The organism is Eisenbergiella porci (assembly GCF_009696275.1).
Classification (GTDB): Bacteria; Bacillota; Clostridia; order Lachnospirales; family Lachnospiraceae; genus Eisenbergiella; species Eisenbergiella porci.
This window is the reverse complement of record NZ_VUMI01000005.1, coordinates 115,344-173,014: the sequence shown is the minus strand read 5'-3', so window position 1 is coordinate 173,014 and position 57,671 is coordinate 115,344. Positions and strand designations below refer to the sequence as shown.

The window sequence follows — 57,671 nt, the reverse complement described above, 5'->3', positions numbered from 1 at the left end:
CAGGCCGCGCTCACAGCGGTTGCCGGATATGTACTGACGTCCGCCGGAAAAACGGTTGATGGTAAGGCGACAGTGGTTGGTACAGCCCTTACATTTTGCCATGCTGGTTTCAAATTCCAGGGAATTAATCTGATCGATTGTCAGCATGGTGGTCTGGTAGCCCGCGCTGTAATTGTCCCTGGCGATGAGAGCAGCGCCGAACGCGCCCATAATTCCTGCAATATCGGGGCGGATGGCCTCGCAGCCCGCAATTTTTTCAAAACTGCGAAGAACGGCGTCATTATAAAAGGTTCCGCCCTGGACCACGATCTGTTTCCCAAGCTCAGAGGCGTCGGATACCTTGATTACCTTAAACAGGGCGTTTTTGATAACGGAATAGGCAAGGCCTGCGGAAATATCGGAAACCTCGGCTCCCTCCTTCTGCGCCTGCTTTACCTTGGAATTCATGAAAACGGTGCAGCGTGTGCCAAGGTCGATGGGATGTTTGGCGAACAGGGCGGCTTTTGCGAAATCCTGCACGCTGTAGTTCAGGGATTTTGCAAAGGTTTCGATGAAGGAGCCGCAGCCAGAGGAGCAGGCCTCGTTCAGCTGCACGCTGTCAACCGTGCCGTTTTTGATTTTAATACATTTCATATCCTGGCCGCCGATGTCGAGAATACAGTCCACCTGCGGGTCAAAAAAGGCGGCGGCGTGATAATGGGACACCGTTTCCACCTCCCCGTCATCCAGCAGGAAAGCGGCCTTCATCAGGGCTTCCCCGTATCCGGTGGAGCAGGAACGGACAATCTTCGCCCCTTTGGGAAGCTGCGCATAAATGTCCTGTATGGCGCCTATGGCGGTTTTCAGCGGACTGCCGTTATTATTGCTGTAGAAGGAATAAAGAAGGGCGCCGTCCTCGCCTACAAGCGCCACCTTGGTGGTGGTGCTGCCCGCATCAATCCCCAGATAGCAGTTGCCTGCATAATCCTCCAGCGAAGCCGTCGTTACGCAATGGCTGTCATGGCGGGTACGGAAGGCTTCGTATTCCTCATCGGAAGAGAAAAGAGGCTCCATACGGGCTACCTCGAATTCCATTTTAATGCCGCCGGACAGCTTCCGGACCATCTCCTCCAGCGTAAAATATACTTCTTCCTTGGCGTTCAGCGCTGATCCAATTGCAGCGAACAGATGGGAATTATCCGTTTTAATGGTATGCTCCTCATCCAGCTTCAGTGTTCGGACAAAGGCGATCTGCAGTTCGGAAAGAAAATGAAGGGGGCCTCCCAGGAAAGCAACATGCCCCCTGATAGGCTTTCCGCAGGCCAGTCCGCTGATGGTCTGATTCACCACCGCCTGGAAAATCGATGCAGAGAGGTCTTCCTTGGTAGCCCCTTCGTTAATAAGAGGCTGGATATCGGACTTGGCAAACACACCGCATCTGGCGGCTATGGTATATAAGGATTTATAGTTTTTGGCGTATTCATTCAGGCCTGCCGCATCCGTCTGAAGCAGGGAAGCCATCTGGTCGATAAAAGAACCGGTGCCGCCGGCGCAGATACCGTTCATACGCTGTTCCACATTCCCGTTTTCAAAATAGATGATCTTGGCATCCTCACCGCCCAGCTCAATCGCCACATCGGTCTGCGGCGCAAGCTCCTGAAGCGCTGTGGAAACGGAAATAACCTCCTGAACGAACGGTACTCCGAGATGATTTGCCAGAGTCAGCCCGCCGGAGCCGGTAATCATAGGATGAAGCGTTATATTTCCCAATCTGGACAGACTGTCTTTCAGTAAGTCCGACAGTGTCTCCTGAATATTGGCAAAATGCCTTTTATAATCGGAAAAAAGTATATGATGGGCTTCATCCAGGATAGCAATTTTGACAGTTGTGGAACCGATATCGATTCCCAAAGTGTAATGAATAGAATTGCTCATATGTTAAAAATGCCCTTTCTTCGTAACTGTCCAGTTACTTCACAGTTACTGCCAAAATCTGCCATAAACCGCCTGCAGCGATGGATTTTGACACTCATGAATTATTTTCTTACAGTCAGAGCAGTAAATGCACTGACCTGCTGAACAGTTGTCTCTCTACTTATTAAAATGTATTTTAAAACAACATTCTACATTATACGACAGCAAAGACGTAAAAGCAACTGCGGAAGTTGTTAAAAAAATTTTGGCGGTTTCGTAAACCGGGCATTTGCCCCTGCCGCAGCCTTTGGCGTCTGCTTTTGCGTGGCCCCGCGGCAGGAGCAGATGCAGGCTTGTGAAATTCTAAAGTTTTTATAACATTTATGAAATTGGAGCTGCATTCGTTTACTTTTTCGGGGTGAGATGATAGAATATATTCGCTTGCAGTACGGTTGGTTTTTGTGGGACAGTTGGTTTTTGGATAAAACCGCACTGTTTAACGGTTTGCCGGAATACTGCGCGGACGCTTGAAAGCAGCTTAAAAAGAATCGCGTAAATCGCAGATAGGAGTTTGATTATGGGAAGCAATTTTTCCAGCAAATTTGAAAGAAAATTCGGGAAGTATGCCATTCCGAACATCTCTTTGTATTTAATTATATGTTATGCGGTAGGTTATCTGATTGCAAGGATAAATCCTCTTTTTTTAAATTATCTGACACTTGATCCTTTTGAAATTTTTTTCCATGGACAAGTGTGGCGGCTCATAACCTGGATTCTTATTCCACCCAGCTTATCTAATTTCTTTTTTACGGCAATAATGCTGGTATTCTATTATTCTATCGGGACGCAGCTTGAGCGGACCTGGGGAACGTACCGTTATAATTTATATTTGTTTTTAGGTATGTTTTTTACAATTATCGGTAGTTTTCTGCTTTTTATATTTTGCCTTATTGCCGGTATAAGAATTAATTTCGGCGCCTTCAGCACCTATTACATCAATATGTCCATTTTCCTTGCATATGCGGCTACTTTTCCCGATATGCAGGTCCTGCTCATGTTCATTATCCCTATCAAGGTAAAATGGCTGGGCATTGTTTACGGAGCCATGCTTGTATTTGAGTGCCTGACAGGCGGCCTGGTGACCTGGGTGGTAATCGGTTCCTCACTGCTTAACTTTGTGGTATTTTTCCTGACAAGCAGGAACCATATCCATATGTCCCCAAAACAGATGAAACGGAGACATGAATTTAAAAAACAAACCCAGTCGGCGGCAGGAATTACCAAGCATAAATGCGCCATCTGCGGCCGGACGGAAAAGGATGATCCCACGCTGGAATTCCGTTTCTGCTCCAAATGCTTCGGTAATTATGAATATTGCCAGTACCATCTGTATACCCACGAACACGTAAGACCTCCCCATGAGGCCGGAAGATAGGACAGGGGAACTGCCTGCAGCTGCATTGCCCGGTGGGGCCGGGTGCTTGCCGCACAGGGTAAGGGCAGCAGTGCAGGCCTGTCCGAAACAAAAAAACAAAGCAGGAGAGACTATTATGAATCAGGAACAGCAGTTTGCAAAAACGCTGGAAGAAATAAAACAGCTCGCAAGACAGCAGGGAAACTGCATCAGTGAAGAACAGGTAAAGGAAGCCTTTGCCCCTTTGGGTTTTGATGACAAGCAGCTGGAGATGGTATACGATTATCTGAAAAACCAGAAAATAGGCATCGGAGAGCCCCTTCCTCTTGAGGATTACCTGTCGGAAGAGGAAATCAATTATCTGGACTCCTACCTGGAAAGCCTCGCGCTCCTGGAGGAGCTTACAGAAGGCGAAAGGGAAGCGGTTACCCTTTCCGCCATGGCAGGAGATATGGATGCCAAGCAGAAACTGATTGAAATCTATCTGCCCCAGGTGGTAGATCTTTCCAAGCTTTATGCCGGACAGGGCGCATTGCTTGAGGATCTCATCGGAGAAGGCAATGTGGCGCTTACCATGGCGGTGGAAATGCTGGAGACCGCATCCAATGCCGCGGAAGCCCAGGGAATGCTGGGAAGCATGATTATGGAAACCATGGAAAACTATATCACCGTAAACGTCCAGGAAAAAGAAACCGGCAATAAAATGGCGGAAAAGGTGAACCAGGTGGCAGACCAGGCCAAAGAGCTTGCGGAAAGCCTGGGGCGCAAGGTTACCATACAGGAGCTGGCCGACGAAACGGGCATGACCCTGTATGAAATCAAAGAAGCCGTCCAGTTTTCCGGAGACAGCATAGAAGACATTGATACCTCTGGAACCCAGCTGTAACATACACTGTACAATACTGAAATGTCCCGCCGGACAGAAGGATACCCTATGGCAGACCAGGATTTTAAATACGTAATACAGGATTTAACCAACGTTTATATCGGAGCCAGATATACCTACGAGGAAATGCTTGAGGATGACAACGTCCCTCACAAGCTGAAGGAGGTCATTGTCCGCATTCTCCTCACCGAGGTAGCCCCCGATACCACCCCGGAAAACCACATTTTCTACATGACTCCCGACAGCGCCTCCTTTAAGGCCTGCAAGAAAATGAAGGCCCGCTTTAAAATGAGCGTATGGCAGCCCGCAGACGGCCGCAAACACAAAAAAGCCGGCTATGTCAACCGGGAATACTCCATCGAAGAAATCGTAGCCAGCAAAGAACTTCACGACAAAAAAGACACCACCATTGTGGAAGAAATGCACATCAGCAAGCTTGGCCTTGGCGCCATCGTCGTATAAGCGTGCATTAACTGAATCAAATACCCCGCTGCAAGCAACGGGGTATTTGACCCTCGCGGCAGTCGCCAAATATCCATGCAAGCATGGCTACTTGGCTCGTTGCTCGCGGGAATAAAAACAATTGTCAACCATATAAAATATCTGGTTGACAATCACAAAAAATAATGATAGACTTTCACCATAACCGGAAGAAAGTCTATTTCTGCTTTCCCGGAAAACAAGGGAGAAATTCCCAGACAGGGAGAACAAAAAAATGGAAAGAAAATTAACAACAAAAACCATAGTCATCACAGGCATGTTTGCCGCCGTCATAGCGGTGCTTGCCCAGATAGCCATTCCCATGCCCTCAGGCGTCCCCATCACACTCCAGACCTTTGCCATAGCGTTAACAGGCGCGGTCCTTGGAGCCAGACTCGGAACAGCCGCAACCGGCATATATATACTTCTGGGAGCAGTAGGAGTCCCCGTATTCTCAAATTTCACCGGAGGCCTCGCCATCATTGCCGGAAAAACAGGCGGCTTCATCTGGGGCTTTCTCTTCCTCGCCCTCCTCTGCGGAGCCGGAGCCACACTGAAAAATAAACCCCTCGGAGTAGCAGCCGGCCTTATCGGCCTCATCGCCTGCCACCTCCTGGGCACCCTCCAGTTCAGCCTCCTCACAGGAATGAACTTCCCCGAGTCAGCCCTCCTGGTATCCGTCCCCTACCTGCCCAAAGACATCCTGTCCCTTATCCTCGCCTACGCCCTCGGACTCCAGATAAGGAAACAACTCCTCCGAGCCGCCATCCTCCCTCCCCAGGCCCCCAAAAAAGCCCCTCTGTAATCTTTTGCACCAATCCCCAAAAAAAACTCATCCCAATTCTTGCCGGAAGCCCACACTTCCGGCTTTTCCTTCCCCATTTTTCCCTCAGCGGACATTTCTACAGCTCCAAAGCCCCCTTCCATCCCTTCCTCACTACACAACCTGCCTGCCGCCGATAATGAGAGAGTTCTGTGGGGCGCGGGGCGCAATGGAAAAGGGCGGGGCCGGGGAGAGAGGGTTTTCAGGTTCCAGTCAGCCCAGGCATTGCGATGAGCCTTGAGCGAAAAATTATGTCAGGTGTGCCTTCCATAATTTTTAAGTCTCATCTTCATGGGCTGAAAAGGAACCTGAAAACCCTCTCTCCCCGGCCCCGCCCTTTTCCATTGCGCCCCGCGCCCCACAGAACTCTCTCATTATCGGCGGCCCACCCCGGCTCACCCCCAGGAAATTACCTTTATAAAACTTGCGAAAAGTGATATACTGAAGAATATTACCGGATTCTGCCAACCGCCGCATCCGGAATGGGTAAAAGAGTAGGAGACATAATTGCATGAAAATTGAAGAACTGACAAGCTACAGACTCGTAGAAAAGAAAAAAATCGAAGACCTGAACTCCATGAGCTACCTGCTGGAGCACAAAAAAAGCGGAGCCCGTCTTGCACTGCTTTCCAATGATGATGAAAATAAAGTATTTTATATCGGCTTCCGTACCCCGCCCGAGGACAGTACCGGCGTTGCCCACATCCTGGAGCATTCCGTACTGGAAGGAAGCAGGGATTTCCCGGTAAAAGACCCCTTTATCGAGCTGGCTAAGGGAAGCCTGAATACCTTCCTGAACGCCATGACCTATCCCGATAAAACCGTGTATCCCATCGCCAGCTGCAATGACAAGGATTTCCAGAACCTGATGCACGTATACCTGGACGCGGTTTTCTATCCCAATATCTATACGGAACGCAAAATCTTCGAACAGGAAGGCTGGCACTATGAAATGGAAAGTCCTGAAGATGAGCTGACCATAAACGGTGTTGTATATAATGAAATGAAGGGGGCATTTTCTTCCCCCGACGACGTGCTGGAACGTGAAATCACCAACACACTTTTCCCGGACACCACCTATTCCAACGAATCCGGCGGTGATCCGGAAGCGATCCCCGACCTGACCTATGAGCAGTTCCTGGATTTCCACAGAAGGTATTACCATCCGGCCAACAGCTATATTTACCTTTATGGAAATATGGACATGGTCGAGAAGCTGGAGTATTTGGATCAGGCCTATCTGTCTCATTTTGACCGTTTTTCCGTAGATTCCGAGGTGGCCTTCCAGAAGCCCTTTGACAAATGCGTGGAGGCCGGAAAGTTTTATCCCATTACGGAAAATGAACCCGAGGAGGACAACACCTACCTGACCTATAACATGGTAGTGGGAGACAGCCTGGACAGAGAACAGTATATCGCCTTCCAGATTCTTGACTATGCCCTCTGCAGCGCTCCCGGCGCGCCCCTGAAGCAGGCGCTTCTGGATAAAGGGATCGGCAAGGATATTTACAGCTACTACGAAAGCGGCATCCGCCAGTCGTATTTTACCATCGTGGCAAAAAATGCCAACCTGGACCGCAGGGAGGAATTTGTGGAATGCATCGAAAAAGAGCTTTCCCGCCTTGCAAAAGAAGGAATTGATAAAAAAGCGCTGCGCGCCGGCCTGAATTATTACGAATTCCGTTACAGGGAGGCGGACTTCGGTTCGTATCCTGCGGGACTGATGTATGGGCTTCAGGTGCTTGACAGCTGGCTTTACGATGATGCCTTGCCCTTCATCCATATCGAAGCGGGTGAAACCTACAAAGCGCTGCGTGAAAAGGCCGAAACCGATTATTTTGAAGAATTGATTGATAAATGCATGATCCACAATACACACAAGAGCATTCTCACCCTGTCCCCCAAAAAAGGGCTGGCAGAAGAGAGGGAGAAGCTTTTGAAGGAAAAGCTGGCTGCCTTAAAGGAAAGCATGGATCCGGCGCAGATCGGGGAAATCGTAGAAGAAACCCACGCGCTGCTGGAATACCAGGAAACGCCGGATTCCAAAGAAGCGCTGGAAACGATTCCTCTTTTGAAGCGTGAGGATATCCGCAAAGAAGCGGAGCCGCTTATTAATGATATCCGCAGCATGGGTGATACCACAGTGATGTATCATGATATTTTCACCAACCATATCAGCTACCTGCGTTTCCTGTTTGACGTGGGGCAGGTGCCGGAGGATCTGTTCCCCTATATCGGCATTCTGAAATCCGTGCTCGGCTATGTGGATACCGAAAACTTCACTTACGGGGAGCTGTTCCATGAAATCAACATGGAGACCGGCGGTATCGTTCCGGTCACCAATTTCTTCACCAATGCGAAGAAACTTTCCGAATGCAGAGTCACCTTTGAAATAAAGGCCAAGACACTGGAGGACAATCTTCCCAAAACAATGGAGCTGGTTCAGGAAATCATGCTGAAATCCCGTTTCGACGATGGAAAACGGCTGTATGAAATCCTGGCGGAATTAAAATCAAGACTGCAGTCCAACCTGATCTCCGCAGGACATTCCGTTGCCGCAAGCAGAGCCATGTCTTATTTTTCCAGGCCTGCGGCCATTCAGGAGCAGATCAACGGCATGCCTTTTTACCGCCTGGTGGATCATCTGGAGAAGAATTTTGACAGCTGCAGAGAGGATCTGCAGAACAAGCTGGAAGCCCTGATGAAGTATATTTTCCGTCCGGAGAACCTGCTGCTTGACTATGTGGGCACACAGGATCACTACGAAGAATTCATCAGCCTGGCCGGACAGGTGAAAAAGTCGCTTCACACAGAGCCTGTGGAGCACAGACCTTTTCTCATTGAGCCTGTCAGGAAAAATGAAGGCTTTATGTCCGCATCCCAGGTACAGTATGTATGCCGCGCCGGTAATTTCATCAGCAAAGGCCTTTCCTATACAGGTGCGCTGCGCGTGCTGAAGGTGATGATGAGCTACGAATATCTGTGGCAGGAGGTCCGCGTCAAGGGCGGCGCCTATGGCTGTATGTGTGCTTTTGGCAAGAGCGGGGACAGCTATTTCGTATCCTACCGTGATCCGAACCTGAAGAGTACGGTACAGGTGTATGAGCGTGCCGCTGCATTCGTGGAAGGCTTTGACGGAGACGAGAGGACCATGACCCAGTATATCATCGGAGCCATCAGCGAAATGGATACCCCCATGAATCCTGCGGCAAAGGGGCTGCGCGCCATGAGCGCTTACCTGACCAATCAGACCTTCGAAGACTATCAGCGGGAACGGGATGAGCTGCTTGGCGCCAACGCCGCCGCTATCCGTTCCCTGGCCGCGCATATCAGGGCTTTTATGGAAGCCGACTGTATCTGCGTTGTGGGAAATGATGCTAAAATCAAAGAAGAACAGGAGATGTTTGAAACACTGGAAAATCTGTATTAAAGACCGATACGGGAGGGACTCTTATGAAAAAACGGATGAAACGAATTACCGCAGCGGCGGCAGCCTGCCTGCTTTCCCTTATTTTTGCCGCCTGCGGAAGCAGCAGCAAATCAAACACAACGGAAGACATTTCCACCGGCCAGGCAGCTGCTTATGATGCCGGCGGCGTATATTCCAATTATTCCGCGGAAATGGAACCCGAAGAGGCGGCGCCGGAGGAATCCGGCGCACAGCTTGATGAAAAAGCGGCTTCCGGCAGAAAACTCATTAAAAACGTAAATATGTCCGTGGAAACAGAAGACTACACACAGCTGGTAACCGACATCCAGGAACAGGTGGCCGCGCTGGGCGGATATATTGAACAGTTTGAGTCCTATAACGAAAACAGCATCGGCGGCCGCAGCGCAAACCTGACGCTTCGCATTCCCGCCGAACAGCTGGATTCCTTTGTTACCCGTGTGGACGAGGTATCCAATGTGATTTCCCGTCAGGAATCGGTGGAAGACGTCACGCTCCAGTATGTGGATCTGGAAAGCCACAGGAAAATGCTCAGGCAGGAGCAGGAACGGCTGCTTTCGCTGATGGAGCAAGCGGAAACCATTGAAGACATAATTACCCTGGAAAGCCGTCTTACCGAAGTCCGTTATCAGCTGGAAAGCATGGAGGCGCAGCTTCGTTCCATGGATAATCAGGTGAACTACAGCACCGTGTATCTGTACATAAACGAAGTGACGCGCCTGACTCCCCAGGAAGAAAAAGGAACCTGGGAACGGATCCGCACCGGATTTTCGGAAAATATGTACCGTGTCGGACATGGATTAAAAGAATTTGGAATCGGCTTCATAATTTCCTTGCCCGTTCTCTTCGTATTTGTTATTATCATTCTGATTATTATAATTATTTTAAGAATCATAATCCGCATTACCAGAAAGCGGGAAGAAGAGAACCGGAAAAAATACGGAACGCCGTACCGTCCCGGTCCCATGCAGCAAAACGATCCCCGTTTTGCCGTTCCCGGAAGCAGGCAGGAGCCTTTCGCACCTCCCACAGGAGGTCCGGACAACAGGAATCCGGCCCGGGAAGCCGCTCCGGCTCCCACGGCCCCGGATAAGGAAGGTAAAACGGACGTACCGGAAATCAAAAAGAATGAGGAGAAACACTAAATGGACTTAGAGGAACTGCTTTCAGCCGGCAAGCCGGTAAATGAAAAATACAAATCCGGATTTGCCACGCTGATAGGGCGCCCCAATGTGGGAAAATCCACCCTGATGAACCGTCTGGTGGGCCAGAAAATATCCATCACCTCCAACAAGCCCCAGACGACCAGGAACCGCATCCAGGCCGTATATACTTCTGACGAAGGCCAGATCGTATTTCTGGATACCCCCGGAATCAACCGCGCCAAGAACAAGCTGGGCGACTATATGCTCAAGGCCGCCGAAGGCACGCTGGGCGATGTGGACGTCATTCTCTGGCTGGTGGAGCCCACCACCTACATCGGGGCAGGGGAGCGCCACATCATAGAGCAGCTGAAGAAAACAAAGACACCCATCATCCTTGTCATCAACAAAACGGATACCGTAAAAAAAGAGGATGTGCTCCCTGCCATTGACACCTACCGCAAAGAACTGGATTTTGCGGAGGTTGTGCCTGTATCCGCCCGTTGCGGCACCAATACGGACACGCTGATTTCCTGTATTTTCAAATATCTGCCCTACGGCCAGCCCTTTTATGACGAGGATACGGTCACGGATCAGCCGGAACGCCAGATTGTGGCCGAGCTGATAAGGGAAAAGGCCCTCCGGTGCCTGAGCGAAGAAATTCCCCATGGCATTGCAGTGGCCATTGAGAGCATGAAATACCGGAAAAACATTGTGGATATCGACGCTACCATCATCTGCGAAAAGGATTCCCATAAGGGAATCATCATCGGTAAGGGCGGCCAGATGCTTAAGACAATCGGTTCCAAGGCCCGTCCGGAAATAGAGGATATGCTCCAGTGCAAGGTGAATCTCCAGCTCTGGGTCAAGGTGAAAAAGGACTGGCGCGACAGTGATTTCCTTTTGAAAAATTTTGGCTACAATCCGAAAGACGCCGAATAGAAAATCCAAAAAAGCGAACCCTAATAGAGTACTTATTGTAGTGCCTTTAGGGAGCCTGGTGCTCTCGCAAAAAACAGAAGAGGACTGGGTGAAGGATGAGCGATTTAGACAACTGGAAAAATTTTTGCGCAACAGGAAAAGTAGAGGATTATCTCAGGTACGCCGCGTCTACTGCGGAAAAAGACGAAAGGGAAGGGCGGGAAGCAGACAAGAATGCAGGAGTTGCTCACAGTGACAGGACTCATACTGAAAGCGGAACCTATCGGGGAATATGACAGAAGGGTAGTGATCCTGACGAAGGAGCGGGGCAAGATAGCCGCCTTTGCCAGAGGGGCCAGGAAACAGAACAACCGTTTTATGGCCTCCACCAATCCCTTCTCCTTCGGCGAATTCCGGCTGTATGCCGGCCGTTCCTCCTATACACTGGCGGAGACCTTCATCTCCAATTATTTTGAAGGCCTCCGCTCAGATTATGAAGGGGCCTATTACGGAATGTATTTTCTGGAAGTATGTGATTACTGCACCAGGGAAAACAACGACGAAAGGGAACTGCTGAAGCTGCTGTACCAGTCTCTGCGCGCCCTGTGTGCAAAGAACCTGGCCCACGAGCTGGTCCGCTACATATTCGAAATCAAGACGGTTGCGATCAATGGAGAGTTTCCGGGAATCCCCAATGGGGACAAACTTTTGGAGTCCACTCTGTATGCCGTATCGTATATTGTAAATTCGCCGGTTGAAAAGCTCTACACATTTACGGTCACGCCCCCGGTCCTTCAGGAACTGGGCCGGCTGGCCGCTTATTATTGCAGACAATCGCTGGATGGAAACTTTAAAAGCCTGGAGATACTCAAAAGCCTTTGACAAGTTTTGGTTGAAAATCCGGGATAGGTCGGATATAATGTTTAGGATATGGCAGACATACGGCAAAGGTTGGGAGCAAGTATGAAAAAAATGAATTTGTTCCTTCTTACCGTTCTGGGTGCGGCCCTGCTACTTTCAGGCTGTGGATCCAAAGCGGAGGAAGAGGAAACTACGACACTGGAATTAAAGAAAAACGGAGAAATCGTCCAATCCATCATAGAAGACTTCAGTGAAAGCTATTATGATCTGGATGAACTGAAATCCACTACAGAAAGCATGATTGCGGGATATAACGAAAGCGCCGGCAGCGATAATATCAAGCTGCAGTCCGCGGAAGTGACGGACGGCGTTGTCCATCTGGTAATGACCTTCAGGAAGTCGGAGGATTACACAGGCCTGTACCGTCAGGCGCTTTTCTCAGGTACGGTAAAGGATGCCTTCAATGCAGGATACGATCTTGACATTACGCTTAACAGCGTCAAAGAGGAAGGCGCGACAATAAACAAACAGGATATTCTGGACATGGGAGAGAAGCATATCGCAGTCGTAAGGGAAACCACCACGGTGAAAACCTATGGCGACATACTCTACATCAGCGATGATGTGACCATGGGACCGGATGACCGGACGGCAACGGTGACAAATGGGGAATCCCTTTCCTATATCATATTTAAATAGAAAGAAGCATAACGGATAAAGCAGGAGGAGAAAAAATGGAAAAGACAATGGAAAAAATTGTGGCTCTGGCCAAAGCGAGAGGCTTTGTATACCCCGGGTCCGAAATTTACGGAGGCCTTGCCAATACCTGGGATTACGGCAACCTGGGCGTGGAGCTGAAAAATAATGTGAAGAAGGCATGGTGGCAGAAATTTATCACCGGAAATCCTTATAATGTGGGTGTTGACTGCGCCATTCTCATGAACCCTCAGACATGGGTGGCCAGCGGCCATCTGGGCGGCTTTTCCGATCCGCTGATGGACTGTAAGGAATGCCACGAGCGTTTCCGTGCGGACAAAATCATTGAAGATTACGCTGCGGACAACGGCATAGAGCTGGACGGCTCCGTTGACGGCTGGGATCAGGAAAAAATGATGAATTTCATTAAAGAACATAACATTCCCTGCCCGAGCTGCGGCAAACATAATTTTACGGATATCCGTCAGTTTAACCTGATGTTCAAGACCTTCCAGGGCGTTACCGAGGATGCGAAGAATACGGTTTACCTTCGTCCTGAAACCGCACAGGGTATTTTTGTGAACTTCAAAAACGTACAGCGTACCTCCAGAAAGAAGATTCCCTTCGGCATCGGCCAGGTGGGCAAATCCTTCCGTAACGAAATCACTCCCGGAAACTTTACCTTCCGTACCCGTGAATTTGAGCAGATGGAGCTGGAATTCTTCTGTGAGCCCGACACTGATCTGGAATGGTTTGCTTACTGGAAGCAGTTCTGTATCGACTGGCTGCAGACCCTGGGAATCAAACCTGAAGAAATGCGTGTCCGTGACCATGATAAGGAAGAGCTTTCCTTCTATTCCAAAGCGACTACGGATATTGAGTTCCTGTTCCCCTTCGGCTGGGGCGAGCTGTGGGGCATTGCCGACAGAACGGACTACGACCTTACCCAGCATGCCAATGTTTCCGGGCAGGATCTGTCTTACTTTGACGATCAGAAGAATATCAAATATATTCCTTACGTTATCGAACCTTCCCTGGGAGCGGATCGTGTTGTGCTGGCTTTCCTTTGCGCAGCTTACGATGAGGAAGAGATCGGTGAGGGGGATGTGCGTACCGTGCTCCATTTCCATCCCGCGCTTGCTCCTGTGAAAATCGGTATCCTGCCCCTTTCCAAAAAGCTGAACGAGGGCGCTGAGAAAATTTATGAGCAGCTTTCCAAAAAGTACAACTGTGAATTCGATGACAGAGGAAACATCGGAAAGCGCTACCGCCGTCAGGATGAAATCGGTACTCCTTTCTGCGTAACCTACGATTTTGATTCCGGGGAAGATCACTGTGTAACCGTGCGTTTCCGTGATTCCATGGAACAGGAGAGGGTGGCCATCGATCAGCTGGACGCTTATTTTGCAGATAAATTCGACTTCTGATATAGAAAGACAACTGTTTTACCATTGGATAAAAGCATCCTGCAGCAGGCAGGGTGCTTTTTTGATGGACCCGGCAGCACATGTTTCCTTGCCGATTCAGCCATTTCCCTCTTCGAATCTGCGCCGGATGCCTGTCTTACGAACCGGCCATTGATATGTTCAATGAAAAAAACGGAAATCCCCCGCCTTCTGACTGAACGGAACCGACCCATGGTACAACTTTTCTGTGTACAACGGACACTGTCAGCCTTTTTAAAGAAACCGGTTACATAATAAAAACAGAAAAATCCACATAAAGCATCGCGCAAAACAACAAAATAATTTAAAAAACAGCACTTTAAATGAATGTTTTATTGGGAGCTTGAATATATTATTTATAATTTATTAAAAAAACAACAAAAATTAACGTGCGTTCCAGGAAGAACTGTGATATAATGGAAATACGAGAGCGGAACGCGTAAAAACGTTCCGCAAACCTATACCAAATATTTCGTTCAAAGGGGGAACTGATTAGATGGCAAAATGGGTTTATTCATTCAAAGAAGGTAATGCGGACATGCGCGATCTTCTTGGCGGAAAAGGAGCCAATCTGGCAGAAATGACCAATCTGGGACTTCCAATTCCGCAGGGCTTTACGGTAACAACCGAAGCCTGTACGGATTACTACAACAACGGAAAGCAGATTTCTGATGAAGTTAAGGATCAGATTTTTGCCGCGCTCGCCGAACTGGAGAAGCTCCAGAATAAGAAATTCGGCGATACCGAGAACCCACTGCTTGTATCTGTACGTTCAGGTGCCAGGGCATCTATGCCGGGCATGATGGACACCATTCTTAACCTGGGGCTGACGGATATTTCCGTGGAAGGCTTCGCAAAGAAGACCGGTAATCCCAGATTCGCGTATGATTCTTACCGGAGATTCATCCAGATGTTTTCAGATGTGGTCATGGAAGTGCCCAAATCATTGTTTGAGAGGGTTCTTGACGAGATTAAAGAAGCCAAGAGCGCTCATTTTGATACGGATTTGACCGCTGATGATCTGAAGGAAGTCATCACTCGCTTCAAAGCGATCTACAAGGACAAGATGGGCGAGGATTTCCCTCAGGATCCCAAGATCCAGCTGATGGAGGCTGTAAAGGCTGTGTTCCGCTCCTGGGACAACGAACGTGCCATCGTATACCGCCGAATGAACGATATCCCCGGCGACTGGGGAACCGCAGTTAACGTACAGTCCATGGTATTCGGAAATATGGGCGATACTTCCGGTACCGGTGTTGCATTTACCAGGAATCCTTCCACAGGGGCCAGGGGAATTTACGGAGAATACCTCATCAACGCACAGGGCGAAGATGTTGTGGCCGGAATCAGGACTCCCCAGCCCATTACCCGTCTGGAACAGGATTTGCCCGAATGCTATAAAGAATTTATTGAAATAGCCAATAAGCTGGAAAACCACTATAGGGATATGCAGGACATGGAGTTTACCATTGAAGAAGGAAAGCTTTACTTCCTGCAGACCAGAAACGGAAAGAGAACGGCACCCGCCGCTCTGCAGATTGCCTGCGATCTGGTGGACGAAGGCATGATTACCCCTGAAGAAGCTGTTCTCCGTATTGAAGCCAAGTCTCTGGACCAGCTTTTGCATCCCACCTTTGATCCGGATGCCCTGAAGGCCGGAACCGTTATCGGACAGGCTCTTCCCGCATCTCCCGGCGCCGCTGCAGGCAAGGTTTATTTTACCGCGGAAGAAGCGAAGGAAGCCCATGAAAAGGGAGAGAGGGTCATTCTTGTCCGGCTTGAGACATCACCGGAGGATATTGAAGGAATGCATGCTGCCGAAGGTATCCTTACCGTACGCGGAGGAATGACTTCCCATGCGGCTGTTGTGGCAAGAGGCATGGGCACCGCATGTATATCCGGCTGCGGTGATATTACAGTGGATGAAGAAGCTAAAGTATTCAGCCTTGGCGGCAAGACTTATCATGAAGGAGATTATATTTCTCTTGACGGTTCTACCGGTAAGATTTACGACGGCGATATCGCAACTGAAGATGCTACCATCAGCGGCAACTTCGGACGTATTATGAACTGGGCGGATTCTTTCCGTGTGCTGAAGGTAAGAACCAATGCAGATACCCCTGAGGATGCTGCCAATGCATTGAAGCTGGGCGCGGAAGGCATCGGCCTGTGCCGTACGGAGCATATGTTCTTTGATCCTGAACGTATTCCGAAGATCCGTAAGATGATCCTTTCCACCACCTGTGAAGCCAGGGAAGAAGCCCTGAATGAGCTGATTCCTTTCCAGAAGGGTGATTTCAGAGGAATTTATGAGGTAATGCAGGACAACCCTGTTACCATCCGTTTTCTGGATCCCCCGCTTCATGAATTCGTTCCCACGGAAGAAAAGGATTTTGAAGATCTTGCAAGAGATATGAACCTGACTGTAGCGGAAGTAAAGGCTACCTGTGACAGCCTGCATGAGTTCAATCCCATGATGGGGCACAGAGGCTGCCGTCTTTCCGTAACCTATCCTGAAATTGCAAGGATGCAGACCAGGGCCGTTATGGAAGCGGCAATAGAAGTAAACGAAGAAAACGGCTACCATATTGTTCCTGAAATTATGATTCCTCTTGTAGGCGATAAGAAGGAACTGAAATTCGTCAAGGATGTGGTTGTGGAAACCGCAGAGAAAGTAAAGGCGGAGAAAAATTCCGACATTAACTATCATATCGGAACTATGATTGAAATTCCCCGTGCGGCGCTTCTTGCCAACGAAATCGCAGAAGAAGCGGAGTTCTTCTCCTTTGGAACCAATGATCTGACCCAGATGACCTACGGCTTCTCCCGGGACGATGCCGGAAAGTTCCTGGTAGATTACTATAAGAGCAAAATTTACGAAGCCGATCCTTTTGCAAAACTGGATCAGAACGGCGTAGGCCAGCTGATTAAGATGGCCGCTGATAAGGGACGCAAGGTACGTCCTGATATCAAGCTGGGCATCTGCGGTGAGCATGGCGGAGATCCTTCCTCAATTGAATTCTGCCATAATATCGGCCTGAATTATGTATCCTGTTCACCGTTCCGTGTCCCGATTGCCAGACTGGCAGCTGCACAGGCTGCTATCAAAAGTAGGTAAGAGTTCTCTTTCCTTTGAATTACCGCTTGGTTTCGAGGAAGCAGCAGCCTATCGAAAGGCTAACGGACAATATGTAAGGAAAAATCAATGGCGAGATACTACCGTAAAGGTGTTTATTGACCTTGATTAGCAACTGAATTACGATAAGCGTATCATTAGAAATAGTGGTACGCTTATTTTGTCATACCTTTGAACGACTTATAACTTCTATACTATAATGAGGGCAGGAAGGACGGTAATATTTATGAGAGAAAAATTAAACCATTTATATGCCGGGAAGGGCATGCCATGCGCAGGGATGGCACGGAACATATAAAAGGCAGGACAAAATTCAAATGTCCCAAAATCAGTTTTGCCGGCGGAAGCCCGCACTGCACCTGTGAAAACCCTTGTTCCGATGCAAAATACGGCCGGACAGTGCATCTCGTCATGGATGAAAACCCAAGGCTTTTCAATGACCCGCCACGGAGCAGTGAAAAATGGAAGCTGGAATACAATGCCAGAACATCGGCGGAACGCTGTAACAAGCGTGAGAAACTGGACTACAAACTGGAAGACGGCAGATACCGTTCATCCAAGATGTGGTACTGCCGCCTCTTCTGCATCATGATGTGTCAGCATCTTGATGCGTGGAGCCTGCCAGAAACTTCCCTACAAAATCTCCTTGGGCAGGCTGCTTAATCCATAAGCAATACCATTATAAACCATGTCCGGCACAAGGTCTATTCATTGCGAAACACAAGGCCATTACTGCTACTATGTATTCTTCGGGGCTGTGGGTAAGCGAGGTCTGCCATCTCCGTTATGAAGATATCCGCAGAAAACAGATGATGATCCATGTTCCTCTGTCGAAAAACCGTCAGGACCGCTATATAATACTGAGTGAAAAAAACTGGAAATTCTTGCAGAATACTTGTACCGTTATGACCGTCTAATGGGATGGCTGTTTCCAAGTACCGTAAGGGATAGACTTTACCGAAACTATCTGCGGCGCTGGGGCTGATGAATACGATGAAAGCGCAGGTGGAGGAAATATGATCTTAGCCAAGAAGGAAATGTGGGAGGACAACCTTATTGGAGCTGGTATGGCTTTACCAGCAGGGTGGAATGGTGTGCCTGTTTTGTTTCTTGGTGTGCGGAACAATGTGGTTATATAGATGAAGGAGTGATTCCTAAATTTTCCCTATGTTCCGATGGTGTGGCATGGTTCGACCAAAGAGGACAATTTATGGATGGAAGTTATGTTCCAGCATCCGGGGACATTATTTTCTTTGATTGGGGAGTTAATGGAGATGTGGGCCATGTTGGGATTGTGGAGTATGTGCAAAATGGAAGAGTCTATACGATTGAAGGAAATAGTGGCGATATGTGCAGGAGAAGAAGTTTATGTGATAGGCAGTGATACCATTTACGGATATGGGTTGCCCGCATATTAAGTATCATACAAGATTTGACCAGTATTTCTTCATATTTGGCATGTAATTTCACAATATGTGATTTAATATATGCATGTAAGCCAAAGAAAGGAGATTTACAGTATGAAAAAAATTAAAAATTATTTACAAAAAGTTCTGGATTTCTATGCTGGTTTCTACAAATTTAATGGTTTCAGTACTTTCAAATTCTAGTAGGCGCTATAAAACCAGCCCATTTTTAGTTGTCAATGATAAAGAATTCAATCCAGATAATAGGGTGATTGCAATGCATCCTTAGTTTTGATTATTTGGAATTGGAAAACGTAAGAATACATGTTAAAACAAAAAACTGCTGTTTCATAGAACATGAAGTGTCCATGAAACAGCAGTTTTTTTATACCTATCAAATGGTTTTGCCACTAAGTTTGGAAAGTCTGGTTCCTGATGAGTATTCTGTTAGAACGCTGCAGCATGAGTTTGAAGAATTACAATTCCAGAGGCAATTGTAGCAGCAGCTGACAATCTGAATGAAAATTTCGATTACCGGGATCTTCTTTCATTATCCGAAATTTCTTTGTTTTAGCAACTTATCTGAGAAAAGTCGCATCCAATGACAAGATGATCGGTGATTACGGTATCTTCTGTGCCTTGGCATTGATTTATATGCTTCCGGTACTTGTATTCTTCTTTGTTTCACAGAAACAGTTGATGAAAGGTAATATCTCAGGAGGAAAAGGAATATGATTCGAGTTGAAAATCTTAGAAAAGAGTTTGGAAAAGATGCAATGGCATTGGTCGATATCAATCTGCAAATCAATGATTCTCCACCGAGTCATTTGGTAAATGCCTCCACAACAGGCTTTTCGTCTTTCAGCCTGCGTTTCAGCCGCTGTTCATAGGAGAGACCCTGCTCCTTATATCTCCGCTCACAACGGAACAGCTTGTCGCAATACGCCATGCCCTGCACAGCGGGCTTTGACAGGTCTTTTTCACTTCCTTTTGGAATGGCATCCAAAAAAAACCTCCGTATATGGGCATAGCAGGCACACCGTTTCACGTTTTTTAGTTTGTCATATCCCTGGAAGCCATCCACCATGTCGGGGAATACCGGTATAACAGCAGGGGCGGCAGGCCGTCCTCCCCGGAGCGCATCAGCCACACATAGGACTTGGACTGCGGCCTTTTGTACGGCTCCTTCAGCACCTGGACGGGCGTTTCATCCATCATCAGGAACTGTCTTTTCAGCAGTTCCCTATGGAAGAACTGCACGACCCACTGGAAATACAGCTGGAACACGAGGATGGTCCAGGCGGCCATGGATGCCCTGGTGATCCGTATGCCGGATCGCTTCAAATCCTGCTCCTGACGGTAGAACGGCAGGCCGAGGACAAACTTGTTCTTTAAGATATCTGACACTAACGAAGGCGTAGCATAGCTTTTTTCAATAAGCGCAGGAGCTGTTCTTCCAGCGTGAGCTTTTTCTTCCGCTGGCGGATATGCCCCCTGACAACGGTTCTTCTGCTTCTTCGATGTCCGCCACCGGGATTTCCATTCCCTCCTGAACATCGAAAAGGGAAAGCTGGTTTGGATCAATGTCCGGGCGTTTTTCAGAAGATGCGCCAAAAAGTTTCTTTCGCAGATAAGACACTTCCTCCGTGAGTTTTGCAATTGCCGCATCCTTTTCCTGAATGGTTCCAGTCAGAGGCTGCAATGGTCGTATTCAGTTGGGCGATCATGTCTGTCAGAAGGGTATTGGGCCACAGTTCGAATAATGCAATCAAACATTATGCCAGGATTGATGTAAAAAAACTGAGGCGGTACAGTCTGGTTCCGTTTGAACCGACAGGAAAATTCCAAGCCTTCCTGAACGGGAGATGCATGTGAGATGCCGGAGACATACAGGTCGGTTTTCAGTGGAGAAATCCAGCCCCATATGGCTCTCCGCAAAAGAATTAGGGTATGAGGCGTATAGGCACTATAAAAGGACGGTAAGACTGTTCGATGATTATCTATGCCGGATCGGCCGCAGTAAAAAAGAAATACCAGAACCAGTCATCGAAGACTGGATCAGGGAAGTCAGCATTGGGATTTCTGTAAATACCGCGGGACAGCATATACATCATATAAGGCAGCTGTTGTTGTATCTGACAAACTGTGGTTTCCACTGCTTTATTCCAAGGGTAGGAGAAGCGCTAAATATCAAGGTGAGTGATATTGATTTTCAAAGGAAGCTTATCTTTCTCCGCATGACTAAGAAATGTAAGCAGTGCCTGATTCCGTTTGGAGATGAACTTGCATTAAATACCTGAAATACAGCGGAGATTACTTCTCAGACGTTCTTACGAAATTTGAGGCATTTGCCGGAGAGCTGCTCCCGGAGGTGGTCTTTGATGAGTAAACGGAAAATTGGTTTTATGACTTTGTTGGAGGATTACTTTGAAACATAATGTCGCAAGAAACAGTAGATCAAAAACTGCGTGAATGGAATGAAACATGGTTTGGAAGTAATAAATCGATTGAAGCCCAAAAGGACGATGATATACCTGATTTCTTAAAAAAGAAATAAAATATTATTTGATAAGAATGTCAAAATACGCTGTAATACACAATCATTACAATGTATTTCTTGAATAATAATACATATCACCGATCATAGCCGACCTCAAGTATTTTCCTGCGGGGCCGACTTGCGGAGGGGATCCTCTGACAGAATATCCACTCTGACAATCTCCTGAGCCGGACGGCTATTCGGAACAGATGAAATAGAAGGTTCCGGAATTGCATAGCACGCTTTCTTACTAAGCCTGCTGATCCAGGTATAAAAAGTGTTTGGGTTGATTCCGTTATTCCTGCACCAGTCGCGGTCCGTCAGACCGCTCCTGCGGCACTCCAATACCAACTGGTATTGTTCTTCAGGGGTTTTCTTTGCAGCATACATATGGGTTACCTCCTTTGGGGGATTGCAAGCCTATTTGAACAGTAAAATACTTGCACTGTAACCATTATTGCATACTGGAGAGTGGATTGGAAGCCACCCTTAAATTAAGCGCTTACTCTTTTTTGGAAATTGCATTATAAAAATGCCCTCCATTCCACCATCTATAGACTAGCAAAAAATCAAGTATTATTTTGTGCATGTTTTGTCTAATGTAATTTATGGAATGAGATAGGCTTAAATTTTATAATCCGTTATAGAAACGAAAAAAAGACCAGTTCCTAAGAATTGGCCAGTTTCAAAGGTTTATTTAGTTGTAAATGACTGTGTTTCTATATAATATATGTAGTTAGATTTAAATATTACCTTTATAGAAACCAGCGTAGAACTCCATAGACTTCAGAAAATATTCAATCATTTTTTTCATGTTTTTATTTCTCCTTTCTGTTTCTTACAACTTCATCATATCGCAAAAAAGGAATAAATACTTGCCAAATGTGAAAAAGAAATAGCCAAATCTTGCAAAAGGAGGGATTTGAATGGTTTCGTTATATGAGAGAAAAAGCGAAAGTTTACATATCATTCACAAAGCGACCGAGCATTTTCCACCGCACCTTCATAGTGGAATGGAATTGGTATATGTAACCTGCGGAACGCTAGTTCTCGGAGTTGGATGTGAATTGTATTCTATGGAAAAAGGAGACTTTGCTATTGTTTTTCCTAACCTTATTCATCATTACCAGGTGTTTGGAGAAGGAAAAAATGAGGCGTTCTATTTGGCGCCGCAAATGTCAATGGCAGGTTATTTTATGGATAAACTGCAGAAGTATTGTCCTAAGAATCCAGTGATTAAAAGGGAGAATGTACATCCTGATATACGTCAGGCAATCATGAAACTTTACAAAGAAAAAATACGTAATCAAATTTTGGATCAGGCGTATATACAGATTATTTTAGCCAGAAGCATTCCTTGTCTTGAATTGGTCTTGAGAGAAACTTATGAAAGCGATGATGTTATATACCAAACGGTAAATTATATTGCTAAGAATTTTAAAGAGGAAATAACTTTAGACTCTATGGCAAAAGATTTAGGTGTGAGTAAATATGCGATATCACGTGTCTTTTCGTCCACTTTTCATACAAATTTTAATCAGTATCTGAATGAACAGAGATTAAACTATGCAGTCTCTCTCTTGGAGTATACAGACATGTCGATTACAGATATTTGTCTCGAAGCAGGATTTCAGAGTCAGAGGACATTTAATAGGGTGTTTCAAGAAAAGTTTAAAATGACTCCTAGAGAATATAAAAAAGATTTTAAAGAAAAAGAAGTCATTTACCAAATGGACGAAGAAAGTGAGGAATAGAGATGATTAACTTTAATGAAAAAAAGGTTTGAATGGGATTAGATGTAGCAGAAGACCACTTTTATACCAGTGCGCTTGCGACAGCTGCATTTTTGAAAGAACAGGCGCCTGGATGTTCTGTATATGTGATTGGAGAGGCCGGACTTTACAATGCTTTATATGAAGCAGGAATTACAATGAATGATGTGAATCCAGACTATGTAGTAGTTGGGGAAGGAATAGCTTATTCGCTGGATACACTGACAAAAGCTACGAATCTGGTACTTGCAGGTGCAAAGTTGATTGGAGCAAACAGTGATGTGTCAGGACCAATAGAGAACGGAATTTCCCCTGCATGTGGAGCGGAGGAGAAGATATGTGGGGAACCGGAAAGCGTACCGATTCGTGAAACTGATAAAACGGAACCTACAAATTGTTATGGCGAAACAAAGTTATCTATGGAAAAAATGTTTAAATGGGTGGGTAAGGCACATGGATTTAGATTTGTATCCTTGCGCTACTTTAATGCCTGTGGTGCTCATGTAAGCGGTAAAATTGGAGAAGCCCATAATCCTGAAACCCACTTGATTCCGTTGATTTTGCAGGTTCCAAATGGACAGAGAGAGGCTGTGTTAATTGCTTCCAGTGAAAAAGCAAAGAATATTCTTGGATGGAAGCCGAAGTAGTCTGAAAGAAATTATTCAAACCGCGTGGAATTGGCACCAGAGCCATCCACACGGTTACGATAATCATTAATTTAATTGTGAAGGAGTTACACTTTTCTGCAATTGCTTACGGAAGTCACTAGGAGACATTCCACTCTGCTTTTTGAAGATACGACTAAAGTAGAGTGGGTTGTCATATCCTACGATTTCTGCAATTTCCGTGACATTATAATTGGTTGATTCCAACAGTGTCTGAGCATTTGAGATGCGGAGAGAAAGAAGATATTGTGTCGGAGTTAACTGGGTATATTCTTTAAAATTGCGAATGAACCAACTGACACTCATATGATGGGTAGCAGCATATTCTTCAATACAGATTGGTTTGTTGTAATTTTCATGGAAAAATCGTAATGCAAAGTTCATTTCTTCCATAAGCGCATGGTTTTTTCCTTTTGGTTTTACGTTGATCAGGCGGTGGATCATGATGAGGAGATGTTTGAGATAATATACTAATAGCTCTTCATAGTCTTCTTTACATAATTTGAGCTCCTGTATCATTTGTGTGAAAATTCGTTTGTATTCCAACGAGGTACCTGTGTGGATGACATGCACGTCATCAGGAATTCCATATTTTCTAATGATATTTTTTACGTCATTTCCAGTGAAATGAACCCAGTATACTTCGGTATGGTCTATGCCGTAATAATAATATCTTTGTTCTTCTTTGGGACGGTAAATGACCATGTTACCGGCAGTTACAATTTCTTCCACTCCATTGAAGTAAAAGTGAGCTTTTCCAGATGCGATATAAAGAATCTGCCAGTCCAGACGACCACGGGGGCGATGGGTTGGAAGTTTAGGGCAGGTAAATAAATGGTATGTACCACAACTGCTTACGAACAGTGGTCTGCTTTTGTCCTTGAAATCCAGGAGTTTATTATGCCAATAGGCGGAATCTGTATACATGAAGTGTCACCTCTTTCTGATGAAGAATATTCTTAATAATATAGTATCATTTTGTGCATGTTTTGTCTAATAGCATTTATGGAAAAGGAGACATAATAATATTATACTAATATTAACAAGAATAAGTATGACATAAGAAAATAAAGATATGATATCTAATCGAAACTGTTAAATAACAGTGTCTAAAAAAATGCATGTAGTCAAAATCGTATCAAAAGTAAAAAATAGGATTATAAGAAAGGAATGAAATGATGATGAGATTCTATGAAAATATTCAATTTACAAGTGAGAGTAGAAAATCTCCAAGAAGTTACTATATTCCGGGCGGATGTTCTCAATACTTGTTATTAAATGGGGAATGGGAATTTGCCTATTTTAATCGAGATATCGATGTGCCAGAAAAGATTGAGCAGTGGGATACGATAACTGTTCCATCTTGCTGGCAATTGCATGGATATGAAAATCCGAACTACACAAACATTAACTATCCATATCCATGCGATCCACCTTACGTACCAACGGATAATCCTTGTGGAGTGTATGAAAGAGAATTTGAACTTGAGAAAAAATGGGGGAAAGTGTACTACCTATTTGAAGGTGTTTCTTCTTGTGCATACCTTTATATTAATGATAACTATGTTGGATTTACACAAGGAAGCCATCTACAAGCAGAATTCGATATCACAGATTATGTGAAAGAAGGAACAAATAAAGTAACTGTCAAAGTTTTAAAATGGTGTTGCGGTAGTTATTTGGAAGATCAGGATTTCTTTCGTTTTAATGGTATTTTCAGAGATACCTATATTTTGCAAAGGCCAATTGGTCATATGGAAGATGTACAAATCATTCCAAATGAAAAAACAATTCATGTCGTGACGGAAGGTATTTGCGAGGTATCTATTGCTTTTGAAGGTAAAGAGTTAGTACAAACACAGATGGAAAATGAATTTACCTATGAAGTAGAAAATCCGGTTTTATGGAATGCAGAAAAACCGGCTCTTTATGATGTGGTATTAAAGAGAAATGGAGAAGAAGTAAAGTTCCGTATTGGTATGAGAAAAATAGAAGTTTCTAGCCAATACGAATTATTAATTAACGGGGTGTCAGTCAAACTTCATGGTGTAAACCATCATGATACGCATCAATACAATGGATGGTGCCAGACAGACGAAGAACTTCGTAAAGACTTGCTCTTAATGAAGGAATTAAATATAAATTGTGTTCGTACCGCACATTATCCACCAACACCGAAATTCATGGAGATGTGTGACGAAATCGGTTTGTATGTCATTTGTGAAACCGATATTGAAACCCACGGATTCCTGCGCCGTTTACCAAATGTAGAATACCATTTTGATATGGAGTCCAATGACTGGCCTGCATCTACTTTAGAATGGCAAGGTGAACATATAGAACGTATGGAAAGAATGGTAGAAACATTCAAAAATTATGCAAGCATTATTATGTGGTCTACAGGAAATGAAAGTGGCCATGGAGTGAACCATGTAGCAATGATTCGTTGGACAAGAAGCCGTGATAACTCAAGATTGATTCACTGTGAAGATGCCTCTAGAAAAGAACAAATTCATAATGCGGACGTATATTCAAGAATGTATATCAGCTTTGAAGAGTTAGAAAAAGCAGCAGTTACAAATGATATTTGTATGCCAGTATTTTTATGTGAATATTCTCATGCAATGGGGAATGGTCCTGGGGATGTATACGAATATAATGAAATCTTTGATAAATATCCAAAATTAATCGGTGGATGTATTTGGGAATGGGCGGATCATGTTGTTATGGTAGATGGTGTTGCGAAATACGGCGGAGATTTTGAAGGAGAATTAACACATGATGGTAATTTCTGCTGTGATGGCCTTGTATTTGCAGATAGAACATTTAAAGCAGGAACTATGGAAGCAAAAGCAGCATTCCAACCAATTCGCACATCTTATGAAGAGGGAGTGCTTCGCGTATTTAATCGCCTTGATTTTTCAAATCTGAATGAATATGACTTTACATATTGGGTAGAAGTAGATGGTGTCAAGAAAGAAGAAGTAACTCTCAAGTTAGATGTGGCACCTCACGAAAGCGTAGCATTGGAAATTCCATATGAAGAAACTACTTGCCGATACGGCGTGTATTTGAATACCAGATTAACAAAGGCAGAAAAAGAATGCGCACAGACACAACATGAACTTCCATATAAAAAAGTAGAAGAAACTGTAAGGGAAAAATCACTTACATTAACAGAAGACGAGTATCATATTTACGCTTCAGGAGAAGGATTCCAATACGTATTTTCTAAACTTTACGGCGGATTCACAAGCATGATTATAGATGGGGTGGAACAATTAGCTGGAACGAGCAAAATCTCCATGTTCCGTGCAACAACAGATAATGATGCGAAGATGAGACCATTCTGGGCAAATGTGAATATCTGGCAGGGTGAAAACCTTGACTGTGCATTTACAAAAATATATGAATGTGATATTTGTGATGACAAAATTCTTCTTAAGGGATCTTTAGCAGGAATTTCTAGAAAACCAGTATTGTTATATGATATGGAAATCAAAATAACAGTAGCTGGAACGGTAGAAATTGGATTTAACGGAAAGATTAGAGAAGATGCAACATGGATGCCTAGATTAGGTATGGAATTTACTTTAACAGAACAGGCAAGTGCATTTTCTTACTATGGAAGAGGACCATGGGAAAACTACTGTGATATGTGTCACTGTGCAAGCGTTGGGACGTATAAAAGTGATGTGGATTCTGAGTATGTAAATTACGTATTCCCGCAAGAACACGGAAATCATATGAATGTAAAACGACTTACATTGGGCAATTTAGAGTTTCAATCAGAAGATGATTTTGAATGTAATGTTTCAAAATATACAATTGAAGATTTAGATCAGGCAAAACATACAGACGAGTTACATGCAGATGGAAATGTACATGTACGTATTGACTACAAGGTATCTGGTCTTGGAACAGCTTCCTGTGGACCTGATTTGTCAGAAAAATATCGTTTTTCAGAAAAAGAGGTAAGTTGCAAATTCAAGATAAAAAAACTTACAAATAAATAAAATATGAGAGGAAAGAGAGAAAATGAACGAAAAGAAGTATTTAAAATGGTATAACAAAGTCGGATATGGATCTGGCGATATCGCTGGGAACGTCGTGTATGCATTTCTTACATCGTTTGTAATGATTTATCTGACCGATACAGTTGGATTAAATGCAGGTATCGTAGGAACATTGATTGCTGTATCAAAGTTGTTTGATGGTGTAACGGATTTATTCTTTGGATCAATGATTGATAAAACAAAAAGCAGGATGGGTAAAGCAAGACCGTGGATGCTTTATGGATATTTTGGATGTGCCATTACTCTTGTAGGAATCTTCGCTATTCCAACGAGCCTTGGAAAGACAGCACAGTATGCGTGGTTCTTCATTTGTTATACATTATTAAATGCAGTATTCTACACGGCAAACAATATTGCATATTCTGCACTTACGTCTTTAGTAACTAAAAACAATAAAGAACGTGTGGAAATGGGCTCCTTCCGATTTATTTTTGCATTCTCAACAAGTCTACTAATCCAGGCTATTACAATCGGTTTTGTTGCAAAACTTGGCGGTGGAGCAGAAGCATGGAGAATGGTTGCAATTATTTATGCAATCCTTGGTGTAATCACAAATACACTTTCTGTATTCTCCGTAAAAGAGTTGTCTGATGAAGAATTGAGGGAAGATGATGAAAATGCAGATAAAGCGGCTGGTGATGAAAAATATAGTTTGATCGATGCTGCGAAGTTATTGGTTGCAAATAAGTATTATTTAATGATCTGCGCAACATACATTCTTCAACAGTTATATAGTGCGATGCTTGGTGTTGGTACATATTACATGAAATATGTCATGGGAAATGAAAACCTTTTCTCCTATTTTGCATGGGCCATTAATATCCCATTAATCATTGCACTTATTATTACTCCATCTCTTGTTTCAAAGTGGAAAGGCATGTATAAATTAAATATGTATGGTTATGCTGTTGGTACACTTGGACGTGCTTTAGTGGTAGTAGCAGCTTATATGGGAAATATTCCGTTGATGTTCCTGTTTACAGGAGTGGCGGCATTTGGTATGGGACCATGGCAGGGAGATATGAACGCTGTGATTGCAGAATGTTCTCAGTATACTTATTTTACAAAAGGAAAACGTGTGGAAGGTACAATGTACTCTTGTACATCATTAGGAGTAAAACTTGGTGGTGGTCTTGGCGTTGCTATTCAGGGATGGTTATTAGAACTTGCTGGATATAAAGGAACATTAGCTGTTCAGCCGGATTCTGCAATTAACATGTTACATATTATGTATTTATGGTTGCCAGTAATTATTACACTTTTAATTACATTCATTATGTCTAAAATGAAAGTGGAAAAGGCAAATGCAGAATTAAGAGAGGCAAGAAAAGCTTAATGTCAGTTGACAATGAAGAATGTTTAGCTATCTGAGTTGTTTATGAATAGGTGAAAAATAAAATATTATTTATATGAATGTCACAGGTTTTTTTAATCTGTGGCGTTCGTGCTTTTTGGAGAAATTCCAAGTAATAGAGTGAAATTCAAAATAAAAATCGTAAGCGCTTAAAATCCGGGGTAATTCACCCCGGAATAAATCTATACATTAAATCAGAATAAAATTTACCTGCATACTTCCTGAACATTGGCCGACCACGGCGCAAGTTTCTCTAAATCTTCGTCGGATGATCTGTAGTCAGGCCGCTGCTCCAGGACGTACTTCATATACTTATACGGATCCAGACCATGAAGTTTTGCCATCTCCACGACCATATAGATGCCCATGCTGGCCTCCGCTCCGTTCACTGTGTCGGAGAACAGCCAATTCTTTCTGCCAACTACCACCGGGCGGATCCAGCGCCTTTCGGCGCTGTTTGAATTTTCATAAGCTGTACAAAAATGATCGGTTAGGTTATAATAAGCATATTGTCTGTCATTTATACTCAACAAATACATACATGGAAAGGCGAAATACCATTCGCTTTTGGAGAAGATCATGAAAGAGGACAGGAACCTGAAAAAACAGATTATCGTAGCGGCAGGAATCCTTACAGCACTTGTTTGCGGTGCAGAGGCTCTTGTGCGCTGGGATATATCCTGACGAATTTATACCTGTATTTGAACAAAACGGTTTTATTACTGATTTGGATATGTATATGCTGGAGGAAGCCTGTCCTTTTTGAACCGGCTTGAGAAAAACGGGTATGCCGATATCTGTATTTCGGTCAATCAGTCAAGAATCATGAAGGCTCTTGTCCGGGAACTGCATAAGATGGGCTTTGCCGTTTCCATGGATGATTTCGGAAGCGGATATTCTTCTTTGAACATTTTAAAGGAGCTGGATTTTGACGAACTGAAGCTGGACAGAGTTTCCCTTTCCGACACGGCTGAGAAGGAAAAGCGGGATATCATTATGAAAAATATCATCACTTTGGCGCGGGAGCTTCAGATTACTACGGTAACGGAAGGTATGGAGGATGCGGACCAGGCGGAATTCATACATTCCATACACTGCGATATCGGTCAGGGCTATTATTTTGCAAAACCCATGCCGGAAGATGCTTTTGAACTGTTTATAGCGAGAAAAACGGAAGAATAGAGGAGAAACGCAATGAAGATATCATTACAGAAATCAGCGAGCATCTCCAGGAAGAACGCATGTGTGCATATGAACTGGAAAAAAACAGAGAGGAACTGGTAAAAACTGCAAAGGCCGCCATCAAAAAGGAACAATCCATGGAGGAGGCGCTGGGATGTCCGCCGGAGGAATATGCCCGGAAAAAAGCCAGTAATATGGAAGAGTATCAGACCGTCTGTGAAAGGTATATTTTTACATTAGAGCGTGCGGTACAGGTATTTTGCTGTTATCATCTGCTTCTTGTTGCAGTGGTGGCAGTTTCAGCGTTGTCAGGCGGGGAGGATGCGGTGCTGCTTATCCCCATTTCCCTGACCTATGTGCTTGAACTGGCTGTCATTCCCCTGGTTGCATGGTTTTTATCCAAATATTTCTACCAAAGGCTGTTCCATATGAGACAGAAGCTTTTCCAGATACTGGTATACGGAGGCTGGCTTCTTCTGACACTCCTAATCAATGCGCTGATTCCCGGCAGCCATGGATTCAGGGTAAACCTGCTGGTGTTTCTCTTTGTAAATGCCGCTGCTTATCTGATAGTGCGCGACCTGAGAGAACTGCATTTTAAGAAATATACTTGGTAAATAAATATGAAAATTTTATTAGTAATCGATCAATATGACAGAGGAAATAACGGAACCACAATGACTGCCCAGCGCCTGGCGCACACGCTGAATGCACACGGACATGAGGTCAGAGTGGTCAGTACAGGAAATTCCGGCAATGGGAAGTACCTGGTGAAGGAATATTTTCTGCCGCCTATCGTACACCATATCGTAACAAAGCAGGGAATGGTCTTTGCCAAGCCGGACGAAGAGGTGCTTAAGGAAGCCATTGGCTGGGCGGATCTGGTGCATTTCCTGCTTCCCTTCTGGCTCGGCATAAGGGGGCTGCATATCGCTCAGGAAATGGGCGTGCCCCATACCGCCGCATTCCATGTGCAGCCGGAAAACATTACCTATACGCTGCATCTGGGCCGCCAGAAGAATGTGAATGCCTGGCTGTACCGTTTTTTCTGGGACAATTTTTATAAGAATTTCCGCCATATCCATTGCCCCAGTACATTTATAGCGGAGGAATTGAAGGCGAATCACTATACTGCAAAGCTTCATGTGATTTCCAATGGTGTGGATCCGGACTTTGTTTACCGGAAAAAGAAGAAATCAGATAAGCTTAAGGATAAATTCATTGTGCTCATGATCGGCAGGCTTTCCAATGAAAAACGGCAGGATGTGCTGATTGACGCCATCGCCAAATCCCGATATGAATCACGTATTCAGCTGGTGCTTGCAGGACAGGGGCTGAAATACGGAAGCTACCGCCTGCGTTCCCAGAAGCTGACCAATAAACCAGTCATGCGGTTCTTCTCCCATGAACAGCTGGTGAACCTGCTTTCCGAAACGGATGTGTATGTCCATGCGGCGGATGCGGAAATTGAGGCTATCTCCTGTATTGAGGCATTTTCCAGCGGCATCGTCCCGGTAATCGCCAACAGTCCCAAATCGGCCACTCCGCAGTTTGCCCTGGATGAAAGAAGCCTGTTCCAGGCCGGCAGCAGCGACGATCTTGCCGCAAAGATCGATTACTGGCTGAGTGAACCTGCAGAGCGCGCGCGTATGGAAGTAGAATACAGCGAACATGGAAAGAATTTCGCTCTGGATGGCTGTGTCCGGCAAATGGAGCAGATGTTTGAAGAGGAACTGAGAGACTTTCACAGGGAAAACCGGCGGATTGAAAACTGCAGGAAATTCACGCAGGAAGGCAAGAGCAGGGACGGTGTCGTATATGAAGAAAAGCATCTGATTAAGATGTGGACGCCCTTACATTTCAAGGTGCGGAGAAATTATAACTTTTTTCCTGCAAATCCTCTGTTTATCCTGGGCGGAGGGCTGATACGCCTTATCATTTACCTGCTGGTAGCGCTGATAATCAAACCTATCTGGGGGCTGAAAATAGAAGGAAAGGAAAATCTGAAGGCCATAAAGGGCGGGGCTGTCACCGTATGCAATCATGTGCATCTGTTGGATTGCATCATGGTTTCCTATGTGCTGCGCAGCCGTAATGTATGTTTCCCCACGCTGGAATCCAACTTCCGGATACCGCTGATACGCCATATTATACGTCTGCTGGGCGCTATTCCAATTCCGGAGAGCAAGCAGGGTTTCAAACGCTTTATGGAGGCGACGAGGAAATGGGTGCAGAACGGAAACCTGCTCCATTATTATCCGGAGGTGGTGCTGCATCCTTATTATCAGGGAATCCGCGGATTCAAACGGGGAGCCTTCCTTACCGCCTGTGAAACCGGCGTGCCGGTACTTCCCATGGTGATTTCCTACAGACAGCCCGGCGGTCTGATTGGTATCCTGAAGCGCAGGCCCTGCCTTACCCTGAAAATACTCCCTCCGGTGTATCCTGCCGAAAGTGCCAACAAACGGCAGCAGACCGTGGAACTGATGGATACCGTATATGACAGAATGAACACTGCCTATTGGAATTAGAGGAGAAAACCGCGGAGAAAATTCGCGGAAGACCAAAACTCTCTGCCGGAGAATGCCTGTATATTCAAACTGGAGGTAACAGAACTGACTTGCAGGGAAAACAGATAAAATGACCATCAAAAAAAGTCCTTCAATGCGAAAGCACTGAAAGACTTTTTGTTTTTTCTGTTTCCATACTCCATGGAGCCTTCAGAAGGTTATTCCGCAGCCGGGGTTCCGTCCTCACCGCCTTCGGCACCGGTATCACCCGTCTGCGTTCCCCCTTCTTCGGCATCCTCTTTAAAGCCAGGCGCATCGTTTTCCGTAGTAATAACTATGGAATCATCCGTAGGCATCTCTCCCTGCAGAATCTCTGAGATATAATTGATCCGCTTTATTGCTCTGTTATAATATTCAGCGGCGGCAGCGGCCACATTTTCGTTATATTCTTCTCCGCCATAGGCTTCCCGGTACAGGCTTGCCGCCTGGGACATATTGTCCCCTGCCTCATCAGCGAGGTTCTCTATTGCGGAAAACTGCCTGGGCACCTCAATTTCCGCCAGCGTATTGAATTCCGCCGCCAGATCGTCAAGCGCGGTAAGCATATCCTCCATCGCGGTATCAGATTCCGGATCAATATTATTAAGCACATCAAAGGTTTCGTTCGCCTGTTGGGTAAAATTTTCCATTTCCGTATGAAATTTATCCAGCTCCGCATTCTTTCCGCAGCCCGCAAGCAGTGCGGCAGCCAGAAACGCGGCGGCCAGAAGGCCTGTCTTTCCTGTTTTTATCATCACTATCGTACCTTTCCGGTTATGTTCCTATTCAACTTACCATATTCCGCGCCTGAAATCAAGGGTATGATAAAGGCGGAGAAGGTGAGTTACTGTTCACTCAGTACTGTGCATTTACTGCACAGTACGTAAGAAAGTGATTCAAGAGTGCATAAATCCCATCGCCGCAGGCGATTTTTAATGGATTTATGCAGTTACTGGTCACGGAGTGAACAGTAACGAAGGTGACGCTTTTCTTTTGTTTATTTTCATGTTAGAATGTTACATATTTGTAAATGGAGAAAAAAAGGATGACAAAACAGGAATTCAGAGATTTTGTAAAGGAAAAAATGGTTTTTCTGGACGGTGCCACAGGCTCCAACCTTATCACGAGAGGCATGCCCGCCGGGGTCTGTCCGGAAAAATGGATAATGGAAAATGAAGATGTCCTCATTGGCCTGCAGAAGGAATATGTGGAAGCGGGGACTGATATTTTATATGCGCCGACATTTACGGCCAACCGGTGCAAGCTCAGGGAATACGGCATGGAGGAGCAGATACGGCAGGTGAACCATAAACTGGTAGCTGTTTCCAGAAAAGCTGCGTCCGGCAGGGCGCTGGTTGCCGGAGATCTGACCATGACCGGCGAACAGCTGGCCCCCATAGGAAGCATGGAGCTGGAAGAGCTGATTGCAGTTTACAAAGAACAGATAATCCTTCTGGAAGAGGCCGGCGTGGATCTGCTTGTTGTGGAAACCATGATGAGCCTGCAGGAATCCAGGGCCGCCCTTATCGCCGCCAAAGAGACCTGCCCGGATCTTCCGGTCATGGTCACCATGACCTTTGAAGGCGACGGAAGGAGCCTGTACGGTACGGACGCGGCAACTGCCGCTGTGGTGCTGGAAAGCCTGGGAGCCGATGCGATAGGCGCGAACTGCTCCACAGGCCCCGGCCAGATGGCCCGGATCATACGCAGTATGGCTTCCGTGACCAGGGTTCCCGTGATTGCCAAGCCCAATGCAGGACTCCCTTCCCTGGATGCGGAGGGAAAGACGGTCTACAGCATGCAGGCGGAGGAATTTGCAGGGGAAATGCGGGATGTATGTGAAGCCGGCGCTTCCATTATCGGCGGCTGCTGCGGAACGACACCCGCGCATATCGCCGCCCTGCATAAAGCTTTCCATGCCGTAAAGCCGGCCGGGACCGGCCGCCGGCCGGAAGGAACCCGCTTCCTGGCCTCCGAACGCAGGACGGTTGCCTTCGGGCTGGAGGATCCCTTTCTTATCATAGGAGAACGAATTAATCCTACCGGCAAAAAAATGCTTCAGGCCGAGCTCCGTGAGGGCAGCTTTGAAATGGTAACCAGGTTTGCTCAGGAACAGGAGGAGGGCGGCGCTTCCATTCTCGATGTCAACATGGGCATGAGCGGTATTGACGAAAAGGAAATGATGCTGAAAGCCATGGAGGAGGTGGCGGGAGTCAGCCAGCTGCCTCTTTCCATCGATTCCAGCCATATTGACGTAATAGAAGCTGCGCTGCGCCGTTATCCCGGACGGGCGCTTATCAATTCCATTTCCCTGGAAACGGAAAAGTTCGAAAAGCTGATTCCCATTGCAAAAAAATACGGCGCCATGTTTATCCTTCTTCCTTTATCCGACGCGGGACTCCCCGAAAGCCTGCAGGAGAAGAAGGACATTATCGGTAAAATTCTGGAGCGGGCCATTGACTGTGGACTTACGAAGGAAGATATCATTGTGGATGGCCTGGTCACAACGGTAGGAGCCAATCCCAATGCGGCGCTGGAAACCTTGGAAACCATCCGCTACTGCAGGGAAAAACAGCTGGCGACCGTATGCGGGCTTTCCAATATATCTTTCGGCCTGCCTCAGAGAGCCTATGTAAACAGCGTCTTTCTGACGATGGCAATCCAGGCAGGGCTTACCATGGCGATTGCCAATCCTTCTTCGGAGCTGCTTGTTGCCAGCGCTTTTGCATCGGATATGCTTCTTCACAAGGAAGGCAGCGATCTGCGTTATATCGAGTACGCGGCCTCCTGCACAGGCGTCAGCGCCCAGGCAGCGCCCGCAAAGGCCGTCTCAAAGGCAGCAAAAGCGGCGCAGCCCGCAGAAGCTTCCCCCTCCTCCGATGTCTATAACGCAGTTCTTAAAGGAAACCGGAGCGGCATCGGGCAGATTACCCGCCGGGCGCTGGATGCAGGGCTTCCGGCTAAGGAACTGCTGGATAACTGCCTGATCCCTGCCATCAATCAGGTAGGAGAGCTTTTCGATAAGGGAAAATATTTCCTGCCGCAGCTGATTTCCAGCGCGGAAGCCATGAAGCTGTCAATAGGCATTCTCGAGCCCCTGCTTTCGGCGGGAGGCTCGCGGGAGCAGATGCCTGTTGTGGTCATAGCCACGGTGGAAGGCGATATCCATGACATCGGCAAGAATCTGGTGGCTCTCATGCTTAAAAATTACGGCTTTCAGGTCATTGACCTGGGCAAGGATGTTCCCAAGGAAACCATCGTCCGCGCCGCCAGGGAAAATCACGCCTCCATTATCGGCCTGTCAGCGCTGATGACCACCACGATGCAGGAAATGAGACACGTGATAGAGCTGGCCCGTGCAGAAGGCCTGGATGCCAAAATCATTATCGGCGGCGCGGTCATTACGCAGGAATATGCGGACGAAATCCATGCAGACGGTTATGCCCGGGACGCCGCGGATGCGGTGAGACTGGCCAGACGCCTTCTGGGTATCCGGGAGGGAATGGGAGGCACCTATGGAAATGAATGAAAAAGAGGCAGTAAGGGAGCCGGAGGAACCAAAGGAAGAGCTGTGGGATGATCTTCCCCATGACAGCCAGCATGACGAGCTCTGGGAGGCTGACGGAACTGAGCTGGCCGTGAGGCAGCTGATGGAGCAGCTGAAGGAATCCGATGAAAAACGGACGGCCTTACAGAAAAAGCAGCTGTTTTTCACCCGCATATTTGCGGTTTCCAATCTGGTTCTGGCAGCGCTTGTCCTCATATTTGTGGCCTGTGTGCTTCCCGGGCTGACCAGGGCGCTGGAGCAGGCCTCAGGAACTCTGGAGCAGGCCTCGACGGCGCTGACCATGGCGGAGGATGCGCTGGATGAACTGGGGGATGTGGCCGACAATGTCAATTCCCTGGTGGATTCCAGCAGCCTGGCAGTGGAGCAGACCATGAAGAAGGTAGACCAGATGGACATTGAAAGCCTGAATGAGGCAATTTCCGATTTGAATGATGTCATAGCTCCGCTGGCGGAGTTTTTCGGCAAATTTAGAAAATAATGGAGGGATAGAAGATGAATGGTGCGGATGCGATAGTAAAGTGTCTGGAGTTGGAAGGGATAAAGGAAGTATTTGGTTATCCCGGTGTGGCAATCTGTCCTTTTTATAACAGCATTCTGGATTCTGAAATCAGTACTGTTTTAATCAGGACGGAACAGAATGCGGCCCATGCGGCAAGCGGCCTGGCGCGAGTGACCGGCCAGGTGGGCGTATGCGCCGTGACCTCAGGCCCCGGGGCGACCAATCTGATCACCGGCATTGCAACAGCCTTTGCAGACAGCATTCCCCTGGTCTGCATTACCGGACAGGTGAACAGCGAGCTGCTTGGCAGCGATGTGTTCCAGGAGGCCGATATTACGGGCGCGGCGGAATCCTTTGTAAAATACAGCTACCTTGTCCGGGATGTGAATGATATTCCCAGAATTTTCAAGGAAGCCTTTTATGTGGCAAATACCGGAAGAAAGGGGCCTGTCCTCATCGACGTCCCCATTGATATCCAGAATGCCCAAATCTCCAAATTCCGTTATCCGGATGAAGTTAATATGAGAACCTACAAGCCTACGGTCAAGGGCCATGCGGTGCAGATCAAGAAGGTTATCCGTGAGCTGGAAAAGGCAAAACGCCCTCTGATCTATGCCGGCGGCGGTGTTACCCTCAGCGGCGCCTGCGAAGAGCTTCGCAGATTCTCCGAAAAGTTCCGGATCCCCGTGGTTTCCACCATGATGGGCATCGGCGTTATGCCCACGGAGCATCCCATGTATTTCGGCATGGTGGGAAATAACGGAAAATCCTATGCCAACCGCGCCATGAATGAATCGGACCTGCTCATTATGGTAGGCGCCCGTGTGGCGGACCGTTCCGTGAACCAGCCCGACCTGATCACCCATGACAAGGTTCTGGTACATATTGATGTTGATCCGGCTGAAATCGGCAAAAATGCCGGTCCCACCATTCCATTGGTAGGAGATGCCAGATACATTTTTGAAGATTTTGAAAAACAGGAAATTGACTGCGAGCATGAAGAATGGCTCCATACCCTGGAGGGCTACAAAAGCAGCATGAAGCAGTTTCGGAAGCCCAATCCGGACTATGTGGATCCGGAAGCGCTGATTCACCGCATTTCAGAAAAAATGAAGCCTGACGGCGTCTATGTGGCTGATGTTGGGCAGAACCAGATCTGGTCCTGCGCTTTCCATGTGGTCAGGGAAGGCCGTTTCCTCACCTCCGGCGGCATGGGCACCATGGGTTATTCCATTCCGGCCGCCATGGGCGCAAAGCTGGGCGACATGAGCAAGCAGGTAATCGCCGTATGCGGCGACGGCTCCTTCCAGATGTCCATGATGGAGCTGGCAACCATCCAGCAGTACCATATCCCGGTGAAAATAGTGGTCCTTCGCAACAACTATCTGGGCATGGTAAGGGAATATCAGCATTACTCCTATAAAGACAGGTACTCGGTAGTTGACATTGCGGGAACGCCCCATCTGGATAAGCTGGCGGAGGCCTACGATATTCCTTTTATCAGGGTCAGCCGCAATGAAGAAATTGACGGGGCGCTGGACGCCTTCCTGAAAGATGACTGCTCTTATCTTATGGAATGCATGATAGACCCGATGGATCTGGTAAAATAATCATGGAGGTGGCGGAATGAAAAAAATATACTCTGTTCTTGTTGAAAACAGATCCGGTGTCCTGTGCAAGGTAGCGGGCCTGTTTTCCAGAAGATGCTTTAATATCAATTCCCTTGCGGTAGGAGAAACGGATGACCCGGCTGTATCCTGCATGACAATTGTCAGCAGCGGCGACCAGCGGACCATTGAACAGATCGAGAAGCAGCTGAATAAAAAGCTGGATGTCATCAAGGTAAAGACCTTTGACGAAACGTCCAGCATCAGCCGCGAACTGATGCTTGTCAAGGTAAAGTACAACCGCAACAACCGTAAGGATATTATGGAAAACTGCGCTATCATGCATGCGTCCATCGTGGACATGTCCAAGCACATGATGCTTATCCAGATATGCGACACCCCGGAAAGAGTGCAGCTCTTCCTCACAATGCTCCAGTCCATCAGCATCGTGGAGGTAGCCCGCACCGGAACCCTGGCCCTTCCCAAATGCCTGGAAAACGATATTTAAAACAGCGTTCCGTACACATAGTATATCGTTGCTTGTATAACGTATTTTTCAGTATTTTAATATAACCATAACCTGAGGTTATAAAAAGTATGACTGACTATCATACGTTGACAAGGGTTGGAAATGTTGCTAGAATAATTTGAAAAGACAGCACCGGACGGGTCTTCGGGCCTTCGGACAAAGAGGGGCGTGGTACATAAAATGCGTAAAAAAGTGTTTCAGCTGCTTGTAGATAATACATCGGGTGTTCTGAGCCGGATATCCGGCCTGTTCTCCAGACGCGGCTACAATATTGAGAGCATAACGGCAGGTGAAACTGCCGATCCCAGAATTACCAGAATCACCATTGTCGCCAAAGGCGATGATGAGATCCTGGAACAGATCGAGAAGCAGGTTTCCAAGCTGGTGGATGTACGGGACATCAGGGAACTGAAGCCTGAAGAAAGCGTTTACCGCGAGCTTGCATTGATAAAGGTCAAGGTCAGCGCCGAAAAGCGGCAGGACGTCATAGCCATCACCAACATATTCCGCGCCAACATTATCGACGTGGGCCAGGAAAGCCTGATTGTGGAGATCACAGGCAACCAGAGCAAGGTGGACGCCTGCATCAATCTTCTGAGCAATTACGAAATCCTGGAGCTGGCAAGAACAGGCATCGCAGGCCTGGGACGCGGAACCGGGAATGTGGTTTACCTGGAAGATTACTGCTCCATCGTCTGATTTTATGTTTTAACAGTCCCTTCCGCCGGATGGCGGAGAAATTACCGGACAGCAACACTCAATACCGGACGCGCTGCGCCCGAAGCATAACAGGACTCTGAGGTACAGCCATCGCTGCGGCCTTTCAGTTATATAGTCATTCAAACAAAATGGAGGAAAGAAAAATGGCAAAGATTTATTATCAGGAAGATTGTGACCTGTCTTTATTGCAGGATAAAACAATCGCAGTAATCGGTTACGGCAGCCAGGGCCATGCACATGCCCTGAATCTGAAGGAGTCTGGCTGTAACGTCATTGTAGGACTTTATGAAGGTTCCAGATCCTGGGCGAAAGCAGAGGCACAGGGACTTACCGTATATACAGCTGCAGAAGCTGCAAAGAAAGCCGACATCATCATGATCCTGATCAACGATGAGAAGCAGGGCGCACTTTACAAAGAATCCATCGAACCCAACTTAAGACCCGGCATGATGCTTATGTTCGCACATGGTTTTGCCATCCACTTCGGACAGATTAAGCCTCCGGCAGATATTGACGTTGCCATGATCGCACCCAAGGGACCCGGACATACCGTAAGAAGCGAATACCAGGCCGGAAAAGGCGTTCCCTGCCTGATCGCAGTACAGCAGGATGCCACAGGAAAGGCACATGACCTGGCACTGGCATACGCACTGGGAATCGGCGGAGCAAGAGCCGGCGTTCTCCAGACCACCTTCCGTGAAGAGACCGAAACCGACCTGTTCGGCGAGCAGGCAGTGCTGTGCGGCGGCGTATGCGCGCTGATGAAAGCAGGCTTCGAAACACTGGTAGAAGCAGGCTACGAACCCGAAAGCGCATACTTCGAATGCATCCATGAAATGAAGCTGATCGTTGACCTGATCTACGAAAGCGGCTTTGCCGGAATGAGATATTCCATCTCCAACACCGCAGAATACGGCGACTACATCACCGGCCCCAAGATTGTAACAGAAGACACCAAGAAAGCCATGAAGAAAGTCCTTTCCGACATCCAGGACGGCTCCTTCGCAAAAGAATGGCTCCTTGAGAACCAGGTAGGCTGCCCTCACTTCAACGCCATGAAGAAAAAAGAAGCCTCCCACCAGCTCGAAAAAACCGGTGCAGAACTCCGCAAACTCTACAGCTGGAACGACACCAACAAACTGATCGAAAACTAAAACCCCGTAAACAATCCCCCTCTTTCGGGCCGGATTTGCTTACATAATAACATTTACACACAAAAAGAGACTGCGGTTAGATACATTCCCCAGTCTCTTTTTTGATCTAATCATAACTTCCCATTTCCTTCACAGCATTCCATGTAGAAATCCATGAACTTCACGGCAGTAGACGAAAAGGCCGCATTTTTTATGTAGGCAAACCCTACCTTCCTGACAGGCACGGATACCGGCATCGCCAGCCGTATCAGCCTTCCGCTTTCCAGCTCCTCCCGCACAAAGCTTTCAATGACACAGGCGATTCCCAAATCGATTTTTGCAAAATCAATCAGAAGATCCATGGAGGTCACTTCCAGTATCTGCGCCGCGCTGATTCCTTCACTGAACAGATACTTGTCCATATACTGTCGGGTAATATTTTCCTTGTCAAGAAGCATCAGCGTCGCGTGGGAAATCAAATCCCCTGCCGACGGCTTTCCGGGAAAAGATACCCTTTTGCACAGGTTTTCCAGATAACGCCTTGTGCAGACAAAAATATCTTCAATTTCCTGCACCGGATAAAAAACAAGCTTTTCCATCCGCTCATTTTCCCCGATAAGCCCGATATCCACAGTCCCTTTTTCCAACGCCTCCATGGTCTGATAAGTGGACTGGCAGGAAATGGAGATCTGGATATGCGGATTTTCCCTGGTAAAACGGCTGAGATAGGGAAGCAGTACATATTTGCACAAAGTTGAGCTTACGCCGATGGAAAGATGGCCCATTCCCAGCTCCTGCACCTTTCGCAGCTGTTCCTCCCCCTGACAGATGGCGTCGAAGGCGCTTTCCACCTGCCGGAAAAGGATTTCCCCTGTTTCCGTCAGCCTGACCCCTCTGGAGGAACGCAGAAACAGAGTGGTGTTCAGATTCTGCTCCAGACGGGAAATCGCTTTGCTGATGGCCGGCTGGCTGATAAAAAGCTGCCGTGCCGCCCCGGATATATTCCGGCATTTGGCCACCGTATAAAAAATATGGTATAAATTCAGATTCTGTTCCATTGAACCAACTCCTATAACTACACTGTATTTTATGATATTATACTATAACTTGTAATTATAGTAAACATGAAAGAAAAGTATTTTCCCTGAGGCCAGGGTTATGATACACTAAATTTATCGAACGGCCCGGGAGCGGCCTGTACAGATGCTGGCAAAACAGCGGAAACGGAGGAAAGAAAAATTATGGGAATGACAATGACACAGAAGATTCTGGCAGCCCATGCCGGCCTGGAAAGAGTGGAAGCGGGCCAGCTGATCGAGGCGGATCTGGATCTGGTGCTTGGCAATGATATTACCAGTCCCGTAGCTATTAAGGAAATGGAAAAAATGAAGGTGGACGGCGTTTTTGACAAAGACAAAATCGCTTTGGTACCGGATCATTTTGTACCCAACAAGGATATCAAATCAGCGGAACACTGCAAATGCGTCAGGGAATTTGCTTACCGCAACCAGATTACCAATTATTTTGAAGTGGGGGAAATGGGAATTGAACACGCCCTTCTTCCGGAAAAAGGCCTGGTAGTGGCTGGTGACGTAGTTATTGGCGCGGACTCCCATACCTGTACCTACGGCGCGCTGGGCGCATTTTCCACAGGCGTGGGAAGCACGGACATGGCTGCCGGCATGGCCAAAGGAAAAGCATGGTTCAAGGTGCCCGGAGCCATCCGTTTTAACCTCACCGGAAAGCTTTCCCAATGGGTGAGCGGCAAGGATGTGATTTTACATATTATAGGTATGATCGGCGTGGACGGCGCTCTTTACAAATCCATGGAATTTGTGGGAGACGGAATTGCCAGCCTGACCATGGATGACCGTTTTACCATTGCCAATATGGCTATTGAAGCCGGCGGAAAGAACGGTATTTTCCCGGTGGATGATCAGGCGCTGCTTTATATGAAAGAGCACTCCATGAAGACACCGGTGGTTTATGAAGCGGATGAAGATGCCGTTTATGATGAGGAATATACCATCGACTTAAGTGCTCTGCGCCCGACTATCGCATTCCCTCATCTGCCTGAAAACACGAAAACCATCGACGAGATCACAGAGGATGTGAAAATAGATCAGGTAGTTATCGGTTCCTGCACCAACGGACGTATCGGCGACCTGCGCTGTGCCGCAGAGGTCCTTAAGGGCCGCCATGTGGCTTCCGGCATGCGCTGCATCATCATTCCCGCCACACAGGCTATTTATCTTCAGGCGATGGAAGAGGGCCTTCTGAAAATATTCATCGAAGCGGGCGCGGTTGTGAGCACACCTACCTGTGGTCCCTGCCTTGGAGGCTATATGGGAATCCTGGCAGCCGGTGAAAGATGCGTATCCACCACCAACCGAAATTTCGTGGGACGTATGGGCCATGTGGGTTCCGAGGTTTATCTGGCAAGCCCCGCCGTAGCTGCGGCAAGCGCTGTGACAGGAAAGATTTCCTGCCCCTGCCAGCTGTAAAGTAAGCAAAGGAGATTAGAGAAATGAAAAATGCAAAAGGAACCGTATTCAAATACGGCGATAATGTAGATACCGATGTAATCATTCCTGCCCGTTACCTGAATTCCTCCGATCCGGCGGAGCTGGCTACGCATTGTATGGAAGACATCGATAAGGATTTTATTAAAAATGTGAAAAAAGGCGATATCATTGTTGCGGAAAAGAACTTCGGCTGCGGCTCTTCCAGGGAGCATGCCCCGATAGCCATTAAAGCGGCGGGCGTAAGCTGCGTTATCGCAGAAACCTTTGCCCGTATTTTCTACAGGAATGCCATTAATATCGGCCTTCCCATCATTGAATGCCCGGAAGCCTCCAAAGCGATTGAGGCAGGAGATGAAGTAGAGGTGGATTTTGATTCCGGCGTCATCACGGATGTGACAAAGGGAACCTCCTACCAGGGGCAGGCCTTCCCTGAATTCATGCAGAAAATTATAGATGCGGAAGGACTTGTCAATTATATCAATAACAAGCAGTAAAAAGAAGCGGAGAGGGTTTCGCAGGAGACGTTTCTGCCGCCATCATAAAAGGAGCGCAGCCGGCCGGTGGGCCGAAGCTGCGCTCCTTCTATGTCCGGGAAAATAGCAGTCTGTTATAGGAAACGGCATTTCCGGACGGATTTCAGTTTTTCTTTTCCTCTCCATAATAGAGAATTCCCAGTGCTCCGGGACCGGCGTGCGTTCCGATGCTGGGACTGATATCATTAATAATAATATTCTCGATCCCGGTCAGTTCCTTTACGAATTCCGCCGCCAGTCCGGCGTCCTCCGGGCAGTTTCCATGGACGATGCCTACAGGAACCGTGCGGTCGGGCGCATCACCCAGGGTTTTTGCCACGCGCTCCGCCAGGGTACGGATGGATTTTTTCCTGCCGCGGGTAGTCCCATCGGAAACCAGGGTCCCTTCCCTGCCCACATAAAGGAAGGGCTTCAGGTTCAGCGCGGTTCCCACTGCGGCAGCGGCACCGGAGATTCTGCCGCCTCTTTTTAAATGAAACAGATCATCCACGGTAAACTGCACATGCAGATGCTTCTTATATTCCTCCAGATAAGCCGCGTTTTCCTCCAGAGTCTTTCCTTCCTTCCGCAGCTGATTTGCCTTAATTACAAGAATGGTTTCCGCCAGGGAAACATTCAGGGAATCCAGAACCACAATTTTGCGGTCAGGATATTCTTCACACAGCTCCTGGGCGGTTACATAAACATTGTTGTAGCTGCCGCTCAATGCGGAGGAAAAGGCAATATGCAGGATGTCATTGCCGTCTTTCAAAATACGTTCGAATTTTTCCCGGATCACCGCCGGATTATTGGCCATGGAAGAGGGCAGCTCTCCTTTTTTCATGCGTTCATAAAATTCTGCCGGAGGCATATGTTTTTCATCGCCGTATACCTCTTCCCCAAAGGCATAATACTGCGGGATGATGACGGTCTGAAACTTTTCCGCGTAGGAAACAGGTAAATCGGAATTGGAATCAGTGGTAATTTCATACTTCTGCATGGGTAAACCCCTCCTGTTATCTTTCTGGCAGCTGTTTTTAACGATACAGTTACCTTTGATTTTCAAAAGCTTTGAATTTCAAAACACAGTAATTATAGCTTTTTCCGGCGATTCTGTCAATGCACGCATTTGTCGCAGTTCAGTCCTTTACAGCTACCGCAATTTTTTCAATGACTTTTATGACAAGATGGTGTAAAATAGGAAGGAAATATTGTTTTTTGAAAAGGAAGGACTGATTGCCTGAATGAATTTTAAAGAAGATGTTTTTGCCAAGGTTATCACATATATTACGGTTGCGGTACTGCTGGGAGCGATGCTGGTGGAGGCTTTCGTCATTTATACGGAACGAAGTGAGAAAAAGGAAATTGCAGGCCGGCTGGTATCCGCCAGGGCCAGTGTCAGCAGTCTGACAAAGGAGAAGGCGGAGCTGGAAGCGCACAATACCGAGCTTCAGGAATTTAAAAGCAAGTGGGAGAATCTGGTGATTCTTGCCGATAATGAATTCTGCCAGGAGCTGCGGGAGGAGCTTTTCCGCCGGCCGGAGGTGATTCCGGAAGAGGCCATCGAAGCATCCCTGAAAGCAGAGCTGGAAGAGGGGCAGGGGCCGGAGGAAGAAAAGGCTGGATCCGAAGAGCAGACGGAGGATGGCCCCTTGGCAGCGTTTGTTTTCCCCTCTCCTGAGGATAAGGAATGGTTCCTGCCACTGAATCTGGGAAACAAACCCAGCGTGGAATATCTGTTTTATGCCAGGGCCGTTGATGTGGAGAGGGATCGTTGTATTGATCTTCTGTATGAGGTTCCGGTGGACGGAGCGGACGACTCGCCGCTTCTGGATGAGGATGGAGAAATTATCTGGAATTGCATGGCATACGATGCCGGCCTGGGATGGACACTGATTACGGAGGAAGAAGAATAAATGATGACGATTGACGGAATATTTGCGCAGCTGAACGGACTGATTGAACGGCGTGAATGGGATAAGGTGGAGCCTTTTCTTACCGGCTGCATGGAAAACGCCTCAGAATTGAAGAATTATGGGATATATATTACCATTGGAAATGAACTTCTGGATTTTTACAGGGAAACCGGCCAGTTTGAGAAGGCGCTGAACCTGTCTGAGGATATTCTTCTTTTAATGGAAGAACTGCAGCTGGAGGAAACGGAGCATTTTGCCACGGTCATGATCAATGTGGCTGCTGTCTGCCAGGCGGCCGGACGGGACGAGGAGGCTTACCGTTACGATGTACGCGCCCTGAAAATATATGAGCAGGCTCTGTCCGGCGGGGATATAAGGTTTATACGTCTTTATCAGAATATGAGCATGCTTCTGGAAAGCCGCAATGAATTTGAAGAGGCGGCGATGCTGCTGGAAAAGGCGGCCACCATACTGGAGAATAAGCCGGAAGAGAAGGAACAGCGGGCCGATCTGCTGACAAGCGCCGCTCTGCTGCGTTTTAAACAGGAAAAATACGAAGAAGGGGAAGAACTGCTGAAGCTGGCATTGTCTCTTTATGAGGCTTCCGAAAATTTGTCCGGCGCGGCAGAAGACGGGGAAGAGCTGCACTGTGCCCATTACTCCGCGGCGCTTTCAGGACTGGGTGAGGCCGCCTTCCGCCGCGAGGATTATGAAACAGCCCTTGCCTTTTATGAAAAGGCGGCTTCCGTCAGCGCCTCCACCTTCGGTGAGTCGGAGGGCACGAGACTGCTTCGTGAAAACTGTGCTGCAATTGTTCAAATGCTTCACAGTGATTGCCAAAACCCATCCTGAATCGCCTTTTGCGATGGATTTTGGCAATCCTGAATCACTTTCTTACTGTCAGCGCAAAGCGCTGGCCTGCGCAGCTGAATGCGCTGGCCTTTTTGAACAGTAACTTTGCGCAATTACTGCGTTCATAAAGGAGAAGATGCTTCTTGAAACATATGTTCGAACATGCTATAATGACGAAGGCAGATTTTCTGCTGACAGCGGCTATACTGGTTCTTGCAGGGGTTCTGCTGGTCAGGCATTTTACTGCAGGGCCGGGAGACGGCTGGGTAGTGGTCAGCCGTGACGGAGTAGTGGAGGAGCGCCTTCCTCTTTCGGAGGATACTAGGCTTTTGCTGCAGGATGCTTCCGGCAACGAGAATCTGTTGGTAATAGAAGGGGGCAGTGTCCGTCTGGAGGACGCTGACTGTCCGGACAGGCTCTGTGTCAGGCAGGGGGCAATCAGCCGCAGCGGGGAAAGCATCATCTGCCTGCCTCATAAGCTGGTCATAACGATAGAAGGCCGTGCAGAAACGGATTCTTCCGCGCCGGATGCCATGTTGGACTAAAGGGGCAGGCCGGCGTAAACAGGTTCCGGCCTCCCTGGATTGCATGCGGCTTTAATCACATGCGCGCCCTGCGCGCAGATGGGGGCAGACATGAAAAAAACAGCTTTGCTCAGTATGCTGCTTGCCTTCGCGCTGATTCTGGGTTATGTGGAAGCTTTGATCCCGCTTCCCTTCGGCGTCCCCGGAATGAAGCTGGGGCTTCCGAATCTGGCGGTGCTGATTACCATGTACCGTTTTGGGAACAAAGAAGCGCTGATAGTAAATGTTGCGAGGGTATTCCTTGGCGGCTTTTTATTTGGAAATCTATCTGCCATTCTTTACAGCCTTTCAGGCGCCCTGGTGAGTTTCCTTGTCATGTTGGCGATCAAAAGGCTTCCCTGTTTTTCCATAACCGGAGTGAGTGTGGCGGGAGGGACAGCCCATAACTGTGCCCAGCTCGTAGTGGCCATGCTTGTGGTGCAGACGTACCAGACCATATATTATCTGCCGTTTCTGCTCGTTTCAGGCTGTATTACCGGCCTGTGCCTCGGACTGACGGCGGGACAGGTGATGAAGCGCCTGCCGGCCTGGAGAAGTGATTTATAAAGACTGCCTGCAGCTGTGAAGGAACCGAACGGATAATGAATGAAAAAAGCGCCTTCCGGCGCGGACAGGAGTTTGCATGTTTGCATATTTAGTAGGCAAAATCGCCGATATTTCAGAAGATAACCTGGTCCTGGAGGTCAACCATATCGGTTATAATATAAAAATTCCCTCCAGCCTCCATTCCAGCCTTCCGGGAATCGGGGAAGAGATAAAAATACATACCTATACCTGCGTCAGGGAGGATTCCTTTCAGCTGTACGGATTTCTTACAAGGGATGACCTGGACATATTCCGTCTCCTCATCACTGTCAACGGCATCGGCCCCAAGGGGGGACTTGCCGTACTCTCCGTGCTCAGCGCGGATGATATCCGCATGGCGGTTATGTCCCAGGATGCCAAAACAATTGCGAAGGCGCCCGGTATCGGAGCCAAGACGGCACAGCGGGTCATCCTCGATCTGAAGGATAAGGTTTCCCTGGAGGACACCTTTGTTTCCAGGGAGAGCACCGCTTATGTGGAGAATTTCTCCGGACTTACGGATACCCGGAACGAAGCGGTGGAAGCGCTGACCGCTTTGGGCTATTCCGCCACAGAAGCGCTGCGCGCCGTAAAACAGGTGGAAAATGCGGAAGCCATGGATGTGGAAGCTCTGCTGAAGGCAGCATTAAAACATATTATTTAAGGGCCGCGCTGCGGCTGCACAGCGGCTTACAGCTGCATGGAGGATTACATGCCGAGAGTCATTGAAACAAACATTACGGAAGAGGATATCCGGATCGAAGGGACGCTGCGTCCCCAGACCCTGGATGATTATATCGGCCAGGAAAAGGCCAAGGAAAACCTGAAGGTTTACATTGAGGCGGCCAGACAACGCGGAGACGCGCTGGATCATGTTCTGCTTTACGGGCCGCCCGGCCTGGGCAAAACCACGCTGGCAGGCATTATCGCCAATGAAATGGGTGTCAATATGAAGGTAACCAGCGGCCCGGCAATTGAAAAGCCCGGGGAAATGGCTGCAATCCTGAATAATCTTCAGGAGGGCGACCTGCTGTTTGTGGATGAAATACACCGCCTGAACCGGCAGGTGGAGGAAGTGCTTTATCCCGCCATGGAGGATTATGCCATTGACATTATGATTGGAAAAGGCGTCTCCGCCCGTTCCATCCGCCTTGATCTGCCGCATTTCACCCTGGTGGGGGCAACGACAAGAGCCGGCCTGCTGACAGCGCCCCTGCGTGATCGCTTCGGGGTCATTCACAGGCTGGAATTCTACACGGTGGAGGAACTCAAATCCATCATCCGCCATTCCGCCAGGATACTGGATGTGGAAATCGATGAGGGCGGCGCCAGGGAGCTGGCAAGAAGAAGCCGTGGAACGCCGCGCCTTGCTAACCGTCTGCTTAAAAGAGTCCGTGATTTTGCCCAGGTACGCTTTAACGGCGTAATTACACAGGAGGTGGCAAATCAGGCGCTGGATCTTCTGGATGTGGATAAAATGGGGCTGGATCATGTGGATCGGAACATGCTGGACACCATGATTTATAAATTCAGCGGCGGCCCGGTGGGGCTGGATACGCTGGCGGCGGCCATCGGGGAAGATGCAGGCACCATCGAAGAAGTCTACGAGCCGTATCTTCTGAAAAACGGCTTTATCAACCGCACACCCAGAGGAAGAGTGGTAACCGTACTGGCTTATCAGCATTTAGGACTTGAAATTCCGCAGTAGTTTGATCTATAATAGATTTTATATAAATATCGGGTATTGTATAAAGGAGCTAATCTATGGCCGTTAAGACAGATACGGAAGTAATCATAGGCGGGAAGGTCTTTACTCTGAGCGGTTACGAGAGTGAGGAATACCTGCAGAAGGTCGCTTCCTACATCAATAATAAAATGACGGAATACGGCAAGCTGGACAGCTTCCGGAAACAGCCGATTGAAAGGCAGAGCGTTCTGCTTCAGCTGAACATTGCGGATGATTATTTCAAGGCCAGGAAGCAGATAGCATTGCTTGAGGAAGATATCCAGGCTAAGGAAAAGGAACTTTATGATTTGAAGCATGAACTGATCGCTTCCCAGATCAAGCTGGAAAACACGGAGAAATCCATGAAAGGCCTGCAGCGTGATTTGAATGAAAGCTCCAAGAAAATCATACGCCTGGAGACGGAGCTGGCAGATAATAAGAAAAAAGGAAGCAGTGATACCCATCAGAGGAATTAAGCTTCATAAATGGTATATACAAAGGCTGTCTTTAGCAGGACAGTCTTTTTCTATCCTGTTAACCCGGCAGGCTGCGTTTGTCAACTTTGCAGATGCCGGTAAAGCAAAGCGAAAGAAGGAATGGATATTATGAAAAAACCGGAATTACTTGCGCCTGCTGGGGACTATACCTGTTTTCAGGCGGCGCTGAAGGCCGGCGCGGATGCCGTATATATAGGAGGACAGAGGTTCGGGGCCAGGGCCTATGCCGGAAACTTCAGTGACACAGAGGTAGTGGATGCCCTGAAGGAGGCGCATTTTTATGGGAAAAGGCTCTATCTTACCGTAAATACGCTGCTAAAGCAAAATGAAATAGGGGAGCTGGAGGATTTTATCGGCCCATTTTATGAAGCGGGGCTGGATGGCGTAATCGTGCAGGATATCGGGGCGCTGTCACTGTTGGGTACCCTTTTTCCGGGACTGGAGCTTCATGCCAGCACACAGATGACCGTTACGGATGTGCGGGGCGCCGAATTCCTGAAGCAGCTGGGCGTCTGCCGTGTCGTTCCGGCAAGAGAGCTGACCCTTGGGGAAATAGAAGCGCTGTGCCGGGAAAGCGGCATGGAGGTGGAAGCCTTTATCCATGGAGCCATGTGCTATTGCTATTCCGGCCAGTGTTTTTTCAGCAGCCTTCTGGGAGGCAGAAGCGGGAACCGCGGCCGGTGCGCCCAGCCCTGCCGGCAGCCCTACCGGATCCTGCCCGGACAGAACGGACAGGAATGCTATCCGCTGAGCCTGAAGGATATGTGCACGATAGAATTTATCCCTGAGCTGATAAAAGCAGGCATTGATTCCTTTAAAATCGAAGGCCGTATGAAAAAACCGGAGTATGTGGCAGGCGTAACCAGTGTCTACCGCCGCAGAATTGACGCCTGCCTGGACAGTCCGGATGGAGCGGGAAAAGTATCTGCATCCGATATGCATATACTATCTTCCCTCTATATCCGCAGTGAAATCAGCGGCGATTATTATCACAGACATAACGGCAGGGAAATGATAACACTGGATCAGCCCGGCTATGTGGGCTGTGATGAAGCGGTTCTGCAAAATATCCGTTCCGGCATTCTGGAACCGGAGCTTACTGTTCCCGTAATACTGGAGGCCAGCCTTCACCCTGGCCAGCCCCTGCGTCTGAAGGCGGTGCTGGCCGGGAAAGATATTCCTGCGGCAGTTTCCGTGGAAGGACAGGAGGTACAGACTGCCTCCAAACGGCCGCTAAGCCGTGAGGACGTGGAAAAGCAGCTGCGCAGAACCGGCGGAAGCGGCTTCCGGGCAGAGGATATCCGGCTGGATATGGCGGACAACGCATTTTTGCCTGTCAAAGCACTGAATGAAGCAAGACGTCAGGTGCTGGATCTTCTGAAGCAGAAAACAGCACAGGAAAACGGCCCGGTAAGAACAGCAAATAAGTGCCGGCCGGACGCACCTTCAACAGCAAAGGGGATACCATCCTGTGCGGCCGCGGTTTCGGAAAATACACAAAAAAGGAGCGGGATTCCCCACGGTCCGCTTTCTGTGCATGCATCTGTAAAAACCATATCCCAGGCATACAGCTGTCTGAAGGAAGGCGCGGTCAGGCTGTATTTTCCCCATACCTTCCTCCGGGGAGACTGGGAAGCTGCTTTAAAAGACATGAAAAATGAATTTCCGGGAGCAGAACTGTATCTTTCCTTCCCCGTTATTCTCCGTAAACAGGATGAAGCCAGGCTGGAACGCCTGTCTGCTGCCCTGAATACCGGATTATTTGACGGCGTGCAGGCGGCATCTTTATCCGGACGGCAGTGGCTGTACGAAAAGGACTGGAAGGGCGGTGTTGCCCTGGATCACAGGCTGTATCTGTGGAACCGTGAAACCTATGGCTTCTGGGCGGATAAAATGGATACCTACTGCGCGCCGCTGGAGCTGAACCGCAAAGGTATTTATGCGCTGCCAAAGAAAGGGCAGGAGATTCTCGTTTACGGCAGGATTCCCATGATGGTAACGGCAAATTGTATCCGTAAAACCGCGGGAAGCTGTCTGAGGGAGACGGAAAGCCGCCGGGGAAAAACAACGGCCGGGACATCTTGTGAAGTTCTGCATTCAGACAAAGCCTTAAAACAGGCGGTTATGCAGGAATACCGTCTGCTTGACAGATACCAGGCGGAGTTCCCCGTGGAAACAGACTGTGCTTACTGCTACAATATCATTTACAATTCCGTTCCCCTTTCACTTCATGCATATCTGGGAGAAATCGCGGAAAGCGGCGCCGAAGCGGTCCGCCTGGATTTCCTGGAGGAAAGCGGAGCACAGACGGCGGAGCGCATGTCAATTTTTCACCGCCTTTGCATCACCCGCAGTGCGGAGGCGTCAGAGCTTATCAACAGGCAGGTGAACTGGAAATTTACCACCGGACACTTTAAAAAAGGAGCCGAATAACAGGGCATGGAACAATACATCATTGTTTACTCCAAATACATAATCACTCTGTTCATGATACTTTATACAGTGCTTTCTTTTTTTCGGGTATTCTGCACGGAAACAGGCCGGAAAAAATATGACAACCTGCAGAGTGCCTTCATATTTGTCATTCAGTTTGCCGCATTTCTGACCATATGCGTGGAAAAAGGCGATGTGGATTATCTGTTCTTTTATGCCATGTCCCAGATAGCCATTTTTACCGCCATGATGATGTTTTCCATGATTTATCCGGGAATCAACCGGCTGCTGGTGAATCATATGTGTCTGCTGCTGGGGACCGGTTTTGTGATATTGACCCGACTGGATCTGCACAAAGCCGGAAAACAGCTGTTTATCTCGGCCGCTTCCCTGGCCGTCGCCCTGGCGGTCCCACTGTTTATCCGCAGATGCCGCTTCTGGAAAAAACTGACCTGGGCCTATGCCGGGGCAGGTATTACGGCCATCGGCGCCGTGCTCATATTAGGGCAGGTGACGCATGGCTCCAAGCTGTCCTTTTCCCTGGGAGGAATCACCTTCCAGCCCTCGGAATTTGTGAAAATCCTGTTCCTGTTCTGCATGGCCGCCATCCTCTGGGAGGATTCCTCCTTTAAAAATGTGGCCCTCAGCGGCGCGGTTGCCGCGGCTCACATTCTGATCCTGGTGGCCTCCAGGGATCTGGGCAGCGCCCTGATTTTTTTCGCCGCCTATGTATTCCTGGTTTTCTTTGCCACCGGAAAATACCGATATCTGCTGGCAGGGGCCGGCGCCGGAGGTGTGGCTTCCTATCTGGCTTTCCTGATATTCAGGCACGTGCAGGTCAGAGTACAGGCCTGGAAGGATCCCTGGAGCGTAATTGACAACCAGGGCTACCAGATTACCCAGTCGCTCTTTGCCATGTCCCGGGGAAGCTGGTTCGGCCTCGGAATCGGCCAGGGTACGCCGAAGGACATCCCCTATGTGGAGACCGACTTTATTTTTGCCGCGGTGACGGAAGAACTGGGAATCATTTTTTCCATCTGCCTGATTTTCATATGTATTTCCTGTTTTTTTATGATTCTAAAAATTGCCCTTTATTCCTCCGATCCCTTTTTCCGCCTGATTGCTTCGGGCTTCGGCGTAATGTATATTTTTCAGATTTTCCTCACCATCGGGGGCGGCACCAAATTCATCCCGCTGACCGGCGTGACTCTTCCTCTGGTCAGCTATGGAGGAAGCAGCGTCATGACCACCCTGATCCTTTTTTCCATCATGCAGGGAATCTGGCTCAGGGAACAGGACGAATGGGAAAAAGAAAACCGCAGACGCAGAAAGGCGTATGATGGGAGCGGCGTCGGGGAAGAGCCGTATGAGGAAGACTATATAGAAGAAGACTATCAGGATTACAACGATATGGAAAATGATGCAGTGGATGACGAATATATGGAAGACGGGGATTATGAAGAAGAAGGCTGGAATGAAGATGAGTACGAAGAAGACGACTTTGAAGAAGACTACCGCAACGGCCCGGAAAAAGAAATCTACTGGGACGATGAAGAGGAAGCGCCCTGGAACGGAAGAAAAAATATACGATACCCGAAGGGCAAATAGAAACCTGATCGGCACAGCAGCTTTTTTCTGCTGCCTTTTTGCGGGCCTTATTATCTATCTGTGCACCTATGTCACCTCCAATTCCGAAGCCCTGTTCAATAACAGCTACAACAGCCGGCAGGCTGTCCTTGCAACGAAAAACACCCGCGGCACCATTTACTCTGCGGACGGAGAAATCCTTGCACAGACAATCAGGGATGAATCAGGAAAAGAAGTCCGCAATTATCCCTATGACAACATGTTTGCCCATATCGTAGGCTATTCCGACAAAGGAAAAACCGGACTGGAAAGCCTGGCCAACTACTACCTGATCAACACCTCGGCCACTGTAGCCCAGCAGGCCGGCAACTCCGCCTCCGGCAAAAAGAATCCGGGAAACAACCTCTATACTACCCTGGACACTGGGCTTCAGGAGGTTGCCTATAAAGCGATGGGCATATATGAGGGCGCAATTGTGGTCATGGAACCCGATACCGGGAAAATACTTGCCATGGTCTCCAAACCGGATTTTAATCCCAATGAAATTGCCGGAATCTGGGACGAAGTCACAGCGGACACCGAAAATTCCAGCCTGCTGAACAGAGCCTCCCAGGGCGTATATCCGCCAGGCTCCACCTTTAAAATCGTGACTTCACTGGAATACATCCGTGAAAATCCGAATACCTGGTCAAATTACACCTACCAGTGCAACGGCAGCTATACCCATGGAGAGAATACCATCCGCTGCTTCCACGGAAGCAAACACGGCCAGGTTTCCTTTGAACGCTCCTTTGCCAAGTCCTGCAATGCCTCCTTCGCCAACATCGGCATGACGCTGGATAAACAAAGCTTTGTTTCCACCATGCAGGATCTCCTCTTTAACCAGGAGCTTCCCATTGACATTCCCTACTCCAAAAGCCACATCCAGCTAACCGCCGACAGCGGTGACGAGGATCTCATACAGACCGTCATAGGCCAGGGCAAGACCCAGATCACCCCTCTGCATTTATGCATGATAACCTCCGCCATAGCCAACGACGGACTTCTGATGCGCCCCTACGAAATGGAACGCATTGAAAGCGCGGACGGTAAAATCATCAAACAATTCCAGGCACAGCAGTACCGCCGCCTCATGACCTCTGAAGAAGCCGCCGCACTGCGCGGCCTGATGACCGACGTGGTGGAAGAGGGCACCGCCTCCCGCCTCTCCGGCCTTACTTACACAGCCGCAGGCAAAACAGGTTCCGCCGAATTCAACCAGAACAAAGCCGATTCCCACGCTTGGTTCACCGGCTTCGCCCCCGCCGACCACCCGGAAATCGCCGTTACCGTCATCATAGAAGGCATCGGATCCGGCAGCGACTACGCCGTCCCCATAGCCAAAAGAATCTTCGACGCCTACTTCAACGCCGGTTTTTGATGGGGGTGGGGGGGTGCCGCTGTCTGTTTTTGCTTCCGGGCCCGGCATACGCTCCGGGGCGGCTGTGGGACGTGGGGGGATTTTTCTGCTCCAGTCTCAAAAACGGGGTGTTTCTAATTGCTCCAAAACGGCAGAATCCTGTCAACGCGGCTGAACTCCTCACACAGCGGCCTTTGGCCGGCTGCGTTCGTCAGACAAGCCGCTAAGGGCGACAGGGTTCTGCAGTTTTGAAGCAATAAGAAACATCTCCGTTTTTTCCAATGGAGCAGAAAAATCCCCCCACGTCCCACAGCCGCCCCGGAGCGTATGCCGGGCCCGGAAGCAAAAACAGACAGCGGCACCCCTCAGCAGGCGGTATGAAGGACAAGGACAGCGAAATTGAAGGATTTTCAGTTAATTAAGGGAGATGGATGTAGTTAAGTATTTTGGGAATATTTTAAATAAAGCGTTTCCTTCCCTTGTTTGTTTTTTCTTTTAACTTTATCTTATGTGTAGTCTAGTCTATACGAGTTACTGTTTCGGGGCTGAGGGCGGGTTTTCTGGGCGGGAGGGGATTGGGGGGCGCTGCCTGGCCCTGTTTCCGGGACCGTGGGGGGGAGGTGGGGTGTTTTGGGAACCATTGGAAAAAACGGTGATGTTTCTTATTGCTCCGAAACAACAGAATTCTGTCGCCCGTAGCGGCTTGTCTGACGAACGCAGCCGGCCAAAGGCCGCTGTGTGAGGAGTTTCAGCCGCGTTGACAGAATTCTGTTGTTTCGGAACAATTAGAAACACCCCGTTTTTTCCAATGGTTCCCAAAACACCCCACCTCCCCCCCACGGTCCCGGAAACAGGGCCAGGCAGCGCCCCCCAATCCCCTCCCGCCCAGAAAACCCGCCCTACAGCCCCGGAACAGTAACTCGTATAGACGTCCTCCCTACACATCTAATAAAGAATTTTGTACTTGCCTTACGGGGGGTTTTGGGATATACTTTATGTAGTTTATGCAATTGAATATGCGTTCTGTGTTTTGAGATATGGGGCGCGGCTCACACCAAACAGGAGGAATTGCAATGATAGAAGCAACAAGCTGTGGCGGTGTGGTTATTTTCCGTGGGAAGATTCTGCTTTTGTATAAGAATTTCAAGAACAAGTATGAAGGCTGGGTGCTGCCCAAGGGAACGGTAGAGGCAGGAGAAGAATATAAGGATACGGCGCTCCGGGAGGTTCTTGAGGAGAGCGGTGCCAGGGCATCCATTATCAAGTATATCGGGAAGAGTGAGTATACCTTCAGTGTGCCGGAGGATACGGTGGACAAGGAGGTTCACTGGTATCTGATGATGGCCGACAGTTATTACAGTAAACCACAACGTGAGGAATATTTTGTTGACTCCGGATTCTATAAGTATCATGAGGCTTATCATCTGCTCAAGTTTGCCAATGAGAAGCAGATATTGGAGAAGGCCTATCATGAATATCTGGATCTCAAGAAGAAGAATTTGTGGGGCAGCAAAAAGTATTTCTGAGGTTTCCGGCAGCCGTCCGGGAATTTTACACAAAAAAGGCGGTAAGGCGGAATGGACATTATTCCATGCCGCCTTTCTTCAATCAAATTCTTCCTTATTGTATAAAAGAGGCAGAAACAGGCAAATTTGTAAATAGCAGGTAAATGTTCAGGGTAACAGGCTGCTGCAGTGCAATGCCGTAATCTGCTTCGGAAAGAAAGTGACAGGCACAATGAAGTTCTACAGACATTTGTATGTCAGTGAAAGCATCCGCAATCCGGAAAAAGTGAAATGGAAGCTGAGGGCGAATGCCGGGCAGTTTTCCATCTATATTATTGCATTGGCGAAGTCTGATGATCAGCTGGACATTTTCCATTGTGCTCTTTTGCAGCAGAAGTTTTACGATAAGGAGGATCTGTTTATCGTAGGTCTTGCCGCAAGCTATACGGAAGCCGTGGATATGGTAGTTGCCATGACGGAAAAGGTGGTCAGGGAAACCGGGGGCGCGGATATCAAAAAATATATTCTGGAGCACAGATAAAGCAGGAGCTGAAGCCATGGGAATCGTAATCGGTATTTTAAAAACAGTGGGCGTTATCCTGCTCATCATTCTGGCCGTTCTCCTTCTGATTTTATGTTTGATTCTTTTTGTTCCGGTCAGATATCGGGCCAGGGGCGAAATTCCGGCAGAGGGTAAGCCTCATGGAATTATCCGTCTGACCTGGTTTTTTTCTTTCCTCAGCTATAGTCTGGAGTATGACACGGGCAAGTATGAGAAGAATTATCTTTCACAGCTGAAAATATGCGGTTTTCGTTTCCGTATGAAG

General features: G+C 47.7%; 49 protein-coding genes and 4 pseudogenes (2 of these 53 cut by a window edge). 43 read left to right on the top strand and 10 right to left on the bottom strand.

Annotated features, from left to right (window positions below):
• A protein-coding gene (locus FYJ45_RS04955; RefSeq protein ID WP_154463710.1) for a 2-hydroxyacyl-CoA dehydratase crosses the window boundary here: on the bottom strand, window positions 1-1,914 show its 5' end (the start). 2,331 nt of this gene lie to the left of the window's left edge; only the first 1,914 of its 4,245 coding nucleotides appear in the window; it begins with the start codon at window positions 1,912-1,914; its stop codon lies beyond the left edge, outside the window.
• Between the two features lie 556 nt (window positions 1,915-2,470).
• On the opposite strand from FYJ45_RS04955, the gene FYJ45_RS04950 reads away from it, so the two are divergent.
• From FYJ45_RS04950 to FYJ45_RS04885, 14 genes and pseudogenes are all read left to right on the top strand, one after another.
• A complete protein-coding gene (locus FYJ45_RS04950) occupies window positions 2,471-3,328 on the top strand; it encodes a rhomboid family protein (RefSeq protein WP_021637466.1) in 858 nt (285 codons plus the stop codon).
• Window positions 3,329-3,443: 115 nt separating this feature from the next.
• Window positions 3,444-4,193, top strand: coding sequence for a sigma-70 domain-containing protein (locus tag FYJ45_RS04945; protein ID WP_154463709.1), 750 nt, complete (start codon window positions 3,444-3,446; stop codon window positions 4,191-4,193).
• Window positions 4,194-4,241: 48 nt separating this feature from the next.
• Window positions 4,242-4,655 carry a hypothetical protein gene (locus FYJ45_RS04940; protein ID WP_021637464.1) on the top strand — a complete coding sequence of 138 codons (414 nt, stop codon included), beginning with the start codon at window positions 4,242-4,244 and terminating at the stop codon, window positions 4,653-4,655.
• A gap of 253 nt (window positions 4,656-4,908) precedes the next feature.
• Window positions 4,909-5,478 (top strand): biotin transporter BioY, encoded by a 570-nt coding sequence (locus FYJ45_RS04935; RefSeq protein WP_154463708.1) that lies wholly within the window; start codon window positions 4,909-4,911, stop codon window positions 5,476-5,478.
• A gap of 529 nt (window positions 5,479-6,007) precedes the next feature.
• Window positions 6,008-8,926: an insulinase family protein gene (locus FYJ45_RS04930; RefSeq protein WP_154463707.1), complete on the top strand. Its 2,919-nt coding sequence runs from the start codon at window positions 6,008-6,010 to the stop codon at window positions 8,924-8,926.
• Between the two features lie 23 nt (window positions 8,927-8,949).
• Complete coding sequence (locus tag FYJ45_RS04925) at window positions 8,950-10,089, top strand: DUF4349 domain-containing protein (protein WP_154463706.1); 1,140 nt, start codon at window positions 8,950-8,952, stop codon at window positions 10,087-10,089.
• A complete protein-coding gene (gene era, locus FYJ45_RS04920; protein ID WP_021637459.1) occupies window positions 10,090-11,028 on the top strand; it encodes a GTPase Era in 939 nt (312 codons plus the stop codon).
• 213 nt (window positions 11,029-11,241) lie between these two features.
• The gene (gene recO / locus FYJ45_RS04915) at window positions 11,242-11,889 is read left to right on the top strand and encodes a DNA repair protein RecO (RefSeq protein ID WP_154463705.1); all 648 of its coding nucleotides are present in this window, start codon (window positions 11,242-11,244) and stop codon (window positions 11,887-11,889) included.
• Window positions 11,890-11,970: 81 nt separating this feature from the next.
• Window positions 11,971-12,567, top strand: a complete 597-nt coding sequence (locus tag FYJ45_RS04910) for an LptM family lipoprotein (RefSeq protein WP_025490027.1) — start codon at window positions 11,971-11,973, stop codon at window positions 12,565-12,567.
• Window positions 12,568-12,602: 35 nt separating this feature from the next.
• Window positions 12,603-13,991: a glycine--tRNA ligase gene (locus tag FYJ45_RS04905; protein WP_154463704.1), complete on the top strand. Its 1,389-nt coding sequence runs from the start codon at window positions 12,603-12,605 to the stop codon at window positions 13,989-13,991.
• Window positions 13,992-14,505: 514 nt separating this feature from the next.
• Window positions 14,506-17,127 carry a pyruvate, phosphate dikinase gene (gene ppdK, locus FYJ45_RS04900; RefSeq protein WP_154463703.1) on the top strand — a complete coding sequence of 874 codons (2,622 nt, stop codon included), beginning with the start codon at window positions 14,506-14,508 and terminating at the stop codon, window positions 17,125-17,127.
• 288 nt (window positions 17,128-17,415) lie between these two features.
• Window positions 17,416-17,808: a hypothetical protein gene (locus FYJ45_RS04895; protein WP_235930576.1), complete on the top strand. Its 393-nt coding sequence runs from the start codon at window positions 17,416-17,418 to the stop codon at window positions 17,806-17,808.
• A gap of 77 nt (window positions 17,809-17,885) precedes the next feature.
• Window positions 17,886-18,062: a tyrosine-type recombinase/integrase gene (locus tag FYJ45_RS32550; protein ID WP_235930575.1), complete on the top strand. Its 177-nt coding sequence runs from the start codon at window positions 17,886-17,888 to the stop codon at window positions 18,060-18,062.
• 104 nt (window positions 18,063-18,166) lie between these two features.
• Window positions 18,167-18,563: pseudogene (locus FYJ45_RS04885) on the top strand (CHAP domain-containing protein); the annotation flags it as partial.
• A gap of 811 nt (window positions 18,564-19,374) precedes the next feature.
• On the opposite strand, the pseudogene FYJ45_RS30340 reads toward FYJ45_RS04885, so the two are convergent.
• Window positions 19,375-19,958 (bottom strand): annotated as a pseudogene (locus tag FYJ45_RS30340) (IS66 family transposase).
• A gap of 25 nt (window positions 19,959-19,983) precedes the next feature.
• Window positions 19,984-20,253, bottom strand: coding sequence for an IS66 family transposase (locus FYJ45_RS31345; RefSeq protein WP_154463700.1), 270 nt, complete (start codon window positions 20,251-20,253; stop codon window positions 19,984-19,986).
• 202 nt (window positions 20,254-20,455) lie between these two features.
• Here FYJ45_RS31345 and FYJ45_RS04865 point away from each other — a divergent pair, with 202 nt between their 5' ends.
• On the top strand, window positions 20,456-20,851 hold the full coding sequence (locus FYJ45_RS04865) for a tyrosine-type recombinase/integrase (RefSeq protein WP_195841662.1): 396 nt from the start codon (window positions 20,456-20,458) through the stop codon (window positions 20,849-20,851).
• 353 nt (window positions 20,852-21,204) lie between these two features.
• On the opposite strand, the gene tnpA is transcribed toward FYJ45_RS04865, so the two are convergent.
• Window positions 21,205-21,480, bottom strand: a complete 276-nt coding sequence (gene tnpA, locus FYJ45_RS04860; protein ID WP_154463698.1) for an IS66 family insertion sequence element accessory protein TnpA — start codon at window positions 21,478-21,480, stop codon at window positions 21,205-21,207.
• Between the two features lie 536 nt (window positions 21,481-22,016).
• Between tnpA and FYJ45_RS04855 the strand changes: the two genes are divergently transcribed.
• Window positions 22,017-22,844 (top strand): AraC family transcriptional regulator, encoded by an 828-nt coding sequence (locus tag FYJ45_RS04855; RefSeq protein ID WP_154463697.1) that lies wholly within the window; start codon window positions 22,017-22,019, stop codon window positions 22,842-22,844.
• A gap of 32 nt (window positions 22,845-22,876) precedes the next feature.
• Window positions 22,877-23,579 (top strand): annotated as a pseudogene (locus FYJ45_RS30330) (GDP-mannose 4,6-dehydratase).
• Here FYJ45_RS30330 and FYJ45_RS04840 read toward each other — a convergent pair.
• A complete protein-coding gene (locus FYJ45_RS04840; protein ID WP_154463696.1) occupies window positions 23,576-24,454 on the bottom strand; it encodes a helix-turn-helix domain-containing protein in 879 nt (292 codons plus the stop codon). The pseudogene FYJ45_RS30330 and the gene FYJ45_RS04840 sit on opposite strands and share 4 nt — an antisense overlap.
• Window positions 24,455-24,702: 248 nt before the next feature.
• On the opposite strand from FYJ45_RS04840, the gene FYJ45_RS04835 reads away from it, so the two are divergent.
• Window positions 24,703-27,543, top strand: a complete 2,841-nt coding sequence (locus FYJ45_RS04835; RefSeq protein ID WP_235930573.1) for a glycoside hydrolase family 2 TIM barrel-domain containing protein — start codon at window positions 24,703-24,705, stop codon at window positions 27,541-27,543.
• Between the two features lie 22 nt (window positions 27,544-27,565).
• On the top strand, window positions 27,566-28,939 hold the full coding sequence (locus tag FYJ45_RS04830) for an MFS transporter (protein WP_154463695.1): 1,374 nt from the start codon (window positions 27,566-27,568) through the stop codon (window positions 28,937-28,939).
• A 224-nt stretch (window positions 28,940-29,163) separates the two neighbouring features.
• On the opposite strand, the gene FYJ45_RS33060 is transcribed toward FYJ45_RS04830, so the two are convergent.
• Together FYJ45_RS33060 and FYJ45_RS33055 are read right to left on the bottom strand one after the other, a co-directional pair.
• A complete protein-coding gene (locus tag FYJ45_RS33060; RefSeq protein WP_408609486.1) occupies window positions 29,164-29,325 on the bottom strand; it encodes a transposase domain-containing protein in 162 nt (53 codons plus the stop codon).
• 15 nt (window positions 29,326-29,340) lie between these two features.
• Window positions 29,341-29,496: pseudogene (locus FYJ45_RS33055) on the bottom strand (IS66 family transposase); the annotation flags it as partial.
• A gap of 223 nt (window positions 29,497-29,719) precedes the next feature.
• On the opposite strand from FYJ45_RS33055, the gene FYJ45_RS04820 reads away from it, so the two are divergent.
• Genes FYJ45_RS04820 through FYJ45_RS04810 form a run of 3 tightly spaced genes read left to right on the top strand, consistent with a single transcriptional unit; the run spans window position 29,720 to window position 32,670 of the window.
• Complete coding sequence (locus FYJ45_RS04820; protein ID WP_235930572.1) at window positions 29,720-30,139, top strand: EAL domain-containing protein; 420 nt, start codon at window positions 29,720-29,722, stop codon at window positions 30,137-30,139.
• A gap of 59 nt (window positions 30,140-30,198) precedes the next feature.
• Window positions 30,199-30,756, top strand: a complete 558-nt coding sequence (locus FYJ45_RS04815) for a hypothetical protein (protein WP_154463693.1) — start codon at window positions 30,199-30,201, stop codon at window positions 30,754-30,756.
• A 6-nt stretch (window positions 30,757-30,762) separates the two neighbouring features.
• Window positions 30,763-32,670 (top strand): glycosyltransferase, encoded by a 1,908-nt coding sequence (locus FYJ45_RS04810; protein ID WP_154463692.1) that lies wholly within the window; start codon window positions 30,763-30,765, stop codon window positions 32,668-32,670.
• A gap of 197 nt (window positions 32,671-32,867) precedes the next feature.
• Here FYJ45_RS04810 and FYJ45_RS04805 read toward each other — a convergent pair whose 3' ends face one another.
• Window positions 32,868-33,443 carry a hypothetical protein gene (locus tag FYJ45_RS04805; RefSeq protein ID WP_154463691.1) on the bottom strand — a complete coding sequence of 192 codons (576 nt, stop codon included), beginning with the start codon at window positions 33,441-33,443 and terminating at the stop codon, window positions 32,868-32,870.
• A 290-nt stretch (window positions 33,444-33,733) separates the two neighbouring features.
• Here FYJ45_RS04805 and FYJ45_RS04800 point away from each other — a divergent pair, with 290 nt between their 5' ends.
• The 6 genes from FYJ45_RS04800 (at window position 33,734) to ilvC (ending at window position 40,765) form a co-directional block, all read left to right on the top strand.
• Window positions 33,734-36,217 (top strand): homocysteine S-methyltransferase family protein, encoded by a 2,484-nt coding sequence (locus tag FYJ45_RS04800; protein ID WP_154463690.1) that lies wholly within the window; start codon window positions 33,734-33,736, stop codon window positions 36,215-36,217.
• Window positions 36,204-36,734: a hypothetical protein gene (locus FYJ45_RS04795; protein ID WP_154463689.1), complete on the top strand. Its 531-nt coding sequence runs from the start codon at window positions 36,204-36,206 to the stop codon at window positions 36,732-36,734. Before FYJ45_RS04800 ends, FYJ45_RS04795 begins: the two co-directional genes overlap by 14 nt.
• 14 nt (window positions 36,735-36,748) lie before the next feature.
• A complete protein-coding gene (gene ilvB / locus FYJ45_RS04790) occupies window positions 36,749-38,365 on the top strand; it encodes a biosynthetic-type acetolactate synthase large subunit (RefSeq protein ID WP_102288791.1) in 1,617 nt (538 codons plus the stop codon).
• Window positions 38,366-38,381: 16 nt separating this feature from the next.
• Complete coding sequence (gene ilvN / locus FYJ45_RS04785; protein ID WP_021637443.1) at window positions 38,382-38,870, top strand: acetolactate synthase small subunit; 489 nt, start codon at window positions 38,382-38,384, stop codon at window positions 38,868-38,870.
• Window positions 38,871-39,071: 201 nt separating this feature from the next.
• Window positions 39,072-39,590: an acetolactate synthase small subunit gene (gene ilvN / locus FYJ45_RS04780; protein ID WP_021637442.1), complete on the top strand. Its 519-nt coding sequence runs from the start codon at window positions 39,072-39,074 to the stop codon at window positions 39,588-39,590.
• A 110-nt stretch (window positions 39,591-39,700) separates the two neighbouring features.
• Window positions 39,701-40,765 carry a ketol-acid reductoisomerase gene (gene ilvC / locus FYJ45_RS04775; RefSeq protein WP_081745438.1) on the top strand — a complete coding sequence of 355 codons (1,065 nt, stop codon included), beginning with the start codon at window positions 39,701-39,703 and terminating at the stop codon, window positions 40,763-40,765.
• Window positions 40,766-40,875: 110 nt separating this feature from the next.
• Here ilvC and FYJ45_RS04770 read toward each other — a convergent pair whose 3' ends face one another.
• On the bottom strand, window positions 40,876-41,802 hold the full coding sequence (locus FYJ45_RS04770; RefSeq protein WP_154463688.1) for a LysR family transcriptional regulator: 927 nt from the start codon (window positions 41,800-41,802) through the stop codon (window positions 40,876-40,878).
• 183 nt (window positions 41,803-41,985) lie between these two features.
• On the opposite strand from FYJ45_RS04770, the gene leuC reads away from it, so the two are divergent.
• Both leuC and leuD read left to right on the top strand, forming a co-directional pair.
• Window positions 41,986-43,248, top strand: coding sequence for a 3-isopropylmalate dehydratase large subunit (leuC, locus tag FYJ45_RS04765; protein WP_154463687.1), 1,263 nt, complete (start codon window positions 41,986-41,988; stop codon window positions 43,246-43,248).
• Between the two features lie 23 nt (window positions 43,249-43,271).
• A complete protein-coding gene (gene leuD / locus FYJ45_RS04760) occupies window positions 43,272-43,763 on the top strand; it encodes a 3-isopropylmalate dehydratase small subunit (protein ID WP_021637437.1) in 492 nt (163 codons plus the stop codon).
• 142 nt (window positions 43,764-43,905) lie between these two features.
• On the opposite strand, the gene FYJ45_RS04755 is transcribed toward leuD, so the two are convergent.
• Window positions 43,906-44,781: a DegV family protein gene (locus FYJ45_RS04755; RefSeq protein ID WP_154463686.1), complete on the bottom strand. Its 876-nt coding sequence runs from the start codon at window positions 44,779-44,781 to the stop codon at window positions 43,906-43,908.
• A gap of 244 nt (window positions 44,782-45,025) precedes the next feature.
• Here FYJ45_RS04755 and FYJ45_RS04750 point away from each other — a divergent pair, with 244 nt between their 5' ends.
• The 13 genes from FYJ45_RS04750 to FYJ45_RS04690 all read left to right on the top strand — a co-directional run.
• Window positions 45,026-45,697 (top strand): hypothetical protein, encoded by a 672-nt coding sequence (locus tag FYJ45_RS04750; protein WP_154463685.1) that lies wholly within the window; start codon window positions 45,026-45,028, stop codon window positions 45,695-45,697.
• Complete coding sequence (locus FYJ45_RS04745) at window positions 45,698-46,549, top strand: tetratricopeptide repeat protein (protein WP_154463684.1); 852 nt, start codon at window positions 45,698-45,700, stop codon at window positions 46,547-46,549.
• 152 nt (window positions 46,550-46,701) lie between these two features.
• Complete coding sequence (locus tag FYJ45_RS04740; protein WP_235930583.1) at window positions 46,702-47,094, top strand: NusG domain II-containing protein; 393 nt, start codon at window positions 46,702-46,704, stop codon at window positions 47,092-47,094.
• Between the two features lie 90 nt (window positions 47,095-47,184).
• Window positions 47,185-47,679, top strand: coding sequence for a Gx transporter family protein (locus FYJ45_RS04735; protein ID WP_154463682.1), 495 nt, complete (start codon window positions 47,185-47,187; stop codon window positions 47,677-47,679).
• 76 nt (window positions 47,680-47,755) lie between these two features.
• Window positions 47,756-48,361 (top strand): Holliday junction branch migration protein RuvA, encoded by a 606-nt coding sequence (gene ruvA / locus FYJ45_RS04730; protein WP_154463681.1) that lies wholly within the window; start codon window positions 47,756-47,758, stop codon window positions 48,359-48,361.
• 48 nt (window positions 48,362-48,409) lie between these two features.
• On the top strand, window positions 48,410-49,405 hold the full coding sequence (gene ruvB / locus FYJ45_RS04725; protein ID WP_154463680.1) for a Holliday junction branch migration DNA helicase RuvB: 996 nt from the start codon (window positions 48,410-48,412) through the stop codon (window positions 49,403-49,405).
• A gap of 56 nt (window positions 49,406-49,461) precedes the next feature.
• Window positions 49,462-49,899 carry a cell division protein ZapA gene (zapA, locus tag FYJ45_RS04720; RefSeq protein WP_154463679.1) on the top strand — a complete coding sequence of 146 codons (438 nt, stop codon included), beginning with the start codon at window positions 49,462-49,464 and terminating at the stop codon, window positions 49,897-49,899.
• Window positions 49,900-50,028: 129 nt separating this feature from the next.
• Window positions 50,029-52,353 (top strand): peptidase U32 family protein, encoded by a 2,325-nt coding sequence (locus tag FYJ45_RS04715; protein ID WP_195841659.1) that lies wholly within the window; start codon window positions 50,029-50,031, stop codon window positions 52,351-52,353.
• Window positions 52,354-52,359: 6 nt separating this feature from the next.
• Window positions 52,360-53,961: an FtsW/RodA/SpoVE family cell cycle protein gene (locus FYJ45_RS04710; protein WP_235930571.1), complete on the top strand. Its 1,602-nt coding sequence runs from the start codon at window positions 52,360-52,362 to the stop codon at window positions 53,959-53,961.
• Window positions 53,903-55,360: a peptidoglycan D,D-transpeptidase FtsI family protein gene (locus FYJ45_RS04705; RefSeq protein ID WP_235930570.1), complete on the top strand. Its 1,458-nt coding sequence runs from the start codon at window positions 53,903-53,905 to the stop codon at window positions 55,358-55,360. The genes FYJ45_RS04710 and FYJ45_RS04705 overlap by 59 nt, the downstream gene beginning before the upstream one ends.
• 1,052 nt (window positions 55,361-56,412) lie before the next feature.
• Entirely contained in the window at window positions 56,413-56,865 is a 453-nt protein-coding gene (locus FYJ45_RS04700; protein WP_025490010.1) for an NUDIX hydrolase, read from the top strand.
• 199 nt (window positions 56,866-57,064) lie between these two features.
• Window positions 57,065-57,385 (top strand): hypothetical protein, encoded by a 321-nt coding sequence (locus FYJ45_RS04695; protein WP_117544964.1) that lies wholly within the window; start codon window positions 57,065-57,067, stop codon window positions 57,383-57,385.
• Window positions 57,386-57,401: 16 nt separating this feature from the next.
• Window positions 57,402-57,671: the beginning of a DUF2953 domain-containing protein gene (locus FYJ45_RS04690; RefSeq protein WP_154463677.1), read on the top strand. It continues 831 nt past the right edge of the window; only the first 270 of its 1,101 coding nucleotides appear in the window; it begins with the start codon at window positions 57,402-57,404; the stop codon falls past the right edge of the window.

Excerpts from the sequence above, each read along its gene's own strand:
- tnpA (WP_154463698.1), bottom strand. The coding sequence starts at position 21,480 with ATGTATGCTGCAAAGAAAACCCCTGAAGAACAATACCAGTTGGTATTG.
- FYJ45_RS04830 (WP_154463695.1), top strand. The coding sequence starts at position 27,566 with ATGAACGAAAAGAAGTATTTAAAATGGTATAACAAAGTCGGATATGGA.
- FYJ45_RS04935 (WP_154463708.1), top strand. The coding sequence starts at position 4,909 with ATGGAAAGAAAATTAACAACAAAAACCATAGTCATCACAGGCATGTTT.
- FYJ45_RS04795 (WP_154463689.1), top strand. The coding sequence starts at position 36,204 with ATGGAAATGAATGAAAAAGAGGCAGTAAGGGAGCCGGAGGAACCAAAG.
- FYJ45_RS04755 (WP_154463686.1), bottom strand. The coding sequence starts at position 44,781 with ATGCAGAAGTATGAAATTACCACTGATTCCAATTCCGATTTACCTGTT.
- FYJ45_RS04810 (WP_154463692.1), top strand. The coding sequence starts at position 30,763 with ATGAAAATTTTATTAGTAATCGATCAATATGACAGAGGAAATAACGGA.
- recO (WP_154463705.1), top strand. The coding sequence starts at position 11,242 with ATGCAGGAGTTGCTCACAGTGACAGGACTCATACTGAAAGCGGAACCT.
- FYJ45_RS04895 (WP_235930576.1), top strand. The coding sequence starts at position 17,416 with ATGCGCAGGGATGGCACGGAACATATAAAAGGCAGGACAAAATTCAAA.
- FYJ45_RS04950 (WP_021637466.1), top strand. The coding sequence starts at position 2,471 with ATGGGAAGCAATTTTTCCAGCAAATTTGAAAGAAAATTCGGGAAGTAT.
- FYJ45_RS04735 (WP_154463682.1), top strand. The coding sequence starts at position 47,185 with ATGAAAAAAACAGCTTTGCTCAGTATGCTGCTTGCCTTCGCGCTGATT.
- FYJ45_RS04750 (WP_154463685.1), top strand. The coding sequence starts at position 45,026 with ATGAATTTTAAAGAAGATGTTTTTGCCAAGGTTATCACATATATTACG.
- FYJ45_RS04710 (WP_235930571.1), top strand. The coding sequence starts at position 52,360 with ATGGAACAATACATCATTGTTTACTCCAAATACATAATCACTCTGTTC.
- FYJ45_RS04805 (WP_154463691.1), bottom strand. The coding sequence starts at position 33,443 with ATGATAAAAACAGGAAAGACAGGCCTTCTGGCCGCCGCGTTTCTGGCT.
- era (WP_021637459.1), top strand. The coding sequence starts at position 10,090 with ATGGACTTAGAGGAACTGCTTTCAGCCGGCAAGCCGGTAAATGAAAAA.
- zapA (WP_154463679.1), top strand. The coding sequence starts at position 49,462 with ATGGCCGTTAAGACAGATACGGAAGTAATCATAGGCGGGAAGGTCTTT.
- FYJ45_RS04770 (WP_154463688.1), bottom strand. The coding sequence starts at position 41,802 with ATGGAACAGAATCTGAATTTATACCATATTTTTTATACGGTGGCCAAA.
- ppdK (WP_154463703.1), top strand. The coding sequence starts at position 14,506 with ATGGCAAAATGGGTTTATTCATTCAAAGAAGGTAATGCGGACATGCGC.
- FYJ45_RS04815 (WP_154463693.1), top strand. The coding sequence starts at position 30,199 with ATGTGTGCATATGAACTGGAAAAAAACAGAGAGGAACTGGTAAAAACT.
- FYJ45_RS04745 (WP_154463684.1), top strand. The coding sequence starts at position 45,698 with ATGATGACGATTGACGGAATATTTGCGCAGCTGAACGGACTGATTGAA.
- ilvN (WP_021637443.1), top strand. The coding sequence starts at position 38,382 with ATGAAAAAAATATACTCTGTTCTTGTTGAAAACAGATCCGGTGTCCTG.
- FYJ45_RS04930 (WP_154463707.1), top strand. The coding sequence starts at position 6,008 with ATGAAAATTGAAGAACTGACAAGCTACAGACTCGTAGAAAAGAAAAAA.
- FYJ45_RS04925 (WP_154463706.1), top strand. The coding sequence starts at position 8,950 with ATGAAAAAACGGATGAAACGAATTACCGCAGCGGCGGCAGCCTGCCTG.
- leuC (WP_154463687.1), top strand. The coding sequence starts at position 41,986 with ATGGGAATGACAATGACACAGAAGATTCTGGCAGCCCATGCCGGCCTG.
- FYJ45_RS32550 (WP_235930575.1), top strand. The coding sequence starts at position 17,886 with ATGTATTCTTCGGGGCTGTGGGTAAGCGAGGTCTGCCATCTCCGTTAT.
- FYJ45_RS04715 (WP_195841659.1), top strand. The coding sequence starts at position 50,029 with ATGAAAAAACCGGAATTACTTGCGCCTGCTGGGGACTATACCTGTTTT.
- FYJ45_RS04905 (WP_154463704.1), top strand. The coding sequence starts at position 12,603 with ATGGAAAAGACAATGGAAAAAATTGTGGCTCTGGCCAAAGCGAGAGGC.
- leuD (WP_021637437.1), top strand. The coding sequence starts at position 43,272 with ATGAAAAATGCAAAAGGAACCGTATTCAAATACGGCGATAATGTAGAT.
- FYJ45_RS04855 (WP_154463697.1), top strand. The coding sequence starts at position 22,017 with ATGGTTTCGTTATATGAGAGAAAAAGCGAAAGTTTACATATCATTCAC.
- ilvN (WP_021637442.1), top strand. The coding sequence starts at position 39,072 with ATGCGTAAAAAAGTGTTTCAGCTGCTTGTAGATAATACATCGGGTGTT.
- FYJ45_RS04940 (WP_021637464.1), top strand. The coding sequence starts at position 4,242 with ATGGCAGACCAGGATTTTAAATACGTAATACAGGATTTAACCAACGTT.
- ruvB (WP_154463680.1), top strand. The coding sequence starts at position 48,410 with ATGCCGAGAGTCATTGAAACAAACATTACGGAAGAGGATATCCGGATC.
- FYJ45_RS04840 (WP_154463696.1), bottom strand. The coding sequence starts at position 24,454 with ATGTATACAGATTCCGCCTATTGGCATAATAAACTCCTGGATTTCAAG.
- FYJ45_RS04910 (WP_025490027.1), top strand. The coding sequence starts at position 11,971 with ATGAAAAAAATGAATTTGTTCCTTCTTACCGTTCTGGGTGCGGCCCTG.
- FYJ45_RS04740 (WP_235930583.1), top strand. The coding sequence starts at position 46,702 with ATGTTCGAACATGCTATAATGACGAAGGCAGATTTTCTGCTGACAGCG.
- FYJ45_RS04800 (WP_154463690.1), top strand. The coding sequence starts at position 33,734 with ATGACAAAACAGGAATTCAGAGATTTTGTAAAGGAAAAAATGGTTTTT.
- ruvA (WP_154463681.1), top strand. The coding sequence starts at position 47,756 with ATGTTTGCATATTTAGTAGGCAAAATCGCCGATATTTCAGAAGATAAC.
- FYJ45_RS04835 (WP_235930573.1), top strand. The coding sequence starts at position 24,703 with ATGATGATGAGATTCTATGAAAATATTCAATTTACAAGTGAGAGTAGA.
- ilvB (WP_102288791.1), top strand. The coding sequence starts at position 36,749 with ATGAATGGTGCGGATGCGATAGTAAAGTGTCTGGAGTTGGAAGGGATA.
- FYJ45_RS04945 (WP_154463709.1), top strand. The coding sequence starts at position 3,444 with ATGAATCAGGAACAGCAGTTTGCAAAAACGCTGGAAGAAATAAAACAG.
- FYJ45_RS04700 (WP_025490010.1), top strand. The coding sequence starts at position 56,413 with ATGATAGAAGCAACAAGCTGTGGCGGTGTGGTTATTTTCCGTGGGAAG.
- FYJ45_RS33060 (WP_408609486.1), bottom strand. The coding sequence starts at position 29,325 with ATGGGCATCTATATGGTCGTGGAGATGGCAAAACTTCATGGTCTGGAT.
- FYJ45_RS04705 (WP_235930570.1), top strand. The coding sequence starts at position 53,903 with ATGAAGAGGAAGCGCCCTGGAACGGAAGAAAAAATATACGATACCCGA.